This window comes from Syntrophus sp. (in: bacteria), assembly GCF_040768185.1.
Lineage (GTDB): Bacteria > Desulfobacterota > Syntrophia > Syntrophales > Syntrophaceae > Syntrophus > Syntrophus buswellii.
The window spans coordinates 1-46058 of sequence record NZ_JAXGNC010000018.1; the positions used below are offsets into that span (position 1 = coordinate 1).

41 protein-coding genes, 3 tRNA genes and 1 other RNA gene are annotated in these 46058 nt (G+C 57.7%); 36 read left to right on the forward strand and 9 right to left on the reverse strand.

Annotation, left to right across the window (positions count from 1 at the left end; genetic code table 11):
* On the forward strand, positions 1–191 hold a 191-nt coding region (locus AB3175_RS13145), incomplete at its 5' end, for a DUF4190 domain-containing protein (RefSeq protein WP_367361404.1).
* Between the two features lie 266 nt (positions 192–457).
* Here AB3175_RS13145 and AB3175_RS13150 read toward each other — a convergent pair.
* On the reverse strand, positions 458–703 hold the full coding sequence (locus AB3175_RS13150; protein WP_367361405.1) for a hypothetical protein: 246 nt from the start codon (positions 701–703) through the stop codon (positions 458–460).
* A 188-nt stretch (positions 704–891) separates the two neighbouring features.
* Between AB3175_RS13150 and dapF the strand changes: the two genes are divergently transcribed.
* Genes dapF through AB3175_RS13175 form a run of 5 tightly spaced genes read left to right on the forward strand, consistent with a single transcriptional unit; the run spans position 892 to position 6301 of the window.
* On the forward strand, positions 892–1722 hold the full coding sequence (dapF, locus tag AB3175_RS13155; protein ID WP_367361406.1) for a diaminopimelate epimerase: 831 nt from the start codon (positions 892–894) through the stop codon (positions 1720–1722).
* 34 nt (positions 1723–1756) lie between these two features.
* Complete coding sequence (locus AB3175_RS13160) at positions 1757–2923, forward strand: LL-diaminopimelate aminotransferase (protein WP_367361407.1); 1167 nt, start codon at positions 1757–1759, stop codon at positions 2921–2923.
* A 19-nt stretch (positions 2924–2942) separates the two neighbouring features.
* A complete protein-coding gene (locus AB3175_RS13165; RefSeq protein WP_367361408.1) occupies positions 2943–3974 on the forward strand; it encodes a DUF933 domain-containing protein in 1032 nt (343 codons plus the stop codon).
* A 41-nt stretch (positions 3975–4015) separates the two neighbouring features.
* Positions 4016–4639 (forward strand): site-2 protease family protein, encoded by a 624-nt coding sequence (locus tag AB3175_RS13170; RefSeq protein ID WP_367361409.1) that lies wholly within the window; start codon positions 4016–4018, stop codon positions 4637–4639.
* A gap of 54 nt (positions 4640–4693) precedes the next feature.
* Positions 4694–6301: an MBL fold metallo-hydrolase RNA specificity domain-containing protein gene (locus tag AB3175_RS13175; protein WP_367361410.1), complete on the forward strand. Its 1608-nt coding sequence runs from the start codon at positions 4694–4696 to the stop codon at positions 6299–6301.
* Between the two features lie 19 nt (positions 6302–6320).
* Here AB3175_RS13175 and AB3175_RS13180 read toward each other — a convergent pair whose 3' ends face one another.
* Positions 6321–6926 (reverse strand): energy transducer TonB, encoded by a 606-nt coding sequence (locus AB3175_RS13180; RefSeq protein ID WP_367361411.1) that lies wholly within the window; start codon positions 6924–6926, stop codon positions 6321–6323.
* Positions 6927–6966: 40 nt separating this feature from the next.
* Here AB3175_RS13180 and tadA point away from each other — a divergent pair, with 40 nt between their 5' ends.
* The 21 genes from tadA to glgP all read left to right on the forward strand — a co-directional run bounded on the left by tadA (position 6967) and on the right by glgP (position 24245).
* Positions 6967–7506 carry a tRNA adenosine(34) deaminase TadA gene (gene tadA / locus AB3175_RS13185; RefSeq protein WP_367361412.1) on the forward strand — a complete coding sequence of 180 codons (540 nt, stop codon included), beginning with the start codon at positions 6967–6969 and terminating at the stop codon, positions 7504–7506.
* Between the two features lie 28 nt (positions 7507–7534).
* Positions 7535–7628, forward strand: a tRNA-Ser gene (locus AB3175_RS13190).
* A gap of 156 nt (positions 7629–7784) precedes the next feature.
* Positions 7785–7878 (forward strand) — tRNA-Ser (locus AB3175_RS13195).
* Between the two features lie 73 nt (positions 7879–7951).
* Positions 7952–8050: signal recognition particle sRNA small type (ffs, locus tag AB3175_RS13200), an RNA gene on the forward strand.
* Between the two features lie 212 nt (positions 8051–8262).
* Positions 8263–9984, forward strand: coding sequence for a DNA polymerase III subunit gamma/tau (gene dnaX, locus AB3175_RS13205; protein WP_367361413.1), 1722 nt, complete (start codon positions 8263–8265; stop codon positions 9982–9984).
* Positions 9985–10029: 45 nt separating this feature from the next.
* The gene (locus AB3175_RS13210) at positions 10030–10344 is read left to right on the forward strand and encodes a YbaB/EbfC family nucleoid-associated protein (protein WP_367361414.1); all 315 of its coding nucleotides are present in this window, start codon (positions 10030–10032) and stop codon (positions 10342–10344) included.
* A 16-nt stretch (positions 10345–10360) separates the two neighbouring features.
* The gene (gene recR / locus AB3175_RS13215; protein ID WP_367361415.1) at positions 10361–10972 is read left to right on the forward strand and encodes a recombination mediator RecR; all 612 of its coding nucleotides are present in this window, start codon (positions 10361–10363) and stop codon (positions 10970–10972) included.
* A 31-nt stretch (positions 10973–11003) separates the two neighbouring features.
* Positions 11004–11855 carry a fumarate hydratase gene (locus AB3175_RS13220; protein WP_367361416.1) on the forward strand — a complete coding sequence of 284 codons (852 nt, stop codon included), beginning with the start codon at positions 11004–11006 and terminating at the stop codon, positions 11853–11855.
* Position 11856: 1 nt separating this feature from the next.
* Positions 11857–12417, forward strand: a complete 561-nt coding sequence (locus AB3175_RS13225; RefSeq protein WP_367361417.1) for a Fe-S-containing hydro-lyase — start codon at positions 11857–11859, stop codon at positions 12415–12417.
* A 244-nt stretch (positions 12418–12661) separates the two neighbouring features.
* Complete coding sequence (locus AB3175_RS13230) at positions 12662–13207, forward strand: 2-oxoacid:acceptor oxidoreductase family protein (protein ID WP_367361418.1); 546 nt, start codon at positions 12662–12664, stop codon at positions 13205–13207.
* Between the two features lie 29 nt (positions 13208–13236).
* A complete protein-coding gene (locus AB3175_RS13235; RefSeq protein ID WP_367361419.1) occupies positions 13237–13527 on the forward strand; it encodes a 4Fe-4S binding protein in 291 nt (96 codons plus the stop codon).
* A gap of 3 nt (positions 13528–13530) precedes the next feature.
* Positions 13531–14706, forward strand: a complete 1176-nt coding sequence (locus tag AB3175_RS13240) for a transketolase C-terminal domain-containing protein (protein ID WP_367361420.1) — start codon at positions 13531–13533, stop codon at positions 14704–14706.
* Entirely contained in the window at positions 14706–15671 is a 966-nt protein-coding gene (gene porB, locus AB3175_RS13245) for a pyruvate synthase subunit PorB (RefSeq protein ID WP_367361421.1), read from the forward strand. The genes AB3175_RS13240 and porB overlap by 1 nt, the downstream gene beginning before the upstream one ends.
* 42 nt (positions 15672–15713) lie before the next feature.
* A complete protein-coding gene (locus tag AB3175_RS13250) occupies positions 15714–16196 on the forward strand; it encodes an NAD(P)H-dependent oxidoreductase subunit E (protein ID WP_367361422.1) in 483 nt (160 codons plus the stop codon).
* A 59-nt stretch (positions 16197–16255) separates the two neighbouring features.
* Positions 16256–18106, forward strand: a complete 1851-nt coding sequence (locus AB3175_RS13255) for an NADH-ubiquinone oxidoreductase-F iron-sulfur binding region domain-containing protein (protein WP_367361444.1) — start codon at positions 16256–16258, stop codon at positions 18104–18106.
* Positions 18107–18117: 11 nt separating this feature from the next.
* Entirely contained in the window at positions 18118–18837 is a 720-nt protein-coding gene (locus AB3175_RS13260; RefSeq protein ID WP_367361423.1) for a 2Fe-2S iron-sulfur cluster-binding protein, read from the forward strand.
* A 157-nt stretch (positions 18838–18994) separates the two neighbouring features.
* Positions 18995–19070: transfer RNA gene (locus AB3175_RS13265), tRNA-Asn, on the forward strand.
* Positions 19071–19325: 255 nt separating this feature from the next.
* On the forward strand, positions 19326–19622 hold the full coding sequence (locus AB3175_RS13270; protein WP_367361424.1) for a DUF21 domain-containing protein: 297 nt from the start codon (positions 19326–19328) through the stop codon (positions 19620–19622).
* Between the two features lie 352 nt (positions 19623–19974).
* Positions 19975–20910, forward strand: a complete 936-nt coding sequence (locus AB3175_RS13275; RefSeq protein WP_367361425.1) for a 1-phosphofructokinase family hexose kinase — start codon at positions 19975–19977, stop codon at positions 20908–20910.
* Positions 20911–20945: 35 nt separating this feature from the next.
* Positions 20946–22385 carry a pyruvate kinase gene (gene pyk / locus AB3175_RS13280; protein WP_367361426.1) on the forward strand — a complete coding sequence of 480 codons (1440 nt, stop codon included), beginning with the start codon at positions 20946–20948 and terminating at the stop codon, positions 22383–22385.
* Positions 22386–22532: 147 nt separating this feature from the next.
* Positions 22533–24245 carry an alpha-glucan family phosphorylase gene (gene glgP / locus AB3175_RS13285; RefSeq protein WP_367361427.1) on the forward strand — a complete coding sequence of 571 codons (1713 nt, stop codon included), beginning with the start codon at positions 22533–22535 and terminating at the stop codon, positions 24243–24245.
* A 164-nt stretch (positions 24246–24409) separates the two neighbouring features.
* Here glgP and AB3175_RS13290 read toward each other — a convergent pair whose 3' ends face one another.
* Positions 24410–24811 carry a helix-turn-helix transcriptional regulator gene (locus AB3175_RS13290; protein ID WP_367361428.1) on the reverse strand — a complete coding sequence of 134 codons (402 nt, stop codon included), beginning with the start codon at positions 24809–24811 and terminating at the stop codon, positions 24410–24412.
* A gap of 303 nt (positions 24812–25114) precedes the next feature.
* Here AB3175_RS13290 and AB3175_RS13295 point away from each other — a divergent pair, with 303 nt between their 5' ends.
* Together AB3175_RS13295 and nifJ are read left to right on the forward strand one after the other, a co-directional pair.
* Positions 25115–25603, forward strand: a complete 489-nt coding sequence (locus tag AB3175_RS13295) for a lipid II:glycine glycyltransferase FemX (protein ID WP_367361429.1) — start codon at positions 25115–25117, stop codon at positions 25601–25603.
* A gap of 664 nt (positions 25604–26267) precedes the next feature.
* Positions 26268–29786 carry a pyruvate:ferredoxin (flavodoxin) oxidoreductase gene (gene nifJ / locus AB3175_RS13300; RefSeq protein ID WP_367361430.1) on the forward strand — a complete coding sequence of 1173 codons (3519 nt, stop codon included), beginning with the start codon at positions 26268–26270 and terminating at the stop codon, positions 29784–29786.
* A 247-nt stretch (positions 29787–30033) separates the two neighbouring features.
* On the opposite strand, the gene AB3175_RS13305 is transcribed toward nifJ, so the two are convergent.
* The 5 genes from AB3175_RS13305 to tatB all read right to left on the reverse strand — a co-directional run bounded on the left by AB3175_RS13305 (position 30034) and on the right by tatB (position 36541).
* Positions 30034–31194 carry a class II aldolase/adducin family protein gene (locus AB3175_RS13305; RefSeq protein ID WP_367361431.1) on the reverse strand — a complete coding sequence of 387 codons (1161 nt, stop codon included), beginning with the start codon at positions 31192–31194 and terminating at the stop codon, positions 30034–30036.
* A gap of 7 nt (positions 31195–31201) precedes the next feature.
* A complete protein-coding gene (locus AB3175_RS13310; RefSeq protein WP_367361432.1) occupies positions 31202–32965 on the reverse strand; it encodes an aldehyde ferredoxin oxidoreductase family protein in 1764 nt (587 codons plus the stop codon).
* Entirely contained in the window at positions 32962–35055 is a 2094-nt protein-coding gene (locus tag AB3175_RS13315; protein ID WP_367361433.1) for a penicillin-binding protein 1A, read from the reverse strand. The genes AB3175_RS13310 and AB3175_RS13315 overlap by 4 nt, the downstream gene beginning before the upstream one ends.
* Positions 35048–35863 carry a twin-arginine translocase subunit TatC gene (tatC, locus tag AB3175_RS13320; RefSeq protein WP_367361434.1) on the reverse strand — a complete coding sequence of 272 codons (816 nt, stop codon included), beginning with the start codon at positions 35861–35863 and terminating at the stop codon, positions 35048–35050. Before tatC ends, AB3175_RS13315 begins: the two co-directional genes overlap by 8 nt.
* Positions 35864–36139: 276 nt before the next feature.
* Complete coding sequence (gene tatB / locus AB3175_RS13325) at positions 36140–36541, reverse strand: Sec-independent protein translocase protein TatB (protein ID WP_367361435.1); 402 nt, start codon at positions 36539–36541, stop codon at positions 36140–36142.
* A 359-nt stretch (positions 36542–36900) separates the two neighbouring features.
* Between tatB and AB3175_RS13330 the strand changes: the two genes are divergently transcribed.
* The 7 genes from AB3175_RS13330 to AB3175_RS13360 all read left to right on the forward strand — a co-directional run bounded on the left by AB3175_RS13330 (position 36901) and on the right by AB3175_RS13360 (position 44250).
* Positions 36901–37848, forward strand: coding sequence for a PEP-CTERM sorting domain-containing protein (locus AB3175_RS13330; RefSeq protein ID WP_367361436.1), 948 nt, complete (start codon positions 36901–36903; stop codon positions 37846–37848).
* A gap of 371 nt (positions 37849–38219) precedes the next feature.
* Positions 38220–38507 (forward strand): Asp-tRNA(Asn)/Glu-tRNA(Gln) amidotransferase subunit GatC, encoded by a 288-nt coding sequence (gatC, locus tag AB3175_RS13335; protein ID WP_367361437.1) that lies wholly within the window; start codon positions 38220–38222, stop codon positions 38505–38507.
* Positions 38508–38597: 90 nt separating this feature from the next.
* Entirely contained in the window at positions 38598–40055 is a 1458-nt protein-coding gene (gene gatA / locus AB3175_RS13340; protein WP_367361438.1) for an Asp-tRNA(Asn)/Glu-tRNA(Gln) amidotransferase subunit GatA, read from the forward strand.
* Positions 40055–41485: an Asp-tRNA(Asn)/Glu-tRNA(Gln) amidotransferase subunit GatB gene (gene gatB, locus AB3175_RS13345; RefSeq protein ID WP_367361439.1), complete on the forward strand. Its 1431-nt coding sequence runs from the start codon at positions 40055–40057 to the stop codon at positions 41483–41485. The genes gatA and gatB overlap by 1 nt, the downstream gene beginning before the upstream one ends.
* 37 nt (positions 41486–41522) lie before the next feature.
* A complete protein-coding gene (mtnA, locus tag AB3175_RS13350) occupies positions 41523–42578 on the forward strand; it encodes an S-methyl-5-thioribose-1-phosphate isomerase (protein ID WP_367361440.1) in 1056 nt (351 codons plus the stop codon).
* Positions 42575–43231 carry an HAD family hydrolase gene (locus tag AB3175_RS13355; RefSeq protein WP_367361441.1) on the forward strand — a complete coding sequence of 219 codons (657 nt, stop codon included), beginning with the start codon at positions 42575–42577 and terminating at the stop codon, positions 43229–43231. The genes mtnA and AB3175_RS13355 overlap by 4 nt, the downstream gene beginning before the upstream one ends.
* 143 nt (positions 43232–43374) lie before the next feature.
* Positions 43375–44250 (forward strand): chemotaxis protein CheX, encoded by an 876-nt coding sequence (locus tag AB3175_RS13360; protein WP_367361442.1) that lies wholly within the window; start codon positions 43375–43377, stop codon positions 44248–44250.
* Between the two features lie 216 nt (positions 44251–44466).
* On the opposite strand, the gene AB3175_RS13365 is transcribed toward AB3175_RS13360, so the two are convergent.
* Positions 44467–46058 (reverse strand): calcium-binding protein (locus AB3175_RS13365; protein WP_367361443.1); only part of this gene is annotated, 1592 nt, incomplete at its 5' end.

Here is a 46058-nt window from a genome sequence, read left to right on the forward strand (position 1 = left end):
GTTACAATGATCCGGGAATTCAGGTTGTACCAGCGCTTGTTGCAATTATCTGCGGCCACGTCGCATTGGTGCAAGCAAAAAAGATCGTTGGATTCAAAGGTAAAAAGCTTGCGATCGGTGGTCTGATATTGGGATATGCTGAACTTGCCTTCGAACTTGCCTTCAAAATCTGGTTTTGGATTATACTTTGAGATAGCGAGATTATAAAAACGCCATTTACTTGGACGTGAAAAAGCGTCGCTTTGCCCTGCTTGTGTCCGTCGCTCATGGCGAACGTTCGAACGGCAATCGATAAATCTCTGTTCAATTTGTTTAAAGCATTGGTAGATGAACACATTCAGAGACCGAATAAGGACAGGTATCATTCGGGGTCACTCAAAATATTCTTTGTGGGCAGCAGAAAAATGAAAAGGACCTCGATATAAACATGATTAAATGGTCTAGATATTATTGAAATCTATCCGGTTACCATTGGGTACCATTTTCTTGTTATATTTTCCAACAGCAGCTGAAAGGCTGTTTTGCCATCTACAACCCCTTCAAGATTGTCGATACTTCCCAAAATCTCATTAAATATTTGTTTTGCTCGTTCTTCAGGTAATCCGCCTGCCATAGCCGGTTGTAAGATTGCAATAAGTAATGATGCTATCTCTTGAGAACCTTCAATATTTTGCACTTCCTCTTCTTTAATTTCTTCGCTCACCCATTCCTCCCCGTTTTGAAATGATAATATCAACTATCCATTTATTTTCGATATTACAAGTCTTATTCGATGGCTCCCGTTAATCGAGGTCAAGTGAAAAAAGGACTCAGTTCCGGCGTTGACGTGAGCGGCAGGATGCGTTATGCAGAGGAATAAATATTTTCGGGCGGAACAGGAGCGGGCAGAGAATGGACTTTTTCAAGATGAGCGGCAGCGGCAATGACTTCATCCTGTTTGATAACCGGGGAGGGACGTTGGCTGCGGTCAAGGACATGCCGGCTTTCGTGCAGGCGATCTGCCGCCGGAAGGTTTCCGTCGGGGCCGACGGCGTGATTCTTGTGGAGCCTTCGGAGCGGGCGGACTTCCGCTGGCGCTTTTTCAACGCCGACGGCAGTGAAGTGGAGATGTGCGGCAATGGAGGCCGCTGTGTCGCCCGGTTCGCCTTCCTACAGGGAATTGCCGGGGAGAGGATGTCCTTTGAAACCGTGGCCGGGATCATCGATGCCGAAGTCCGGGGTGATGTGGTGAAACTGAGGCTCACCGAACCCTCGGCGCTGGAGGCCGGCCGGATCGTCCCCCTCCAGGATGAAAGGGTGACCGTGGACAGCATCAACACGGGCGTTCCCCACGTGGTGGCTTTTGTAGCGGATCTGGATCACTTTGACGTCTTCCGTTATGGCAGGGCGCTCCGCTTTTCCGAGGCGTTTGCGCCGGCGGGAACGAACGCCAACTTCGTAACGGTGACCGGCCCTCAAAGCCTTTCCGTCCGGACTTACGAGCGGGGCGTTGAAGACGAAACCCTGGCCTGCGGCACGGGATCGGTGGCCTCGGCCCTGGCTGCGGCGGCGCGGGGAGAGGTGACCTCGCCGGTGGAGGTGACCGTGAGAAGCGGTGAGGTCCTGAAAATCCATTTTGAAAAGAACGACGGCGCCTTCCGGAACGTCTATCTGGAGGGTCGGGTCCGCGTGGTTTATGAAGGCCAGCTCTGGGAAGAAGCCTGGCTGGGTCAGGGAGATTGACAACATTCATCATTCTTATAAAGGAGACAGAACGGTGCAGATTGCGGAACGACTGGGTAAGATTCCCCCCTACCTGTTCATGGAATTGCGGAAAAAAATCAACAAAGCCAAGGCCGATGGCGTCGACGTCATCAGCCTCGCCATCGGGGATCCCGTGGAGCCCACCCCGGAACCCATCATCGAAGAGCTCTGCCGCCAGGCGCACAATCCCGAAAACCACCGTTATCCGACCGATGAGGAAAAGGGGATGCTGGCCTTCCGGCAGGAGGTGGCCCGCTGGTATGCCGAGAGGTACGGCGTCGATCTTGATCCGGAAAAAGAGATCCTGGGGCTCATCGGTTCGAAGGAAGGATGTCATCATTTTGTCCTGGCCTGCATCAATCCCGGGGACATTGTCCTCATGACCGATCCCGGGTATCCGGCCTATCGTTCCAGCATCCTCATGGCCGGGGGTGAGCCCTACAATGTGCCGATTCTGCCGGCCAACGGATATCTGCCTGTTTTTGAAGACATTCCCTCCGACGTGCTGAAGCGGGCGCGGGGCATGTTCCTCAACTATCCCAACAACCCCACGGGGGCCTGCGCCACCCGGCCTTTCCTGGACCGGCTGGTTGCCTTTGCCCGGGAAACGGGCATTGCCGTCTGCTATGACAACCCGTACTCAGAGATGGTTTTTGAGGGGCAGGAGCGCCTGAGCTTCCTCATGGCCAATGGGGCGAAGGAGGTCGGGGTGGAGCTCAATTCCCTCTCCAAGCCCTATAACATGACCGGCTGGCGGATCGGGATGGCTTCGGGAAACCCGGAGATTCTGGCCGCCATGAGCAAGGTCAAGGAGAACACCGATTCGGGAATCTTCAATCCCATCCAGTATGCGGGCATGTTCGCCCTCCGCCATGAATCGCCCTCCATTGACAGGATGCGGACCATCTATGCCGAACGCCGGACTCTGGTTCTCAAGACGCTGAAGAAGATCGGCATTGATTTTGAGCCGCCCAGGGGCACCTTCTACCTCTGGGTTCCCGTTCCGGCTGGCATGACTTCCCTGGAATTCACGAACCGCCTTTTCGAGAAGACGGCGGTGGTGGTGGCTTCCGGAACGGCTTACGGCCAGTACGGCGAAGGCTTCATCCGCATCTCCCTGACGGTCCCGGACAACCGGCTGGCCGAGGCCATGGCCCGCATCGAGAAGGAGTTTGCCTGAAGGAAGGAAACGATCAATCATGGAAATCGGAATTCTGGGGCTTCCACAGAGCGGGAAGAGCACCCTTTTTGAAATCATGACGGGCGTCCGCAGCCGGGATGTTCATGGAGAGACATGCGTTCGCGGCCAGGCTTCCGTTCCCGACGAACGGTTTGACCGATTGGTGAAGATCTACAAGCCCCTCCGGGCGGTTCCCGCCCGGGTGCCTTTCACGGATGTGAACGCCGCGGGCGAAAAGGCATGGGAAACGGTCCGCCAGACGCTCAGCGCCGCCGAAGGCCTGCTTCATGTCGTGGACGGTTTTTCCGATTCCTCGGTTTCCGCGATGCTGAACCGCTACCGGAAACTGGCCGATGAACTGATCCTCTCCGACCTGGTGGTGGTGGAAAACCGCCGCGAGCGGCTGCTGAAAGTGGCGAAAAAAACCCTGAAACCGCCGGAGTCCCTCCACGTGGAGCTGATGCCGCGCCTTCAGGAGCAGCTGGAAGCGGGAAAACCCCTCCGGGAATTGGCGCTGACAAAGGAGGAGCGCTCCGCCCTTTCGAGCTTTTCCTTCTGGACGCTCCGGCCGGAACTGGTTGTTCTCAATGTCGCTGAAGATGGATTTCCCAATGTGGACGCCTTTCAGAAGGAGGCCTGCCTGACCGACCCGCTGATGGGGATCTGCTGCGAACTGGAGGCGGAGATGGCGGGACTGCCGCCTGAAGAGCAGAAGGAATTCCTGGCGGACCTGGGCATGGAAGAGCCTGCCTTCGGGCGGGTGATCCGGGCCGCCTTTGCTCTGCTGGGGCGGATCTCCTATTTCACCGTGGGCGAAGACGAGGTGAAGGCCTGGGTCATTCCGGAGGGGACGAAGGCCCCCAGGGCTGCGGCGGCGATTCACAAGGATTTCGAAAGGGGCTTCATCAAGGCGGAAGTCGTCGCCTATGATGATTTCATGGCCTGCGGCGGTTCGCATGCCAAGGCCAAGGCGGCCGGCAAGGTCCGCCTCGAAGGCAAGGAATATATCGTCCGCGACGGCGATATCATCACCTTCCGCTTTAATGTCTGATAACGTCGGATGAACTCAACCAAGATGAGGGAAACATAGAGATGGGCCTTCTCAACCTGTTGATAAACGATCCGGTGACCTTTGCCCTCCTGGCTGTCCCTCTTCTGTATTCGGTGATCCTGCACGAACTGGCGCACGGCTGGGTAGCCTGGCGCATGGGGGATCCCACGGCCAAATGGATGGGCAGGCTCACACTCAATCCTCTGAACCATCTGGATCCGCTGGGCACACTCATGCTCTTTCTTTTCGGGTTCGGCTGGGCGAAGCCGGTTCCGGTCAATCTCGCCAACATTCCCGACACGCGCCGGGGTTTCATCCTGGTTTCTTCCGCGGGGATCATTGCCAACATGATCGTGGCGTTTTTTGCCCTGCTGGCCTGGAAGGTTCTGGCGCCTCCGCCGATGGGCAACATCGCCAAGATTCTTTCCTTCCTGGCCCAGATCAACATCATGCTGGCCGCCTTCAACCTGATACCCATTCCACCCCTGGATGGTTCGAAGATCCTCATGGGATTCGTCTCCGAACAATTTCGTTACACCCTTTCCCGCCTCGAACCGTATGGATTTTTCATCATCATCGGTCTGCTTTACCTTGGGGTCCTCAACCCGGTGATTGCCTTTTTCCGGTGGATGATTCTGTTGGTGATCGGCGTGTTCCTTCCCTGAGCGAAGGAGCGGGGACTTTTTCTTCTCAAATTCATCAGTAAAGAGGTACTGACCATGAAAATAAAGTATTTGGGTGCAGCCAGGACCGTCACGGGATCGTGCTTCATCCTGGAAACGGCGGGGCATCGGTTCGCAATTGACTGCGGCATGCATCAGGGCAATCTGGAGATTGAAAAGAGAAACTGGGATACGGAGCTTTATGAGCCGCAGAAGATCGAGTTTGTTTTGCTCACCCATGCCCACATCGATCACTCCGGCCTGCTGCCCCGTCTCGTACAGAACGGGTTCCGGGGGCCGATTTTCACGACTCCGCCCACGGCGGATCTGCTGAGGATTCTTCTCCTGGATTCCGCCTACATCCAGGAGATGGAGGCGCAGTGGAAAAGCAGGAAGCGCCTGCGCTTCGGCGAAAAACGCGTCGGGCCGCTGTACACCCAGCGGGATGCCCAGGCGGTTTTCCCCCTGCTCAAGACCGTCTCCCATGATCAACCCTTTGAACCCTTTGCGGGGGTGCGGGTAAACTTCAAGGATGCCGGTCACATTCTGGGCTCCTCCTTCCTGGAATTGTGGCTGAAGGAAAACGGAGCGCCTGCAAAATTCGTCTTTTCCGGCGATATCGGAAGGCCCCGACAATTGCTCATGGAAGATCCCGGGGTCACCGCCGAGGCGGATTATCTCTTCCTTGAATCCACCTATGGAAACCGGGATCACAAGAATGAACAGGCCAGCCTCGATGAACTGGCCGAAGCCATCGCCTATAGCTACAACAATAACGAGAAAATGGTCATTCCGGCCTTCGCCGTCGGAAGGACCCAGGAAATGATGTACTGCCTCAACCTGCTTTCCCAGGAGGGCCGCCTGCCGAAGGATATGCCCATCTACCTGGACAGCCCCCTGGCGATCCAGGCCACGGAAATCTTCCGCCGCAATGCCGCTTCCCTGGACGATGAAACAAAGGACCTGATCAAAAACGGGCAGGATCCCCTGCGCCTGCCCCAGCTTCGCATGACGCCGACGACGGCGGAATCCATGGCCATCAACACCTCCGAGGGGCCGGCCATCATTATTTCCGCCAGCGGCATGGCCAATGCCGGCCGGATCCGCCACCACCTCCGGCACAATCTCTGGCGGGAAGGGGCCAGCATCGTCTTTGTGGGCTTTCAGGCCGAGGGAACCACGGGCCGCAAGATCATTGACGGCGCCAAGAGGGTGCGTGTTCTCAACGAAGAGGTCGCCGTCAAGGCCAGGATCTTCACGATCGGCGGTTTCTCGGCCCATGCGGGACAGAGCCAGCTGCTGGAGTGGGTGAGCAACTTCCGCAACAAGAATCTGCAGGTCTTCCTGGTTCACGGCGAGTATGAAGCCCAGCAGGTCCTGGCGGAGCGGATCCGGGAGCGGTTCGGGTACAAGGTGATCATTCCCGAGTATCTGGAAGAAACCCTGTTGAAAATCGGCGAGGAGATTCAGCGGGTGGAATTCCCGGAGAAGGCGGCGCCGAAAATCGACTGGGCCTATCTCATCGGGGATCTGGAAGCGAGGATGGCGCAGCTGCGCCAGAGAAAGCCGCAGCTTGAGGCCAAATCCTGGGTGGAGCAGACCGAACTGCGGGATCGGATCCTGGAACTGAACCGCGATCTCATGGAAACCATCTCGGAAATCTGACGGCGCGATCCTGCAGGATTTATGGGGCCAGGCGGTATTCGAAGGTCGCTACGATATTCAACCGGGAAAGCTGCGAATTTGCAGGCAGGGGGGCGAAGCGGGGCGTGCGGACGGCCAGCAGGGTGGCCTCATCCAGAAGCGGTGATCCCGATGAGCGGATGACGGCCGCGTTCACCACCTCCCCTGTCGCCGCAAGGGAAAACCGGATGACGGTGGTCCCCTCTTCTCTCAAGGCTTCAGCCTTTTCGGGATAGATCCAGGACTGTTCGATTTTTTCTCTGACCGCCTTGAGATAGGGCTTATAGCGCTGCTCCCGGCTGTTCAAGTCTACCGTGGCTTCGCGAAAGTTTTTGCGGGAGGAAGCCGGGGGCTTTGCTTCCTGGACGGCCTTCAGGCGGGGTTTGGCGGCCGGCGGCTTCGGGGCGAGGGCTTTTTTCTCTCGGGCCGCGAACATCTCGCGAAGATCAATGGTCACAACCTGCTGCGGATGTCTTTTCCCCCGCCACTCCATCAAGCTCACCAGGGACAGGGCGCCAAGGTGAATGATCAGGGAGATCGCGACGGAATAGAGTAGGATTTTGTTTGTGGACATGATCGCCTTATCGTTGCTTGATGGTGTGAACATAGAATAGGAATTCCATAAAATCAACAGGTGGCTCCGATTCATGAAGAAGGGGGTTGCAGAGCCGGAACGCGGGGGTGAGATTCCATCCCGCAGCCCGGATTCCGGAACAAAAGAGGATGAGCGGTGGATGGAAATCGCCCTTGAGGAGGCCCGTCTGGCTGCAGCGGAAGGAGAAGTGCCGGTGGGGGCGGTGCTCCTGTGGCAAAACTCGGTGATTGCCAGAAGTCACAACCAGCCGATTGCCCGTCATGATCCCACGGCGCATGCCGAGATTCTGGCAATCCGGGAAGCTTCCGAGATCATGAAAAATTACCGCCTGACAGGGATGACCCTCTATGTGACGCTTGAACCTTGCATCATGTGTGCCGGGGCTATCCTGCAGGCTCGCCTGGCAAGGCTTGTCTACGGGGCGGGCGATCCGAAGGGCGGAGCGGTGTCCTCCGTGTACCGGGTGCTCCAGGACAGCCGGCTGAACCATGCCGTTGAAGTGACCGGGAACGTTTTGTCGGCGCCCTGCGCGGAAATTTTAAGTGGATTTTTCCAGGAAAAGAGGATAACATCCGGCACGCCGAATGGCTGAAGATACGGACTTGCGGGCCGAATCTTGCGGAGAGATACCGAAGTGGTCGTAACGGGATCGACTCGAAATCGATTTGGGGGTCAAAAGCTCTCACGGGGGTTCGAATCCCCCTCTCTCCGCCAATCATTCCCGATCCGGATTTCAGAACGGCGGGAGAGCCCATAGCGGCGCCGTAAACACCGTGATCCGAAAGAAGCGATGTGATCTGAAAAAGTGGTGGTGTTTTTTCTGCTTTTCTGTTAGGGAGCTTGCGTCATTTTTCAGCGGCTGTTTTTTGAGGAGAGATGCCCGAGAGGCTGAAGGGGCACGACTGGAAATCGTGTGTATGTCCACAAAGATGTACCGGGGGTTCGAATCCCCCTCTCTCCGCCAGTTTCTTCCTCTGGAATTGGTTGTCCGCCCGCCGCGAAGAAAGTTTCTGGACGGGATTCTCAGGGATATAGATAGCCGGGCCCCGTGCAACGATGGCGTGTGAACCCCGTCAGGTCCGGAAGGAAGCAGCGGTAGCAATGTCCAGCGTGTGCTGCGGATCAGCCTGGCTATCTTTTTTTTTCAGCTAAAAGCGGCCGCCCGCAAGTTCCCAGGTCCAGAATGTGCCACCCCGGTTCTTTTGTCGGAGTTTTTCTGATAATCTTTGTCCTTCCAGTGATATTGTGAGAGTGCCGGCAGGAACACCTGCTCTTCCGTCTTGAGAATTCCCCCGTTCCGAAGAGGGGTCGGCAAATTCTTCGGATAGTGTTCTCCTTCGGAGTCGTTATGGATTACCTCGTTTTAGCCCGGAAATGGCGGCCCCAGGTCTTCGAGGACGTGGTGGGGCAGCCTCACGTGGTCCAGACCCTGAAAAATGCCATCCGCCAGGACCGCATTGCCCACGCCTTCCTCTTCAGCGGACCGCGGGGTGTGGGAAAGACCTCCGTCGCCCGCATTCTGGCCAAGGCCATCAACTGTGAACAGGGTCCGTCGGATATACCCTGCAACACCTGCACGAACTGCCGGGAAATCACGGAAGGCGTTTCCCTTGACGTCCGGGAGATCGATGGCGCCTCCAACCGGGGGATCGACGAAATTCGCGAACTCCGCGAACGGATCCGGTTCCTGCCCGTCTCCTGCCGCTATAAAGTCTACATTATCGACGAAGTGCACATGCTCACCCGGGAGGCCTTCAACGCCCTCCTGAAGACCCTGGAGGAGCCCCCGGCACACGTTGTCTTCATGTTTGCCACGACGGAAACCCACAAAGTTCCGGCGACCATTCTTTCCCGCTGCCAGAACTTCGAATTCCGCCGCCTTGCTCTGCGCCAGATCGTGGAGCAATTGAGAAAGATTTCGGACGCCGAAAAAATCGAAGTCAGTGACACGGCCCTTGCCTGGATTGCCGAAGCGGGAGACGGCAGCATGAGGGATTCCGAGAGCATCTTCGACCAGGTGATTTCTTATGCCGGGACGACGATCGGGGATGAGGCGGTCGAGGACCTGCTCGGCAGGACCGATCGCCGGTTCCTCTTTCAGCTTTCCGAGGCGGTCCTGCACCGCGATGCGGGGCAGTGCCTGAAGATCATTGACGAGGGATATTACGCAGGCCTGGACATGACCTATTTTTACCAGCTTCTGCTGCGGCACTTCCGCAATCTTCTCCTGGTCCGGATCGTCGGGCGGAAACAGGAGCTTCTGGACATCTCCGGAAGCGATCTGGAGAGGCTCGAGGCGCAGGCGGCGGAGGTTTCCCGGGAGACCCTGCGGCAGCTTCTGGATATCCTCCTGGCTGAGGAGGAAAACGTCCGCCGGAGCCGCAACCCCCGCTTGAACCTCGAGACGATCGTCTGCAGAATGGCCGCCCTGCCGCCCGCTTTTCCCCTGGCGGAAGTCCTTGCCCGCATGGAGGAGTTGGAAGCCCGCCTGGCAGCTTCACCGCCGCTGCGCTCTGAGGGGAGTGGGCAGGCAGACCCGCCGGTGACCGGGGAGCGCACACTGGACCTGCCGGCAGTCCCGACGAAGGTGGAATCCGTTAAGGAGCCGGTCCCGGAGTTGAAGGAGCCATCCCGGGGGCAGGCGAAACCGGAGGACGTCTGGGGAAATTTCAAGAACCACGTGAAAAAGCATTCGGTGCCCTTGGCTTCGCAGATTGAGCAGGGCGAATACCTCGGCTGTCAAAACGGCAAGCTGCGGATCGGATTTCGCAACCACATGTTTTTCGAGGCCATCAATGACTCGGCGCAGAAGAACCGTCTGAACGAGATTGCCGGCTCTTTTTTCCAGTCCGGCGTGATGGTGGAGATCGAGTCCCTGGAGCCGGAACCGGGCAGCCGGGGTGCTGAAAAAATATCGGAGGCCATGATCCGCAAAAACTCCATAGAGGAAATTCGGCGGGAGGCCCTGAATCATCCTCTGCTGCAAAAGGTCATGAGCGTATTTGAAGGCGCGGAAGTTCAGGAGGTCAAGGTCCGAACCCCCGCCAAGCAGCCCCCGGAACAGGGGTGAGGAGGAGAAGTTTTTTATTCAAAGAGGATAAGGAGGTAAAACTCATTGGCGGCAAATTTTGGAAACATTATGAAACAGGCCAAGATGCTTCAGGAAAAGATGGCCCGTCTCCAGGAAGATCTTGCATCCCGCACCGTGGAGGCCACGGCGGGCGGAGGGATGGTTTCGGTTACGGTAAACGGTCGCTTTGAAGTCGTTTCCTTGAAAATCGAGAAAGAGGTGGTCAATTCCGAGGACGTGGAGATGCTGCAGGACCTGATTGTGGCCGCTGTCAACGAGGGCGTCCGCAAGGCCCAGGAGATGACCTCCTCGGAAATGGCCAAGCTGACCGGGGGCATGAGCATTCCCGGGTTGATGTAGGAGGGGCGGTTCCGGCATGGCAGGTTACGCCCTTCCCATTAAGCGCCTGATTGCGGAGCTGGGGAAACTTCCGGGGATCGGGGAAAAGACAGCGACACGACTGGCGATGCATATCCTGAGAGCCCCGGAAGACGACGCCCGGGGACTTGCAGACAGCATTGCCGATGTGCGGAATACAATCCGCTTCTGCAGCGTCTGCTACAATTTTGCCGAGGCCGAACTGTGCAATATCTGCCGCGACTCCGCACGGGATTCCAGCCTGATCTGTGTCGTGGAAGATCCGGACGCCCTGATGGCGATCGAGGAAAGCGGGAGTTATTCCGGGACGTACCATGTCCTCCACGGAGCCCTTTCGCCCCTGGACGGCATCGGGCCGGAACAGCTCCATCTGCGGGAGCTGGTCGACCGGGTGCGGGAGCACTCGGTTCGCGAGGTCATCCTGGCCACGAATCCCAACGTCTCCGGCGAATCAACGGCGCTCCTGATCGCCCGGATGATCGGGAAGCTGGATGTCCCGGTGACCCGCATCGCCCAGGGGGTGCCGATGGGCGGTGATCTCCGTTATCTGGATCGGATGACCCTGTCCAAATCCCTGGAATTCCGCAGGGGCATGGAAAAGGAGCCGTAAGGGCTCCACCAATTCAGAATCAGAAGGAAGGATGAGACGGGTGCGAGAGATTTCCGCTGGAACCGTGACCGAGACATTGCGGGACCTCTTTATTGCCGCTAACCTTGAAATGGGCCGGGACATGCAGGATGCCCTGGCCAGGGCGGCGGAGGAGGAGGAATCGCCTCTCGGGCGCTACGTTCTGCAGAAGATTCTTGAAAACATGGACGTCGCCAGGAAGGAAAGCCTGCCGCTCTGCCAGGACACGGGGCTGGCTGTCGTTTTCGCGGAGATGGGCCAGGAGGTTCACATCGTGGGGGGCGACTTTCAGGCAGCCGTTCAGGAGGGGGTCCGTCAGGCCTACCGGGAGGGCTATCTCCGCAAATCCCTCTGCGATCCCCTCTCGCGGCGGAACACGGGGGACAACACCCCGGCGGTGATTTTCACCGAGGTGGTTCCCGGCGACCGGCTCAAACTGATCGCGATGCCGAAAGGCGGCGGCAGCGAGAATATGAGCTGCAGCGCCATGCTTGTTCCCGCCGAAGGGAAAGCCGGGATTGTCGATCATGTGGTGGCCTGTGTCCGCAAAGCCGGCTCCAATCCCTGTCCGCCTGTGTTGGTCGGGGTGGGTATCGGGGGATCCCTGGAGATGTCCGGCGTCCTGGCTAAAAAAGCCCTCCTTCGGCCTCTCGGGACGGCCAATGCCCATGACGAGCGCCTGGCTGCCATGGAGCGGGAAATCCTGGAAGGGGTCAATCGATTGGGGATAGGGCCCCAGGGATATGGGGGGCGCGTAACCGCCCTGGCGGTTCACATGGAAATGATGCCCTGCCACATCGCCAGCCTGCCCGTTACGGTCAATATCCAGTGCCATGTGGCGCGGCACAGGGAGGCGGTGCTCTGAAATGACGAGCGAGCCGATCCGCCTGGAAACGCCTTTGAATGACGAACTCTGTGAACGCCTCTCCGTTGGGGATCGGGTCCTGCTCAGCGGGGTCCTCTACACCGGACGGGATGCGGCCCACCACCGCCTGTGCGACGCCGCGGTGCGGGGAGAGCCTCTGCCCTTTCCGGTCCAGGGCGCCGTGATCTTCTATGCGGGTCCGGCTCCGGCGAAGCCGGGGGCGGTAACCGGGTCCATCGGCCCGACAACCAGCTACCGCATGGATCCGTTTGCGCCGCGCCTGATGGCCCTGGGTTTGAAGGGGATGATCGGCAAGGGGCGGCGTTCGCCGGAAGTCGTATCCGCGATGAAGCAGTACAAGGCGGTCTATTTCGGAGCCATCGGCGGGATTGCGGCGCTGACGGCCCGCTGCATCCGGGAATCCGCCGTAGTGGCCTATGAGGACCTCGGTCCCGAGGCGATCTTCCGTCTGGTTGTCTTCGAGCTTCCCCTGGTGGTGATCAACGATACGAAGGGAAGGGACCTTTATGACGAAGCCCTGAAAACCTACTCCCGGACTTGAAACGCGTCTTCCCTTGTGCAAAAAAGAAAAAATAATTCGAAAATTATCACACCAAAAGAATCAATAGTCAAACTATAGTTGTATCTTGATCAAAAAACAGCTATATAACAGACTGTTGCAATGTCAACTTCCGCAAATAAAGATTGACAACAAATCGTTTTTTTATAATAAGCATGGGCGCTGAAACACGTTCCACAACGAATAAATTCCTTTTGTTCGCGAACACAACCCCGGAGAAGATTCAATGATAGAAGTGAGATGGCATGGAAGAGGCGGGCAGGGTGCGGTGACATCTGTTGAAATGCTTGCTTTGGCGGCGATCGGCGAAGGCAAGTACGCCCAGGGATTTCCGAGTTTCGGCCCTGAAAGGCGCGGCGCACCGGTAGAGGCTTTCAACCGGGTGGATGACAAACGGATCAAGAAGCGGCAGCGTATTTATCGTCCCGATGTCGTGGTTGTTCTTGATCCGGGTTTGATCACCCTCGTGAATGTCGCGGAAGGACTGAAGCCGGAGGGGCTTCTGATCCTCAACACGCACAAGCCCTTCACGGAAGTCAAACCGCATATTCAGTTCGATGGCCGGATCGCTCTGGTCGATGCAACGGCCATTGCCTGGGCGGAACTGGGTGTTCCCATTACCAACACGACCATGTTGGGCGCTCTAGTCAAAATGACCGATATCGTGAAGATGGAATCCCTGAGCGAACCCATTGAACACCGGTTCGGCCGGATTGCCAACAAGAATCTGACGGCGATGAAGCGAGCCTTTGATGAGGTTAAACTCGTATAAATCTGCAGACAAGGGTCGAGGTATATATAATGGCGGAGAAAAAATGGCCAGAAACCTGGCAAGAAGTGAATCCGGGATGTATCGTCTTCCGGCCTGGAAGTTCCAGGGATTATCATACCGGCACCTGGAGGGCGGAGCGCCCGATCTGGGACAATTCCAAATGCATCAAATGCGGCATATGCTATCTGTTCTGCCCGGAAGGGTGCATATCGGAGGATGAGGAAGGATATTTTGCGGCCGATCTGAATTACTGCAAGGGCTGCGGAATCTGCGCCCACGAATGCTGGCCTGGTGCGATTAAAATGGTGGGGGAGGAATAGGCCATGTCGAAACGAATAGGTATGGAAATCGCGCTTGCCGCTGCCGAAGCGGCTGCCCTGTGTCGACCGGATGTTATTGCCGCCTATCCCATCACCCCGAATACGCACGTGCCGGAGCACCTTTCCGAGATCGTCGCGGAGGGGCGCCTCGATGCCGAGTTCATTACCGTGGAATCGGAACATTCGGCCATGAGCGCCTGTGCGGGGGCTTCCGGAGCCGGGGCGCGCGCCTTTACGGCAACGAGCTCCCAGGGGTTGCTCTACATGGCGGAAATTCTGGCGATCATCTCTTCCATGAGGCTGCCCGTCGTTATGATCATCGGCAACCGGGCGCTTTCCGGCCCCCTGAGCATCTGGAACGACCACAGCGACATCATGAGCCAGAGGGATATCGGCTGGATCTCCCTGTTTGCCGCCAATGGGCAGGAAACCGTGGACATGACGATCCAGGCCTTCAAAATCGCCGAGCATCCGGACGTGATGCTGCCGACCAACGTCAATCTCGATGGCTTTCAGCTTACCCATGTCGTTGAGCCGATGCTCATGCCCGACCAGGAAGAGGTGGACCGTTTTCTGCCTCCCTTCAAACCCTTCGCCGCACTGAACCCCGACGATCCGGTGACCCTCGGCGCGCTGGGGCTTCCGGACATCTACACGGAAGCCTGCAAGAGCCGCGAGGAAGTTCTTCTGAATTCCAAAAAGGTCATTCTTGAAGTCTGGAAAGAGTGGGAGGAGCAGTTCGGCAGGAAATACGAACCCATCGAACCCTACGAGGCGGAGGATGCGGAAGTCCTTATGCTGACCATGGGCTCCATGGGGGAAACCGCGGAAATGGCCATCGATGAACTCCGGAAGGAAGGGATGAAAGCAGGCCTTCTCAAATTAAAGCTGTGGCGGCCCTTTCCCTTTGAGGAACTGAAGGAGGCGGTCAAGGGAGCAAAGGTCCTGGTTGTTACGGATCGTTGCCTCTCCTATGGCGGGGCAGGCGGCCCCGTCGCCCTGGAAGTTCGCTCCGCCCTGTACGAGGAAAAGAAGCGGCCCGTGATTTTGAATTACATCATCGGTCTTGGCGGACGGGATGTCATGGTGGACCATTTCATGGAGATGATCAGAACCGCGGCGAAAGCGGATGCGGAGAGACCAGAGAAAGCCTACGAAATTTATGGGGTGAGAGAATAATGAATACGGCAAAACAGTACCGATCCGGTCTTGTTGAAAACTTTGACCTCTATGCGCCGAAGCTGGTGGACAAGGAAGAATACTTTGCCGCCGGGCATCGCGCCTGTCAGGGATGCGGAGAGGCCCTGGCCATTCGCCTGATGTGCAAGGCGTTGGGCAGAGACACGGTCATTGTAAACGCCACGGGTTGCATGGAAGTCATTTCCACGATGTACCCCACCACGGCATGGAAACTTCCCTGGATGCATGTGGCGTTCCCCAATGCCGCAGCCGTGGCTTCCGGCGTGGAGGCCGGATTGAAGGTCCTGCGCCGCAAGGGGAAAATCAAAGACCGCTATGTAAAGACGGTGGGCATCGGCGGCGACGGCGGTACGGTGGACATCGGCCTTCAGGCCCTTTCCGGCGCCATGGAGCGGGGGCACGACATGCTTTATGTCTGCTTCGACAACGAGGCCTACATGAACACGGGCATCCAGCGATCCGGCGCCACGCCTTTCGGGGCTTCGACCACCACCGCACCTCCCGGGAAGGCCAGTCGCGGAAACCGGACCTGGAAGAAGAACATGCCCGAGATGATGGTCGCCCACAACATACCCTACGTGGCCACGGCCTGCCACAGCTACCCCATCGATTTCATGAACAAGGTGAAAAAGGCCCGGTCGATCAAGGGGCCTTCCTACATCCATTGCCTTTCCGTCTGCCCCACCGGCTGGCGCTGCGATTCGAAAAGCTGCATCAAAATGGGGCGGCTGGCCGTTGAAACCGGCGCATTTCCTCTTTACGAGGTGGAAAACGGGAAATACAGATTAAGTGCGGATATGCCGGAAACGCTGAGGCCTCTGGAGGATTACATCAAGCTCCAGGGCCGGTTCCGGCATCTGACTCCTGATGAAATCGGATACTTCCAGGAGAGGGTGAAACTCGAATACAAAAAGCTCATGACCAAGGTGAAGAGCTCCCGTTAAGGTCGGGAAAAGCAGCAGCTGGACAACATCAAGGGGAAGATAATGAACACAGAGGTAGACAGGGGGAAAGTCAGGGAGATTGTCGGTCGGCACGGCGGGGATGAAAGTTCGGCCGTCGCCGTTTTGCAGGATCTCCAGGAGGAATTCCGTTACCTGCCGAAGGAGGCCTTGACCATCGTGAGTGACGAACTCAAGGTTCCCCTGAGCAGGGTTTACGAGATTGCAACGTTTTACAATGCCTTCAGCCTGAAGCCGCGGGGGAAATACCTCATCGAGGTGTGCGCCGGAACGGCCTGCCACGTCCAGGGGGGATTCAATCTCATGGACCGGCTGGAGAGGGATCTCAACATCTCCTGTGGGGAGACGACGGAGGATGCCGTGTTCACCCTCGAAGAGGTGCGGTGCCTTGGTTGTTGCAGCCTCGCCCCCGTGGTACGGATTGGCGGTAACATCCATCCTTATCTCACCCAGGATGAGATTCCCAAGATTCTGAAAAACTATCGCAAGGCAGGGGTGAAAAAGTGAGTACGATAAACACACGAGATGCTCTGAATAAAGCTGCGAAACGGGGCCTCACGCGTCTCATGCCGGCAAAGACCAAGATCCTCGTCGGTATGGCGACAAGCGGCATCGCCTCAGGGGCGCAGGAAGTCTACGATGCCCTTGAGAAGGAAATCGCGAAGCGCGGTCTGGATTTCATCCTCAGCAAGACGGGAAGCATGGGGATGGATTGCATCGAACCCCTCGTTGATGTGATCGTGCCCGGCAAGCCGCGCCTCTCCTTCAGCAGGATGAAGGCGAAGATGGTTCCCGCCCTTCTGGATCAAGTGGCCGATGGAACCCTTGGCGCGGTGGCTCCGACCTATCGCATGGATGAAGAGGAGCTCATTATTGAGGGAAAGAAGAAGGCCTATTTCAAGGGTGCCGTACCGGCCGCTTATTCCGGGATCCCGAAAATTTCGGAGCTTCCCTTTTACGGCAAGCAGCTGAAGATCGCCCTGCGAAACTGCGGAATGATCGATCCCGAAGACATCGAGGAGTATATCGCCCGTGGCGGGTATTCCGCCCTGTATAAGGCTCTGAAGACCATGAAGCCGGAGGAGGTTATTGACGAAGTGAAGATCTCCGGCCTCCGGGGGCGGGGCGGCGGCGGTTTTCCGACGGGGACGAAATGGGAGAGCTGCCGACGGGCCGAAGGCGACATCAAATACGTCATCTGCAACGGCGACGAGGGCGACCCGGGGGCATACATGGACCGGAGCGTCATGGAGGGAGATCCCCACAGTGTCCTGGAAGGGATGATCATCGGGGCCTATGCGGTCGGCGCCCATGAAGGTTACATCTACGTCCGCAACGAATACCCCCTGGCCGTGGCAAACCTCCAGCGGGCCATCGAACAGGCCCGGAAAGCCGGGTTCCTGGGCGGCAACATCTTCGGAACGGGCTTCGCCTTTGACGTCAAGATCGGCAAGGGCGCGGGCGCCTTTGTCTGCGGAGAATCAACGGCCCTCATGGCCTCCCTGGAGGGAAAAGCGGGCGAGCCCCGGGCCAAATACATTCACACCGTGGAGCACGGGCTCTGGGACCGGCCGTCCAATCTGAACAACGTGGAGACCTGGGCGAATGTCCCCGTCATCATCGGCCGGGGCGGCAAGTGGTTTTCCGGCGTCGGCGCAGCGAACAGCACGGGAACGAAGGTCTTTTCCCTCGTGGGCAAGATCAACAACATCGGCCTCGTGGAAGTGCCCATGGGGATACCGCTCAAGGACATCATCGATGAGATCGGCGGGGGTATCCCGGGCGGCAGGAAGTTCAAGGCCGTGCAGACGGGCGGACCCTCCGGGGGCTGCATTCCCGCTTCGATGATCGACCTGCCCGTAGATTTTGACTCCCTCTGGGAAGCCGGCTCCATGATGGGCTCCGGCGGCATGATCGTCATGGACGAGAACACCTGCATGGTCGACATCGCCCGTTACTTCATTGAATTCCTCGTGTCCGAGTCCTGCGGGAAGTGCGTTCCCTGCCGGGAAGGGATCTACCGGATGAATGAAATCCTTCATGACATCTGTGCGGGGAAGGGCAAGAAGGGGGATCTGGAGCTCCTGGAGCGCATGGCCGAAGCCATCAAGGACGGATCCCTGTGCGCGCTCGGCGGGAGCGCACCGAATCCCGTCCTCAGTACGATCCGCTATTTCCGGGATGAGTATGAGGCCCACATCAAGGACAAAAAGTGCCCGGCCGGTGTCTGCCGCGCCCTGATCCAGTTCGGCATCGATGCGGAGAAATGCACAGGCTGTGGGGCCTGCGCGAAGAAGTGCCCCGTGGAAGCAATCAGCGGCGAGCGGAAAAAGGTTCATGTGATCGACCAGGCGAAATGCATCAAGTGCGGTGTCTGCAGAGAGACGTGCAAATTTGATGCGGTAACCGTAGCATAAAGGGTGGCAAGATGGTGAACTTAGTCATAGATGGAAAGAATATTGAAGCCGAGGCGGGAACGACAATTCTTGCCGCTGCCCGCGAAAACGGGATTTACATTCCGACCCTGTGTCATCACGAATCGCTTGAACCATCTGGGGCGTGCCGGCTGTGCGTCGTAGAGGTCGCCAAGGGGTCGAGAAAGCGCATCGTGACCTCCTGCATTTACCAGGTCGAGGACGGCATCGTCGTCGATACGAAGAGTGAACGGGTCCTCGGGGTGCGCCGGCTCGTCCTGGAGCTGCTCATGGCCCGGTGTCCGAAATCGGACGTGATCCGGACGATGGCTCAAGAGTTGGGGGTCGCTCCCGAAAAGCGCTTCCTCCCGGACAAGGACAAGGGAAAGTGCGTCCTGTGCCGGCTGTGCGTCAAGACCTGCGAGGATGTGGTGGGTGCATCAGCCATCGGATTCTCCTTCCGCGGCAAGGACAAGATCGTCGGTCCCCCCTTCGTGGAGGATTCCAAGGCCTGTATCGGCTGCGGCGCCTGCGCCTACGTCTGCCCGACAGGCCACATCGAGATGACCGCCGGCAACGGCGGCAGCGAACGGACGATCTGGGGACGCACCTTCAAAATGGCGGCCTGCAGCGTCTGCGGGCGGTATTTCGCGCCGGAGGATCAGCTCCAGTTCATCAGCAGCAAGACCGGGGTGCCCCTTGAGGACCTCATGGTCTGCATGAGCTGCCGTTAAAAAAATTTAAATTCTCTTGCACATGGGTTTTGTCTGTGATAAGAGAATTTCCCCATCCGGTTGAGGAAGGGGGCCGATCTTTGGTATTCGACAGACAGGACCTCCGGGAACAGCTTCCCGATTCCTGGAATGTCAGTCCGTTATTGTAAAAAACTACTCCTCAGTAGCTCAGTCGGTAGAGCAGATGGCTGTTAACCATCGGGTCCGTGGTTCGAGTCCGCGCTGGGGAGCCATAATTCCGTCCGCTGATTTTCAGCGGTTCTTATAGAACGCAAGACCCCGTCGGGTGATCCCCACGGGGTTTTGTCGTTTCAGCCGCACTCACATCCGGCTGCTACCGTCTTGGCTTTCTGTGGGGGTGATCGCCGGACAGGGACCTTTAAAGTGCTAACAGCCTGAATCTGTGTCTAATTTTTCCATATACACATTGAAAAGCGATTGACGGTAACTTTCAAGAAGTGTAAACTGCACCAAAGGGCCTTTCAGTCATGCCCTTGTTTCTTTGGATTGGAATTGTGTTGTATCTTTCCCCGTCGGCCATGCTATCCGGTCTTAATCCGGCGTTTTTTGCCATCGGCAAGCTCGAACTCCAGATCGAGGTTGCCAAGGGCAACAGGCAGGCACACCACGTTATGGCCCTGAGAAAAGATCCCAATTTTCTGCCGGTGACGGTTCTCTGGGCCAACGTGGCCGTCAACGTGCTGCTGGCCCTGCTTTCGGGATCGACGCCTCGGGCCCGAGGCCATCTCGTACTTCAAGGAAAAGGATATCCGGCAGTTTATTAAACTGCACATGGCTGCCGCCGAAAGCGACATCGAAAGGGTCGAAGGACGGGGCGTCCTGAATTTTCTCGATCTCAATGATGTGCCCTTGGCGGGTGAAGGCGAACCCGTCAACCCTCTAAGCATCATCTCACTGCCGTTCGGAAATGGGAAATCTGTTTTCCCGACCACACAGGGTGGCTCATCCGATGTCTTTTTGACTCGGATTCACAAAATGCGGGACAAAATGGGTCATACTCGTCGATCCGAACAATGAGCCTAAGGGGGTGTTGAATCCCGACGGATTTATCCGGGAAGCGCTGTTCAATCGCGCGCAGTATAATCCGTATTGGCACTGCCACAGGGAGGGTTATTTATGAAAACCATTGTGACCATGACCTTGAACCCGGCCATCGACAAGAGCGCAAGTGTCGATCACGTCGTTGCAGAGCGGAAACTCTACTGCAAGCCGCCTCGTTTCGAGCCCGGAGGGGGCGGGGTGAATGTCTGCCGGGCCATTAAGAAACTGGGAGGAAAATCCCTGCTCCATTACCCTGCAGGGGGACTGACAGGGATGAGGCTTCAAGAACTTCTGGATGAAGAAGGTCTGGACCATCGACCGTTTCCCATTGAGGGAATGATCCGGGAGAGTCTGGTCATTTTGGAGGAATCCACCGGCCAGCAGTACCGCTTTGGAATGCCGGGACCAACTCTGAAGAAAAATGAATGGGAGTCCTTTCTTCAGAAACTGGCAGCCATCGACCCCCCACCCGATTATGTGGTGGCAAGCGGAAGCCTTCCGCCGGGGGCGCCTCCCGACTTTTATGCACGGGTTGCCCGTGTCGGGAAGAAGAAGGGGACAAGAACGATCGTGGACGTTTCGGGTAAAGCCCTGAGAGAAGCACTCGAGGAAGGGGTGTTTTTGATCAAACCCAATGTCCGTGAATTCAGGGAACTGGTCGGTGAGGAGATCAAAGAGGAATCGCAGATCAAGGCCGAGGCCCAAAAGATGGTCAAAAGCGGCCGGTGCGAGGTACTGGTGATCTCCCTTGGCGCGGCGGGGGCCCTGGCGGTTTCCGAAGACTTTGTCGAACACATCATTCCCCCCACCGTGCCCATAGTGAGCAAGGTCGGAGCAGGGGACAGCATGGTGGCAGGTATCGCCTTGAGCCTGGCCCGGGGAAACCCGCTCAGGGAATCCGTCCTTTTCGGCGTGGCGGCCGGTTCGGCAGCCGTCATGACGCCGGGAACGGAGTTGTGCCGCAGGGAGGATGCCGAGCGGTTATATGAGAGTATGATTTCAGTGGTTTGAAGAACAGCATACATGAACAGCGAGGGGCGACGACCATGAGATTACCGACCCACAAAACCAAGATCGTGTGCACCATCGGACCGTCCTCCCGTTCGGAAGCTTTACTGGAACGGCTGATGCTGCAAGGCATGAATGTGGCGCGGCTCAATTTCGCCCATGGGACCCTGCAGAGCCACAGGGAGGATATTCAGCGCATCCAGGCCGTTGCGAAAAGACTTCAGCGTCATTGCCTGATCATGGCCGACCTTCCCGGCCCCAAGATACGAATCGGGAAACTCCTGGAGGAGCCACTTCTGCTGGAAAAGGGGGATGAGGTCGTTTTGACCGTCAAAGACCTCATGGGCACCCCAACCCAAATCCCTGTCGAGTACAAAAGACTGCCGGAGAGTGTGACCTCTGGAGACCTGATTTTCCTCAATGACGGTTTCATACAACTCCTGGTGGAAAAGGTGTCCGGTGAGGATGTCTTCTGCCGGACGGTTATCGGCGGTCCGCTTCTTTCCCACAAGGGACTGAGCATCCCCGGGGCAAAGATAGTTGCCGAAGCCGTATCGGATACGGACCTCGATTTTGTCGCATTTGCCCTGCAGCAGGGGGTGGATGCCTTCGGTGTTTCGTTTGCTGAAACAGCGGAAGACATTCTGAAAGTGAAAAGGTTTGCCCAGGCAGAAGGGCAATCCGTCTATGTGGTCGCCAAGATCGAGCGGGCCGAGGCCATCGAAAATTTCAACGGAATTCTTTCCGCGGCGGATGCGATCATGATTGCCCGGGGGGACCTGGGGGTTCAAATTCCCTTGCAGGACGTGCCAGCCGTTCAGAAAAAACTGATCCATCAGGCGAATCGTCTGGGCCGGCCCGTGATAACAGCGACCCAGATGCTGGTCTCCATGACCGAGAACATCCGTCCGACCCGCGCCGAGGTGTCCGATGTGGCCAATGCCATTCTGGACGGCACGGACGCAGTGATGCTGTCCGAAGAGACGGCTATCGGGCGGTATCCCGTGGAAGCGGTTGAAATGATCAGCAAGATCGCAATATCCGCCGAACGAGAGAAAAAACCCATCCGGGTGCTGGCGGATTTGCCCGCTTACTTCCGGGCGGCTGTGGGATCTGGCGACGCCACCGTGGAAGATGTCATCACGCTGAATGCCGTTGAATCGGCCGGTGCATTGAATGTGCGCTTCATCCTGACCCATACGCAAGGCAGGGCCGCCCCCTGTCTGATCTCCAGGTTCAGGCCCGACTGCTGGATACTGGCTCATGGCGGCGATGAAAAAACGAACAACTTCCTGGGCCTTTCTTATGGGGTTCATCCTGTCCAACTGGATGGTGGAACAACCGGCCTTGCCGACAAGGCCGTCCGGTGGCTGGTCACGGCTGGCATGGTTGAAAAGGATGAAAGCCTCGTCTGGGTTGAGGATGAATCGCCTGATGACAGGTGTGAAGCCTTGTCGATGAAAATCATCAAAGCCTGAAACAAATTCCATGAAGAGGGAAAACCATGAAGGAAAAATCAAAACGCATTGAATTCAGGATCTTTTCCCCGCAGGCCGAAAATGTCCATTGCCAAAAACAGGCAGTGTTAGCCCGCGCACGACGTTCAACCGGTTAAGGAGGATAATATGGAACTGTCCTACCAAAGACGACGCGCTGTAGCCTATTTTTCCATGGAGATCGGCATTGACGAGAGAATATGCACATACAGCGGGGGGCTGGGGATCCTTGCCGGGGACACGATCCGTTCGGCAGCGGACCTTAGGGTGCCGATGGTTGCAGTCACGCTTCTCTACCGCAAGGGTTATTTTCGACAAAGGCTGGAGGCCGACGGGTGGCAGAGGGAAGAGCCGACCTCCTGGGCCTTTGAAAAATTGCTCGAAGAGGAGTCTGCACGAGCTCAGGTGCAGATCGAAGGCCGGGTTGTTCATTTTCGGGCCTGGCGCTATGATGTACGCGGAGAGGGCGGCTACGCGGTTCCCATATACTTTCTGGATGCGGATCTTTCTGAAAATTCCGAGTGGGACCGCGGATTGACCCAGTCGCTCTATGGCGGAGATGATCATTACCGCATTTCCCAGGAGGTAATTCTCGGGATCGGCGGTATACGAATACTCCGCGCGCTGGGTTATCATGAGATCGCCACCTTCCATCTCAATGAAGGACATGCGGCCTTGCTCACACTGGCGCTTCTGGACGAGGCCGCCAAAGAGGCGGGGAGGGAATCGGTCATTCAGCAGGATGTGGAATCGGTGCGGAGCCGATGTGTTTTTACCACCCACACTCCTGTCCCGGCCGGGCACGACAGGTTCCCCGTCGACCTGGCCCGAAAGGTCCTTGGGGACCGGAACGACTTCTTCGCTTTGGAAGGAGTTCTCCACGAAGGGCACACCCTCAACATGACCTATCTCGCCCTCCATCTGAGCCGGTATGTCAACGGTGTGGCAAAGAAACACGGCGAGGTCTCAAGGCTCATGTTTGCAGGCTATGACATTGAGGCCATCACCAACGGGGTCCATGCCGCCGCCTGGGTTTCCGCGCCGTTTCGAGAACTGTTCGACCGCCATATTCCTTTGTGGCGAAAGGACAATTTCAGTCTGCGCTACGCCTTGAGCGTTCCCAGAGACCAACTCTGGAACGCGCACATGCAGTGCAAGAAGCAGCTCATGGGCTTGGTCAACCACGAAACCGGGGCAGGCATGGATGAGAACATCCTGACAATCGGCTTTGCCCGGCGTGCCGCCACCTACAAGCGGGCGGATCTCCTCTTCAGTGATATGGAGAGGCTCAAAAGGATTTCCAATGAAGTGGGCAAGATCCAGATCATATACGGCGGCAAGGCCCATCCCCGCGACCATGAGGGAAAGGAGCTCATCAAAAGGATCTTTTGGGCCAAGCATGAACTGCAACACGACATCAAGGTGGCCTACCTTGAAAACTACAATATGACGCTGGGCGCGATCATGACCGCCGGGGTGGATATCTGGCTCAACACGCCCGAACCGCCCATGGAAGCTTCCGGGACCAGCGGGATGAAGGCTGCCCTGAATGGGGTTCCGAACCTGAGCGTGCTGGATGGCTGGTGGATCGAGGGCCACATCGAGGGGCTGACCGGCTGGTCTGTCGGGGAGCCGGTTCACGGAAAGGGAAAGGAGCGGGACCACTCACGGGATGCCCCGTCTCTTTACGAGAAGCTGGAGCATGCCGTTATTCCCAGTTTCTATCATGATCGGGATCGGTACCTGAACATGATGGCCTACTCCATTGCCATCAACGGTTCCTTTTTCAACACCCAGAGGATGGTGCAGGAGTACGTGCTCAACGCCTATTTCAATCGCTGAAAATGAGGCTGCAACGGATGTGGGCGAGTCATTTCTGTGGTCGCCAACTCCCCAATCTATGCATCATGGCCCGCGATGGAGGAGGACAGCGCGACAAAATCCCAATCCGAGCAAATGGTTGAATCTTTCATGACCGGCTCCCCGGAGATAAAATCTCAATCCGCTCAAAGGATTGAAAGAGGTTCAATAAGGTTCTCCTTTCGGGCTGAGTCCCTTCGGGGGCGGTCCGGCATATCCGGCGCCGGGAGCGATTGCAGATACGCCGTCAGATTAACGTTCTCGTTTGCAATGTTCAGTTTGCGCCGGATGTGTTCGCGGTGACGGCTGATCGTTGCCGCCGAGACACCCCGCAACTCGGCAATTTCCTTGGTCCGCAATCCATTCCGGATCATGTTGCAGATGTCGATTTCCGTCGGCGTCAAGGTGCGATAGTGATTCAAGATGCGGTTCGTAAAGGGGGAAGCGATCTCTTCGAGGGTGGTCCTCAAGATGTCCAGGTATTTCTGCTTGTTTTTCGCAAGACCGGGGGTCAAGGTGTGGATAATCGGCAGGCTTTCCAGGCACATGGAACCGAATGTCGCCTTTATCCGCTATAACCTCCCCTGGGAATATCCCCATGCCGTCGATGCCGCGGACGGAGAGGGCTGGTCCGGGCATCCGCCTCCGCGGCTGCGAAAATTGCGCATGAATATCGGAACCCGTACCTGGTCCCTTCGGAAAGCGCCGGTGGATTTGACCGTTGCCGACGCGTTGGTCATCGATCTGGATCAATCGGAAGAGGCCCTTTTCAAGGGCATGCAACCGAAGATCCGATACAACATCCGCCCGGCCAGAGGAAGGGGGTTTGGGTACGTATCGCCTCTGCCGACATGCTGCCCGCGTTCTACGAGCTTTGCCTTCAGACAGCCGAACGCAACGGCTTTCCCCCGAGTTCTTTACGGCATTTTTCCGTCCTTTTTTCCGCCCCTGCGCAGCATTCCGAATATCCGGAGATCCTTTTTCTTCTGGCCGCAAAAGGCCGGGATGTTCTGGCGGGAATCATGATCGCCGTTTCGGGACGGCAGGCCATGTACCTGTACGGAGCATCCTCCAGCGAAGGGCGCCACCTGATGGGATCGTATGCCATTCACTGGAAGGCCGTCAAGCTGGTGCGGGAAAGGGGGTGCCTGACTTATGACATGGGGCCTGTTTCTCCCGGTGCCGATCCACGTCACCCCTTTTACGGCATGTATCGCTTTAAAACAGGCTTTGGCGGAAACATACGGCATCGCAGCGGCACCTGGGATTATCCGCTCAGCAGAAGCCGATACAGCGCCTTCCGCAATTATGAGGCATCCGGGATGAAGTTTTCCGAATGACACGCGCGACAACCATCGGGGGCCTCCCGGGAGGCATGGAACACGAGCCGCCTGTCCATCGTGAGATCCGTCAACTCGCCACCGCGTTATAACCCCCTCCCCTCTTAAGAGGGATGTGCCCGATGAAAAGCGGGGCAAACCTCTCTTATCCAAGGCCGGGCGGCGGGTTCGTCAAATAGATTCCAGATATGTCCGTTTCTTCCCGATTTCCGCGTGTCTAGAGCCTGTCGCTGAAATGGGCAAAGGAAAGATTTTGTCTTGTCAGTCACAGGGTTTTCCTATATTATCTTTCGTGTAAAAAAGTTCCTATCACAAACGGTATAAAATATTTCCGGATCCGGCGCAGTGCGTGTATCCGGTTGCTGTCCTTCAATGATGTTCACTTCAAACCTTGAACCATGTTGCAGAGAGCCTAAACGGTCCGTTCAGCATAACGTTAACGAAACGAAATCCAGAAAAATCGCGGGGAAAAAAAGACAGAAAGTTCACGTTGAGGTTTTTAACGGCTGAGGCCCGAATCCGGAACAGGGTTTTCGAACCGGAGTCCCGGCTCTTGGCGATCAGTGCCGGAAAGCCATCCGGAACCGACAGGGATGCAGACAGGTTTTCCGGCAGAAGATTTGGCATTTAATCTAGAGGTCTATCTACGTGAAAGGGAGAGAAAATGGGCGGATACAATAAAACCCTGGAAGGAAATGAAATAGCCGCGCATGTGGCTTACGCGATGAGCGAAGTGGCGGCGATCTATCCGATTACGCCGTCGAGCACCATCGGGGAATACTGCAGCGAATGGGCCGCGCGTGAAAAAAAGAACATCTTCGGCCAGCCGCTTGAAATCATGGAAATGCAGTCCGAAGCTGGGGCGGCAGCCGCGGTTCACGGCGCGCTGGCGGCGGGGGCGCTTGCCACGACCTTCACGGCGTCGCAGGGCCTTCTGCTCATGAAGCCGGACATGTACAAGATCGCCGGTGAACTGCTGCCGACGGTCTTCCATGTGGCGGCCAGATCCATCGCCGGCCAGGCCCTCTGCATTTTCGGGGACCACTCGGACATCAATGCGGTCCGTCAGACGGGATTTTCCCTCCTCGCCTCGGCTTCCCCCCAGGAGGTCATGGACCTGGGGCTGGTCGCCCATCTGGCGAGCATCAAGGCCAGCCTCCCATTCATCCATTGCTTTGACGGGTTCCGGACCTCCATGGTCATCCAGAAGGTCGAATTGATCCAGTACGCCGACATGGCCAGACTCGTGGACTGGTACGCCATTGACCGCTTCCGGGCCAGGTCCATGAATCCTGAGCATCCCCAGATGCGCGGCACATCGCAGAGCTCCGATATCTTTTTTCAGAACCGCGAAGCCTGCTCGCCCTATTATGCGAAACTGCCGGGCGTCGTGGAAGAGGAAATGAGAAAGGTCAGCGAACTGACCGGAAGACCCTATCACCTCTTTGATTACGTGGGCCATCCCGAAGCGGACAAAATCATCGTCGCCATGGGATCGAGCTGCGACGTCATTGAAGGGACCATCGATTATCTGAACGCGCGGGGGGCCAAGCTCGGCCTCATCAAGGTCCGGCTTTACCTTCCCTTCTCCCGGGAGCACTTCTTCAAGGTTCTGCCGCGGTCGGTCAAGAAAATAGCCGTTCTCGACAGGCTCAAGTCCCCGATGAGCGTTGGAGAGCCCCTGTACCTGGAGGTCAGCACGGCGATCCTGGAAAAGAACACCGGACAGCTTGTCATCGGCGGAAGGTACGGGCTCGGCAGTAAGGATTTCACGCCGGCCATGGTGAAGGCCGTTTACGAAAATCTGGATCAGTGGAGCCCCAAGCGATCCTTCACGGTGGGCATCATCGACGATGTCAGCAATTCCTCCCTTGAAGTGGGCGAAGAATTCTCGGCGTCCCCTCCGGGCACGACATCCTGCAAATTCTGGGGCATCGGCGCCGACGGAACCGTCGGTGCGAACAAGGAGGCGATCAAGATCATCGGCGAGAACACCGACCTGTTCACCCAGGCGTATTTCGCCTATGACGCGAAAAAATCCGGGGGTGTCACCGTTTCCCATGTCCGCTTCTCCCCCAACAGGATCCTGTCGCATTATCTGATCAAGCACGCCGATTTTATCGCCTGCCATGTCCCGGCCTACGTCACCCAGTTCGACCTGCTGGACGGCATCATGGACGGCGGGATCTTCCTCCTCAACGCTCCCTGGACGGTTGAGGAAATGGAAATGGAAATTCCCGCCAGGCTGAGGAAGATCATTGCGGAAAAACACCTTAAATTTTATGCCATTGACGCAGTCAGCATTGCGGAAAAGGTGGGGCTTGGCGGAAGGATCAACATGATCATGCAGGCCGCCTTCTTCAAGATCGCCAACGTCATTCCCCCGGATGAGGCGATCAATTTCCTCAAGGAGGCCATTCAGCATGCTTACGGCAAAAAAGGTTCCAAAATCGTCAGCATGAACATCAGCGCCGTGGATCAGGCACTGGAGGCGATCAAGATCATCGAGGTGCCGGAATCGTGGGCGGAGACCGGCCGGGCGACCTATACACATGAGATCGTCCCCGAATTTGTCTCCAAGGTCATGAACCCGATGATTCTCCAGAAGGGGGATGAAGTGCCGGTAAGCGCCCTTCCTCCCGACGGCATCTTCCCTACGGCGACGTCACGTTATGAAAAGCGGGGGGTTGCCATCAATGTGCCGGAGTGGATTCCGGAGAACTGCATCCAGTGCAATCAATGCTCCTTTGTGTGCCCCCACGCAGCCATTCGGCCGGTGCTTGCAACGGAGGACGAGCTTCGAAAAGCCCCGACGGACTTTATAAGTCTGGATGCCGTTGGAAAAGAGCTCAAGGGGTTGAAGTACCGGATCCAGATCAGCCCGCTGGACTGCACGGGATGCGGCAACTGCGCCGATATCTGCCCGGCGAAGGAAAAGGCCCTGGTCATGAAGCACCTGAGCTTGCAGGATGAGATCCAGGTGCCGAATCACAAGTTCTCCCTGACCATCACGATCAAGGACAACCTCCTGCCGAAGACCACTGTGAAGGGCAGCCAGTTCTGCCAGCCCCTGTTCGAATTTTCCGGAGCCTGTCCCGGGTGCGGGGAGACTCCCTACATCAAGGTGATTACGCAGCTTTTCGGTGACCGGATGATCATCGGCAATGCCACGGGATGTTCCTCGATTTACGGCGGTTCCGCGCCGGTCTGCCCCTACACCGTCAACGCCAAGGGGCACGGTCCGGCATGGGCCAATTCCCTCTTTGAAGACAATGCCGAATTTACCCTGGGAATGGAGATGGCGATTACCCAGCGGCGGGAGCGAGTCGCCCGCCATATGCGGACGGCCCTGGACGAAAACATTTCCGCGGAGCTGAGGGAGCTCTTTACCGCGTGGCTGGACAATATGAACGATGCCGAAAAGACGAGGGGGCTGAGATTTCCCATCGAGGAGGCGGTGGCCCGGGAGCTGCCGAAATCCGTCGGATTGCAGAAGGATCTTCTGACCAGCATCCTCAGGGTTAAAGACCTGCTCGTCAAGAAATCGATCTGGGCCATCGGCGGGGACGGCTGGGCTTATGACATCGGATTCGGCGGTCTGGACCATGTGATTGCACAGAACCACGATCTGAACATTCTGGTCCTGGATACCGAGGTCTATTCCAATACGGGCGGACAGGCATCAAAGTCCACCCCGACCGGGGCCGTCGCGAAATTTGCGGCAAAGGGCAAGCCGGTGCGCAAAAAGGATCTCGGGCGTATGGCCATGATCTACGAATATGTGTATGTCGCTTCCGTGGCCATGGGAGCCAACAAGAACCAGTTCCTCAGGGCCGTTACGGAAGCGGAAAGCTATCCCGGCCCTTCCCTGATCATCGCCTATTCGCCATGCATCAATCATGGCATCGACATGGGCAAGAGCCAGGAGGAGCAGAAAAAAGCCGTTGAGGCCGGATACTGGCCCCTTTACCGCTATAATCCCCTTCTGGCTGCAGAGGGCAAAAATCCCTTCCAGCTGGATGCCACCGAAATCAAAGGCGATTTCCAGGAGTTCATGCAGGGGGAGGTCCGTTATTCAAGCCTCAGGAGAATGTTCCCCGAGGTGGCGGAGAAACTGTACAAGCAGGCGGAACAGGAGGCGAAAGAGAGAATGGAGAAGTACAAGGAGCTGGCCAAGGTGTAGGTCTTTCTCCCTTCTGTCGGGCGGGGCAACCCCCGGTCCACCAGCCATGGATGATCATTTGAGCAGGCCCCCGGGAAAATTTTCCCGGGGGCCTGCTGCGTTTGGCGGCGTACCGTGGCTTCCCCCTCGGTTTATCGAAGACAGGAAGAGGGATGCGCTGTGACGTAAGCCGGACGGCATATTTTCGGCGGCTCCACGCCATTGGCAGGCGGCACCATGCTGAAGCGCTGCGCTTGGAGGGTTGAGATCAGAGGCGTGCGAAGTATTCTTCCCGGCAGCCCTTTTCGATCTCCAGGAGGGAGGATAAGGCCCCGTTGAAATCGGTTCTTCCGGCGGTGAAGACGCCATGCCCGTAAACGATGACGCCCCGGCTGTCGGCCAGGGCAGGGGGGACGGTGTGGCACAGGCCGTGGAGGCCCGTGCCCACTTCGCCGGGGACGATGGGAACACCGGCGGCCCGGCGCGGGCGGGGGCAGCAAAGGTGGCATTGCCTTTTTAACCCGACTTCGCAGTTTTTCTCTCCGCAGGCCAGGGAAAGGACAACGGAGAATTTCGGATGGCCGTGCAGGATGGTGCGGCAGGTGCCCCGGGCCACGATGGCCCGGTGGGCGCTCAGCTCGCTGGAGGCGGTGATGCCGGCGCAGGAGGAGCCGTCCAGGGGGACGGGATCGATGCATCCCTGCAGTTCGTCCAGGGAGCTGCCCGTCTGGCTTATGTAGAGAATGTCTTCAAAGAGGCAGGAGATGTTCCCGAAATAGGAATCGACGAGTCCGCAGTCTACCGTGGCCTTTCCCGCTTCCTCCATGGCGGTCAGAACGGTTGCCTCGTCCCGGAAAGGGCCGCGCAGCAGGGGGGAAACCCGTTGAGCGGGCGGATCGAGATGCTCCACCGCCTGTCGGAACGCCGCCTGCTGTGCGGGGCTTGAGCTGCCGGCCCGGACATCCCGGAGGACATCGGCGAAGAATTTGACGAAACAGGCGAAGCAGGCGGAGCTGAAGGTCACGAAGGCCTGTTCGGGGCTGACCGTCCCGCAGGCGATGATCCCCCGGCCGGGCAGGATGGCGCACTTCCGTTTTTTCAAAACCTGGATCAGCTTTTCCGCTTCAAAGGTGGTCACGACGGGCAGATCGTGGAGAAACGTCCGGGTTTCCGTATCCTCCGGCCGAAGAACACCCGATGGCGCTGTCCGGGCCAGGAAGTCCACCAAGGTGCGGTAAGGTTCGGCAGGCTGCGCGAAGAGGAGGGCGGAGATGTGCAGCCCTGCGAAGATCTTCTCAATCAGGGGGCGCATTTCATCCTCGCGATTCCAAATCAGCTCCGCATCCCAAGCCCCCAACAGGGGCGTGCCCGCTTCAGCCAATCCAGAGCGGACCAGCTTGTCGGCGTATTTTCGGATCAAACGGTCCATGAAGCGCTTACCCCCCGGTTTCCCCGCTCCAGGCAATACCCAGTTCAGCGGCCTTTTCCCCCGTCGGCCTCCCTTCGCTGTCAAGGCCGCGGATGCGCCGGTAAACCGCCCGCGCCTTGAGAAATTCATCCCGGTCCAGCGGCTGAATCTCCAGGTGGCCGTTGCCCGTTCCCGGCTCCTCGAAAAAGCGGGCAGGGAGGTCGTCGTCGGTTCCCCGGAATCCGTTGCGGAAATTCATGATCCGCTCCGAGTAATCGATCCGCTCCCCCGCGGACAAAAGGTCATCTGCGGAGGTTTCGAGGCCGGTGACGGCGGTAAAGATCCGGGCGTACTCCTCCAGGGAGGCGGCGAGGAAAACAAAGGGGCAGGCGGTAAGGGAATCGGCGGCGGCGAAAAGGTCCTCCGCCCCTTTGATCATACGGGCCTTGCCACTGAAGGTAAAGCGGTTCGTCGCCACGGGTTTTCGCAGGATTTCGGAACTGATGGGATAGGCGCGCATGTGGCACCCGCCCCTCGTCGACGTGGCATAGGCGAGGGCCATTCCGTAGGCCCCCCGGGGATCGAAACCAGGCAGTTCCATGCCCTTCACCGCCATGGCCGCTTCCGGCTTCCCGCACTGTTCCGCATAGACGGCGGCCCCCTGTCCCAGGGCCTTCCCGATGCCGCGTCCCGCTCCGATATCCTGAAGAAGCGAGAGGATTTCCCGGGGGCCCGGGTGCCGTCGGCGGATTTCCCCATGGCAGGACAGCGTCGCTGCCGCCGAGATGGGATCCATGCCCAGTTCGATGCACAGCCGGTTTGCCTCCATCACCGTTTCCATTTCGGCGTTTCCAAGAAGGGCGCTGAAGTGGGCCAGGGTTTCAAACTCGGGAAGGATCCGACCATCGGATGCAATCCTTTTGCAGAGGATCGTGCAGCCCAGGCAACCCGTCCGGTGGGGGGCATAGCGTTTGTGAAAGGCGTGGGCGTTCATCCCGCGGGCGGCGTCAAAGCGGGTGCGGCGGAAATTGTCCGTGGGCATCATCCGGCGGGCATCGATGAGATCGTAAAGGGCGGCCGTACCGTATCGGCCGATGCCCAGGTCCCCGAGAAGAAAGGGCGAAGCCGACAGGAGGCGCTGAACATCTTCTTGCGCCCTTTTCAAGGCCCCGGGGTCGGCGACCCTCGTTGTGGTTGAGCCCTTGACGGCAATGTATTTCAGATTTTTTGCGGCAAAGAGAAGTCCAAGGCCGTTTCGGCCCGCCGCCCAGGAGCCGTCTACAATGAGGTTCGCATAACGGACCCCGGCTTCCGCCGCCGGGCCCGCCAGGACAACCGCCCCTTTTCCCTTCAGGCGGGCGTAGAGTTCAGGCGTTTTCCTTCCGGACAGGGGCGCGGCCTCCACGAGGGTGATGCGGGCATCCTCGATTTCGATTCCCCGGAGGGTCCTGGCTCGGCCGGTAATGACGAGACCGTCCCAACCCGCTTTTTTCAGGGCCGTTCCCAGCGATCCGCCGAAGGAGCCGTCCCCCACCGTACCGGTCTGCGGAGAGCGGGACATGACGGTCATCATGCCCGAAGTGGGTGAAGCCGTGTCCACCAGGGGGCCGGTAAAGAACAGCAGGGGCATTTCCGGGTCATCCCACGGCCGAGAAGCCTCATCCCACAGGTAGGAGCCCGCCAGTCCCCGGCCGCCGATCTGGCGGGCGTAAACATCCGCGTCCGGATGCTCTACCGTCCATTGTCCGGCAGACAGGTTGATTCTCAGGATTCTTCCCCTCCAGCCGTTCATGGTTCCGTCTTCGTCCTGCCTTGCGGCCGTTTCTTCTCCATGGAGTCGCTGTCCGATGCCGCAGGTCCGTCATGCAGGAACGGCGAATCGCCCTCTCCATCGGGATTCTCTTCCGTGTCCGTGGAGGGTTCCCCGGGGAGGAGAGGAATCCAGCCTTGCGGCACGGTGCCGTCAATAAAGGCTTCCAGGGCTGCCCCCTCGCTCCTCCTGGCAAAGACAATCCCTTCCGGAACGGGAAAGGCTTCCGCGGGCATGCCGGCCAGGGCTTGCTCCATGCAGTACAGCCAGATCGGTGCTGCGGCCCGGCCTCCAACTTCATGGCTGCCCAGGGTGCGCTGCTGGTCGAAGCCGACCCAGACGCCGGTGACAAGCGACGGGGTATAACCCACGAACCAGGCGTCCCGCACGTCATCGGTTGTCCCGGTCTTGGCGGCGACAGGGCGGCTGATGCTTTTTACCCGTTGACCGGTCCCGCTTTCTACGACATCCTGCAGGATATGAGTCGTCAGAAAGGCGACCCGGGGATCGATGACCTGCTCCGCTTTGACCGGATGCTCTTCAAAAATGTTTCCGGTGCGGTCTACGATCTTCTTGATCATGAAAGGCTCCACGATCCGGCCCCCATTGGCCAGGACTCCGTACGCCCGAACCAGTTCCTGCAGGGTCACGGCGGAGGAGCCCAGGGCAAGGGAGAGATTCCTGGACAGCGGCGAGGCAATACCCATGTTGACGGCATAGGCGATCGCGTAGTCCACCCCGATTTCCTGAAGCAGCTTGATGGTGACCACATTGCGGGATTGAACGAGGGCTTTGTGCAGGGAGATCGGCCCCCGGAATTCCTCGTCGAAATTCTGAGGGGTCCAGACCCGCCCCGCATTGTCCGTGAACGAGATGGGTGAGTCGTCGATAGCGGTGGCCGGAGTCAGCCCCCGGTCGAAGGCCGCCGTATAAATAATGGGCTTGAAGGAGGAGCCCGGCTGCCGGCGCGACTGGGTGGTGCGGTTGAATTCGCTCTTGCTGAAATCCCTGCCGCCAACCATGGCCCTGATGGCTCCCGTCCGGGCATCCATGGACAGAAGCGCGCCTTGAACACTGTGCGGGCGGTAGCCCTGGCGGCTTTCGAGTTCCTGAAGCCCCCGTTCCACGGCGTCCCGGGCGGCCTGCTGGATGCGGAGATCCAGGGTGGTGTAAACCTCCAGGCCTTCCTTGTACAGGGCGTCACTTCCGTATGTCCCCTGGATGTAACGACGGATATTTTCGATAAAATAGGCGGCGGGCCGGTCGTTGGGCCGGATCGATCTCAGAAGCAGGGGCGCCTGCAGGACGCCGTTTTTCTCTTCTTCGCTGATGTAGCCCTCTTCCACCATTCGAGTCAGCACGTAAGCCTGCCGCCGCCGGGACCCCTCATAATTGGTGTAAGGATCGTAATTGGACGGAGCCTTGGGAAGCCCGGCCAGAAGAGAAGCTTCGGCAAGAGTGAGGTTCCTCGTTTTTTTCCCGAAGTAGACCTCGGCCGCCGCTTCGATGCCATAGGCGCCGTGGCCCATGTAGATGTTGTTGAGATAGATGTTCAGAATCTCCTCTTTGGAAAGGGACCGGTCGATCTTGAAGGCCAGGACGGCTTCCTTGAGTTTTCGGCTGTAGCTTTTTTCGGAGGAGAGATAGAGCCTTTTGGCAACCTGCTGAGTGATGGTGCTGCCCCCCTGCACAATTTTCCCCGCCTTGAGGTTCCGGAAAAAGGCGCGGGAAATGCCCTGCATGTCGAAGCCATTGTGCTCAAAAAACCGGGAATCCTCAGCCGCAAGGACCGCCTGGATGATGACGGGCGGGAGATCGGTGAATTTGACCAGCTTGCGGTTTTCCAGGTAGAATTCATCGATCAGTTCATTGTTGTCGGCGTAAACCCGGGTTGTGATGCTCGGACGGTACTCCTTCAAGGCGGCAATGCTCGGCAGATCCCGGAGCACGACATAGTAGAGGATGCTGCTGCCCACCAGCAGGGCCAGCAGGAGGAACAGGATGAGCCCGATCAGAATGCCGCCTTCAGAGCCCCGCTTTGCCCAGGGGGGATAAAAGGGAGGCTTATTCATCCTGCTCTCCGGTTGCTGCCGGGCCGCTTTCCGAAACCTCACTGCTTTCCTCGGCAGGCACCTTCTTCCTGCCGGCGCGGGGTTTGCGCACGGCAAAGCGGGCGACCAGGATGCTGATCTCGTAGAGAACCAGCAGAGGGCCGGCCATAAGCAGCTGGCTGATGAGATCCGGCGACGGCGTGAGCACCGCGGCGGCGATAAAGATCAGCAGGATGGCATATCGCCGCTGAGTGGAGAGCATCCGGGCATTGACGACACCGATCTTGGCCAGAAAAAAGACGAAGACCGGCAATTCGAAACAGAGCCCGAAGGCCAATAACAATTTCAGAGCGAGTCCGAGATATTCCCGCATGGTGACCATGGGTTTCAGGAATTCGGAGGAAAAAGAGATGAAGAACTTGAAGGCCGGCGGCAAGGCGACGAAATATCCGAAAAGCACTCCCGCGGAGAACAGGAGGGTGGAAAGAAAAACGAAAGGAAAAACGTATTTCTTTTCCTGTGGATAGAGACCGGGAGAGATGAATTTCCAGATTTCCAACAGGATGTAAGGGCTTGTCAGAATCAGTGCAGCGAAGAAGGAGACCTTCATATACGTGAAGAAGGCTTCCGGCAGAGACGTGAAGACCATGAAGCTGTTTTTGGGCATGACCTCGATCAGAGGGAGGGTCACGATCCGGAAAAGCTCTTCCTTGAAGGTGTAACAGAGGGTAAATCCGATTGCCAGAGCGATGAGGACGTGGACAAAGCGTTTGCGCAGCTCTTCCAGATGGGCCGTTAACGGTAGTTTTTCATCAGCGGATAAGGTCATAAGTTTTCAGGTGTGATTTTTCAATAGATGTTGAAAGAACTGCTTCTCATATCCTCAAGACTTTGGTCGTTTCGGTTCTTCCCGTTCCATATCCGGAGCCTGCCTTCCCGCATGAGCGTCTGCCTGCGGCACCTCGGCGTACATCTTCCGCCGGGATTGTGCCTTCCCGCGCCGTCCGGATGTTCTCCTTTTCTGTATATGAATTGATGGGCTTCACGGCAGGGAAAGAGGTGGGCGGAGCGGAGCCGGTCTGGGGTTCATTCCGGGATGCTGGAGTCAACCATTGGAGGCTGTTCCCTCAAGCTTTTTCTCCTCGGCGGCTTTGTCTTCACCCTTTTCTCCTTCTTTTTGCGGAGACTGCGGCTCATCGTCCTGAAGAGTGCCTTTGAGGCTGTCGGTTACACCCTCGGCGGTTTTTCGGAATTCAGCCAGCCCTTTACCCAGAGACTTGGCCACATCAGGCAGCCGCTTCGGACCGACAACGAGCAGCGCCACGGCGGCAATCAATAAAAGTTCCTGCATGCCGATGTTAAACATGAACGGATCCACTCCAATAAATTTCAATTGGTTATACATAGGGAAACAGAGGATTGTCAAATCATTTATCAGATCCGGAAGCCCAGCAACCGGAGCACTCCGGCGGTCAAAGACGGAAAGTCCGCAAGATTCATAACCCATGGAAAGGAGGGATCAATCTGATGGAGAGAATCGGGAGCGTCGCCCGTCTTCCCGGCTAAGCGGGTAGGTGTCACCCCGATCAAGGCTTCCGGAAGAAGAAGGCCTTGAAAAGGCGCACGACCATACAGGGTGGGCCGCCTGCGGACATCGGGCATTCCCCTGAGTTCGAAGGCGGGGTGAAGCATTGCCGGTTTCCGGTATCCCTTCTCTTTTTTTCCTTATCCTCGGCAAAGATTACAATGCTTAGTTCTAAGGCTAATTTCCGTGAAAAAATACAGTGTTGCAGGTATGGATTTTTGACTGGACTTTATGGTTATACCGTCCTCAGCACTACATTTCAAATCTGCGAGGAAAAAATCATGAGAAGATGGCGTTTAAAATTACTGACGGCAGTTTCGGTTTCGGTCCTGGCCGTCCTTTCGCTGTTATCCACAGGTTTTGCCGGCACCTTGAGCTCGCCTTTGCTGGCCCGGGCGGAACAGGGCGGTACGATCCTCTCAGGCGCCCCTACCTACGATTGGTGGTATGGGTGTTCGCCCACCTCCGCGGGCATGATGGTCGGGTATTACGACAGAAAGGGATACGGCGGACTCAGCTACAGCAACCTGGTAAGGGGCGGCGTGGCGGAATCAACCACATTCGGCATCAGCGCCTGGAGCGCCCTGGCGCAATCCGCCATTGCAAGCTCCGGCCATGTGAGCCATTACTATGTATCGGGCTACGACGCTTCGGGAGATGATCTCGCGGGCCGGACCGTTGCCGAGTATGACAGCCTCGCGGACTTCATGGGCACGAGCCAGGATTCCTATGGAAACAGAAACGGAATGACGACGTTTTTCTATTACACCGATGGAAGCGCTTTTACCGCGAAGGACTCCCTTGACTACGGCATCCAGGATAAGGACGGCGCCTACGGCATCTGGGAATACCTCAATTATGCGGGATATGCTGTATCCCTTTCCAGCGTTTATACTCAGCATATTTTCGGAGAGGACTACGCGAACGGATTTACCTTCGCCGACTATAAAGCGGAGATCGATGCGGGACGCGTCGTCATGATCCAGGTGACGGGGCACTCGATGTTCGGTTACGGTTATGGAGACAACGATACCGTTTACTTCTACAACACCTGGGACGATCAGGAGCACACCATGACCTGGGGAGGAACATACTCTGAAATGGATCAGTGGGGGGTCGTCTGCTTTACCCCGGAGGGCGGAAGCGCCGTACCTCTGCCTCCGTCGATCCTGCTTTTCGGCTTTGGTTTTGCAGGTATTGGATGGTGCGGGAGATTCCGCAGAAAATAGCGTCCTCCTTCTGAAGATCGAAAAGCCCGCCGTCTCTCCCTCTGGAAGCGAAGGCGGGCTTTTTTATTTGACCGCCGGATTAAGACGTTCTCCTTTCTCGCTGTGCAATCGGTTTCCCACCGCAGCTGTCGGTGCCTGTCCCCTCGCTTCCATCCGGTCGCCTTCCGATTTACTGCGATCTGAAATGGCCACGACGGGAATAAAAGGTTTCGGCAAAGGATGCTGTCGCCGGACAAAGGCCGGGGCGGGTTGGCGTTTCGGGAAATATTTTGCCTTTATCCGGCAGTTGTGATAGGTGACGATTCCGTATTAAAATCGACGCCGTGTAGAAGAGAGCGGAGATTTTTGAAGTCAATCTGAGGTGAACCGCATTGAAAATCACAAGGGAAGAAGTGGCCTACGTCGCCCATCTGGCACGGCTGGAATTTTCGGAAGCCGAAGAGGAACTGTTCACCGGTCAGTTAAACGATATTCTGCTTTACATGGATAAGCTCAATGAAGTCGATACGGCCGGGGTGGAGCCCCTGAGCCATGCCATCTCCCTGAGCAACGCCTTTCGGGAAGACAGGGTGCAGGAGTCCCTTTCCCAGGATCTTTCCCTGGCCAATGCACCGGATCCCCGGGGTGAATTTTTCCGGGTGCCCAAGGTGATCGAGTAAACGCATTCGGGCGGATACCGGGACGGAAGAAAGGGTGCCGAAAGGTTGTCCAACGCCCCGGATCATGTTCTGTCCTGCAAAAAGGAGCCTATGGAACTTTACGCATCAACCATTCATGAATTACAGGATAAAATCCGGAACGGGGACGTAACGTCCACCGACATTGTCCAGTCCGTCTTCAGCCGCATCGATGCCGTGGAGGAGAAGGTCCATGCCTACATAACCCTGATGCGACAATCGGCCCTGGAAGAGGCGAATATCGCCGACCAGCGGATCCGGGCCGGTGAGATCAAGGCGTTGACCGGAATCCCCATTGCCCTGAAGGACATTTACTGCACCCAAGGGGTCCGAACGACCTGCGGCTCCCGCATCCTTGAACATTTCGTTCCCCCTTACGATGCAACGGTGGTCGTCAAACTGCGCGAGGCGGGGGCCATCTTCACGGGGAAAACGAACATGGATGAATTCGCCATGGGTTCGTCAACGGAGACCTCCTATTACGGCGTCACCCGGAATCCCTGGGATCTGGAGCGGATACCGGGCGGTTCCAGCGGCGGCTCCGCAGCCGCGGTCGCTGCCGATGAATGCATCGCGGCCCTTGGATCGGATACGGGCGGCTCCATCCGTCAGCCTGCGGCCCTGTGCGGCGTTGTCGGGATGAAGCCCACTTACGGCCGGGTTTCCCGCTTTGGCCTCGTCGCCTTCGCCTCCTCCCTCGATCAGATCGGACCCTTCACGAAGGATGTGGAGGACTGCGCCATCCTGATGAACGTCATTGCCGGCCATGACCCAAGGGAATCCACTTCGGTCCCGGTGGATGTTCCCGATTACCGAGATTATCTCAACCGCGGCGTAGACGGCTGGACGGTGGGAATTCCAAGAGAATACTTTGTCGGGGGAATTGACCCCGAAGTGCGGGCGGCCGTTGAGCAGGCCATCAAGACCGTGGAGGGACTGGGGGCGAAATGCCGGGAAATCTCCCTCCCCCACACGGATTACTGCGTGGCGGTATATTACATCATAGCGCCGGCAGAGGCCAGCTCCAACCTGGCCCGTTATGACGGCGTCAAATATGGATTCCGGGCAGCCGAATGCCGGGACCTTCTCGACATGTACAAGAAGACGCGGTCGGCGGGCTTCGGTGCGGAGGTGAAGCGGCGCATCATGCTCGGAACGTACGCCCTTTCTTCAGGGTATTATGACGCCTATTACAAAAAGGCGTCCCAGGTGCGGGGGCTGATCAAGAGGGATTTTGATGAGGCCCTGAAGGATTGCGATGTGATCCTCACCCCCACCACCACGACACCCGCCTTTAAAGTCGGGGAGAAGATGGACGATCCGATCGGGATGTATCTGTCCGACATCTTTACCATTTCTGCAAATCTTGCCGGCATTCCGGGAATTTCTCTCCCCTGCGGCTATTCGCACAAGGGGCTGCCCATCGGCATGCAGTTCGTGGCGGGGCATTTTGAGGAGGGTAAGCTCCTTCAGATATCTTCAGCCTATGAAAGGCATGCCCAAATCGAAAAGAGGAGGCCGAACCTCTAATGGAATACGAACCTGTAATCGGGCTGGAAGTCCATGCCCAACTGCTGACGGAATCCAAGATTTTCTGCGGCTGCTCCACGCAGTTCGGTGCGGCGCCCAATCGTCACACCTGCCCGGTCTGCCTGGGCATGCCCGGCGTGCTGCCCGTTTTGAACAGGAAAGTGGTTGAATTCGGGATTAAGATGGCCCTGGCCACCTCCTGCCGGATCAACGAGGAATGCAGCTTTGCCCGGAAGAATTACTTCTACCCCGACCTTCCAAAGGGGTACCAGATCTCCCAGTACGCCTTTCCCCTGGCGGAATTCGGCCATGTGGACATCGAAGTGGAGGGCGGGAAGAAGCGGATCGGTCTGACACGCATCCACATGGAGGAGGATGCCGGCAAGCTGATCCATGACGCCCATAATCCATGGAGCTACGTGGATCTCAACCGGACCGGGGTGCCTCTGATCGAGATCGTCAGCGAACCGGACATGCGAAGCGCAGAGGAGGCTGCGGCCTATCTTCGCCGGCTCCATGAGATCCTCGTGTATCTCGAAATCTGCGACGGGAACATGGAGGAGGGCAGCTTCCGCTGCGACGCCAACGTTTCTCTCCGGCCCAAGGGTATCAGCGAGTTCGGAATCCGGACGGAACTGAAAAACATGAACTCCTTCCGCAATGTCCAGCGCGCCCTGGAATATGAAATCAAGAGACAGCAGTATATCCTGGAAGGAGGCGGAACGGTGGTTCAGGAAACGCGCCTCTGGGACGACAGCCAGGGGGTGACCCACTCCATGCGCAGCAAGGAAGAAGCCCATGATTACCGCTATTTCCCGGATCCGGACCTGGTGCCGATCCGGATCTACGCGGAATGGGTGGAAACCGTTTTCAAGGAGCAGCCTGAATTGCCCCTGGAGAAGCGCGAGCGTTTCGTGCGCGAATACGGCATCCCTCCCTATGATGCCGGCGTGCTGTCTTCGAGCCGTCGACTGGCGGATTATTATGAAGAGACCGCCCGGCACTCCGGAAACCCGAAAGCGGCCAGCAACTGGGTCATGGGAGATCTGCTGCGCTTCCTCAATGAGGAAAAGCGGGACATCCGGGATTGCCCCATCTCCTCCACCGCCCTGGCCGAGATGATCCGGATGATCGATCAGGGGACCATCAGCGGCAAGATGGCCAAGGAGATCATCGAGGTCATGTATCAGACGGGAAAAACGGCCCCGGCGATTGTGGAAGAGAAGGGGATGGTCCAGATCACGGACGAATCCTCGCTTGCCGCGGTGATTGCGGGGATCCTGGAGGCCAATCCGGGCCAGCTGGCCCAGTACCGTTCCGGGAAGGACAAGCTTTTCGGCTATTTTGTCGGTCAGGTCATGAAGGCGACCCAGGGAAAGGCCAATCCCCAGGTCATCAACGACCTCCTGAAAAAGATGCTGGCGGGATGACGAGGCGCGAAATTCCGGAAAGCTCAGGGAAAACGTCATGATCCCAACTCTTTCCTGGAGAAACAATTCCGTTGTTCTCCTGGATCAGCAGGCTCTCCCCGTGGAGGAGCGCGTTCTGGTCTGCACCCGCTATCAGGAGGTGCTGACGGCCATTAAGGATTTGACGGTTCGTGGCGCTCCGGCGATCGGGGTGGCGGCGGCGATGGGCATCGCCCTGGGGTCCCTTTCCCTTCCAGCCGATTCCCCCGAGGGCTTCCGGAAGGGGTTTGACGCCCTGTGCGATCAATTTGCTGCGGCAAGGCCGACGGCGAAAAATCTGTTCTGGGCCATTGAGCGGATGAAGGGATGCTTTGCCGGAGCCATGGCTGATGCAATGACGGGAGAAACGGAAAAAGTCCGGCAGGCACTGGTTGACGAGGCTCTGAGAATGGCCGAGGAGGATGTGGCCATCAACAGGCGGATCGGGCGGAACGGGCAGATCCTGATCCCCGACGGTGCCCGGATTTTGACTCATTGCAATGCCGGGGCCCTGGCCACGGCCGGTTACGGGACGGCGCTGGGCGTGATCCGGGCGGCCCGCGATGCAGGGAAAACCATTCAGGTCTTTGCCGATGAAACGCGGCCCGTTCTGCAGGGGGCCCGCTTGACTGCCTGGGAGCTGCAGCAGGAAAACATCCCGGTCACGCTGATCACCGACAACATGGCAGGATTCCTCATGAAGCAGGGACTTGTGGACTGCGTTCTGGTGGGGGCTGACCGGATTGCCGCCAACGGGGATACCGCCAACAAAATAGGGACGTATTCCCTGGCGGTTTTGGCCGATGCCCACAGTATTCCCTTTTACGTCGCCGCCCCCCTGTCCACGATCGATCGGCAGCTTTCCAGCGGGGCCGATATTCCCATAGAGGAGCGGCCTGACGAGGAAGTGCTGGCCATCCGGGGGGTCCGCATAGCCCCCGTCGGTGTTGGCGTGTACAACCCGGCCTTCGACGTCACCCCGGGCGGCTACATTGAAGCCATTATTTCCGAAGCCGGGGTAGCCCGGTTTCCCTATGAGTCCTCCCTGGAGAAACTCTTCCTCGAACCATCATGAAAGATCCCGTTCAGAAACTGCTCCTCTTTGATTTTGACGGCGTTCTCGTTGATTCTCTGGACGTCTACGAGGCGGTTGTCCACCAATGCCTCGATGCGATCGGAAGGCCGATTGTTTCAACGCGAGCGGACTATCTGGCCCTTTACCAGGACAACTTCTACGAGGAGCTTGCCCGCCGGGGCATCGATCTATCCGCCTTTCTGGCCGAACTGGCCAGGATCCGTCCGCACATCGACACATCCCTTATCAAGCCCCTCCCGGCAGTGACATCGATTCTCCCGGCCCTGGCCGAACGGCACCGGCTGATGCTCATCTCTTCCAACAGCAGAGAGGTCATTGAGGTGCTGCTGGCCCGGATGGGCGTATCGGAATGCTTTGAAGAGGTCATGGGTGCGGATTTTCTTCTGAACAAAACGGAAAAGATCGTCCACGCGTGGAATTTGACCGGGTTCGCAAAGGAGGACGTCTATTATGTCGGGGACACCGCCGGCGATATCCGGGAAGCGCACCGGGCCGGCATCAGAAGCGTTGCGGTGACATGGGGCTGGCATGAGCGGAGCGACCTGGAAGCCGTTTCTCCCGATTTTCTCGTGGATACGCCTCAAGCTCTCGCTCGCATGTTCACGACGGAACCCCCATCGCAGGGATGTTAACGATCAGGCCTTTGTCATGGCATTGGTATTGCTTGCAGCATACCGGCGGCAGCTGTTGAGTCCCGGGGGCCGTGTTTCCGGTTTTTCTGATCGACAGGCACACCAAGCCCTTTTACATTTGCCAATGCGGGAGACCTGATTGCATGGATGTCAAATTTATCAATCCCTTTCTGGACGGCGCTACAGAGGTCATCAAGACCATGGCCTTCATGGAGGCTGTTCCCGGAAAGCCCTTTTTGAAGAAGGATGACACGGCAAGGGGCGATGTATCCGGAATTATCGGCATCACGGGTGATGCCACGGGCTCCCTGGCCATCAGTTTTACCGAAGGGTGCATCTGGGGAATCGCCGGATCCATGCTGGGGGAAACGTATACGGATACCACGCAGGAAGTGCTCGACGCCGCTGGGGAGCTTACCAACATGATTTCCGGCGTGGCTCGAACCAACATGGAGAAGATGGGGCTAAAAGTCTTTGCCGCCATCCCCTCCGTCATTTTCGGTCGGGACCATACGATCCGTCATATCTTGAACAGCCCGAGCATTGTTATCCCTTTTTCCACACAAACGGGGGAATTTGTCGTGGACGTCTGTATCCGGACCACCGAGGCCCAGGCCAGATCCAAGGAAAATTATCAGGTGATCAATCGGCGGACGGCAGAACTGATTTCTCCGCAGCCGGGAAAAAATAAGCCTGAGCCCCTTCCCTGCAGGATGGAATCGGCTGCGCAGGAGCAGGGACCGCCTGTAGAGGAAATGCAGGAGGAAAAGAGCCACCGCGATATCCTCAAGGAAGCCTTGGATGCGATGATCGAAGCCCGCCGGGACATTCAGAAGCTGTTGTCTTCACAGCCCTTCATGCGGAGGGAAGATCGGAAGAAGCTCAATGATAAAGTCGCCCGGTACGACAAGAAGATCCGCAAAATGAAGCTGGATCTGACAGCCCTGGATGTCCTGTCCAGGCTGGCCCCGGAGGATCTGGCGAATCCCACCATCAAGAAACATTACCAGCACTACTGAGGCCGTCAGGCAAAAAATTTTTTTCCAACCGTCCTCACGGCTCGGGAGCATATTTCTTTCCGATGAGTCCTGATTTGGAGAAATGTGCCCCCAGGATCCGTCATCCCATGTGCTTTGGCCGCACTGGACTTCTGGAATCGTATGGTACAACTCACGGAAAACAGAAAGGGGCGCGCCGTTTGCGCACCCCTCCTGAAAAAGCATATGGAAGTTTCCTTATGCGGCGTAGACGAAATCCGTGCTATCCAGTGAAGCCGCCGTTGCGGATCCGACAATACAGATCAACACGGAATCCCCGGCGGAATTACTCGTGGGGTTGTACCAGACACTGCCGGTCGTCGTGTCATTGTAGATCCCACTGAGTTGGGTGCCGTTGCCGTTGAAACCGGTGCCTTCGAAATACCAGCTGGAGGACAGCACGTTGCTGTCATTGAAAGAGAGCCCTGTGATGGAAGAATCCTCGGCGCCATCGAGAATGTCCATCAGCACGATGGTGTCGTCCGTATGGGAAAAGTCGCCGATCGTGTCGCGGTTGGCAGATCCGGATTCGGAAAAGACGAAACGGTCCTGGCCGGTGCCGCCGTTCAGATAGTCTTGGCCAATGCCGCCGGACAGAGTATCGCCGCCGGCATTGCCGTACAGGGAATCGTTGCCGGAAAGACCGGACAGAATGTTGTCGGAACCGTTTCCGTAGAGCAAATTGTTGAGGGTGTTGCCCGTCCCGGTGGTCGCCGTGCCGGTCAGATAGAGGTATTCGACATTGGCGTCAAGGGTCTCGTTGACGGAGGCGTAAACTCTGTCGCTGCCGGCGCCTGATGCCTCGGAGACGGCGTCGCCCAGGCTATCAACATAATAGGTGTCGTTACCCGCTCCGCCTGCCAGATAATCGTTACCCGCTCCGCCGTTCAAGATATCATCGCCGGTGCCGCTGTACAGGCGGTCGTCGCCTCCATTGCCGTAAAGGGAGTTGTTGCCGTTGTCGCCGTAAAGGTCGTCATCGGCGCTGCCGCCCCGGAGGACATCATCGCCGAGATTGCCGTCGATCGTCAGGGCCACCGTCTGCGAAGACCCATCGAAATTGTCGTTGCCGTCTCCCCCGGAAATCCATTCAATGCCTGCCGTGGTCAGATTGAGGGTGTTCCCGGCCGTGCCATTGATGTAGACCCGGTCGTAACCGGCGCCGCCGCTGAGACTGGCAAAGGAGGTGCTGACCGTAATCGTGTCATTCCCGGCCCCGCCGCTGACGCTGTCTGCACCGCTGCCGGCGTTGATTGTGTCGTTACCCGTCCCGCCCAGGATTGTGTCACTGTCCGTGCCCGTGGAAATCGAGTCGTTGCCGTCCCCCCCGTCCACGGCGTTGTTGCCGTTCCCGACGCTGATGTTATCGTTGCCGCTGCCGCCGTAGACGGTGTCATTGCTGCTGCCGCCGTACAGGCGGTCGTCGCCCGCATTGCCGTAGAGGGTGTTGTTGCCGTCATCGCCGTAGAGGGTGTCGTCGGCGCTGCCGCCCCGGAGGACATCATCGCCGAGATTGCCGTCGATTGTCAGGGCCACCGCCTGCGAAGTCCCATCGAAATTGTCATTGCCGTCGCCTCCGGAAAGATACTCGATGCCCGCCGTGGTCAGGTTGAGGGTGTTCCCTGCCGTTCCGTTGATATAGACCCGGTCGTAGCCGGCGCCGCCGCTGACGCTGGTGAAGGCGGTGGTGAGGGTGATCGTATCATTGCCGGCGCCGCCGCTGACGCTGTCATTGCCACTGCCCGCGTTGATCGAGTCGTTGCCGCTGCCGCCGATAATGGTGTCGCTGC

What these genes read in the sequence shown, in the direction of transcription:
- AB3175_RS13315 (WP_367361433.1), bottom strand. Translation starts at nt 35,055, where the DNA reads ATGAATAAGCCTCCCTTTTATCCCCCCTGGGCAAAGCGGGGCTCTGAA.
- tatC (WP_367361434.1), bottom strand. Translation starts at nt 35,863, where the DNA reads ATGACCTTATCCGCTGATGAAAAACTACCGTTAACGGCCCATCTGGAA.
- AB3175_RS13165 (WP_367361408.1), top strand. Translation starts at nt 2,943, where the DNA reads ATGGAAATCGGAATTCTGGGGCTTCCACAGAGCGGGAAGAGCACCCTT.
- AB3175_RS13270 (WP_367361424.1), top strand. Translation starts at nt 19,326, where the DNA reads ATGCCCTTGTTTCTTTGGATTGGAATTGTGTTGTATCTTTCCCCGTCG.
- AB3175_RS13260 (WP_367361423.1), top strand. Translation starts at nt 18,118, where the DNA reads ATGGTGAACTTAGTCATAGATGGAAAGAATATTGAAGCCGAGGCGGGA.
- AB3175_RS13170 (WP_367361409.1), top strand. Translation starts at nt 4,016, where the DNA reads ATGGGCCTTCTCAACCTGTTGATAAACGATCCGGTGACCTTTGCCCTC.
- tadA (WP_367361412.1), top strand. Translation starts at nt 6,967, where the DNA reads ATGAAGAAGGGGGTTGCAGAGCCGGAACGCGGGGGTGAGATTCCATCC.
- gatA (WP_367361438.1), top strand. Translation starts at nt 38,598, where the DNA reads ATGGAACTTTACGCATCAACCATTCATGAATTACAGGATAAAATCCGG.
- AB3175_RS13275 (WP_367361425.1), top strand. Translation starts at nt 19,975, where the DNA reads ATGAAAACCATTGTGACCATGACCTTGAACCCGGCCATCGACAAGAGC.
- recR (WP_367361415.1), top strand. Translation starts at nt 10,361, where the DNA reads ATGGCAGGTTACGCCCTTCCCATTAAGCGCCTGATTGCGGAGCTGGGG.
- gatB (WP_367361439.1), top strand. Translation starts at nt 40,055, where the DNA reads ATGGAATACGAACCTGTAATCGGGCTGGAAGTCCATGCCCAACTGCTG.
- AB3175_RS13230 (WP_367361418.1), top strand. Translation starts at nt 12,662, where the DNA reads ATGATAGAAGTGAGATGGCATGGAAGAGGCGGGCAGGGTGCGGTGACA.
- dnaX (WP_367361413.1), top strand. Translation starts at nt 8,263, where the DNA reads ATGGATTACCTCGTTTTAGCCCGGAAATGGCGGCCCCAGGTCTTCGAG.
- AB3175_RS13360 (WP_367361442.1), top strand. Translation starts at nt 43,375, where the DNA reads ATGGATGTCAAATTTATCAATCCCTTTCTGGACGGCGCTACAGAGGTC.
- nifJ (WP_367361430.1), top strand. Translation starts at nt 26,268, where the DNA reads ATGGGCGGATACAATAAAACCCTGGAAGGAAATGAAATAGCCGCGCAT.
- AB3175_RS13290 (WP_367361428.1), bottom strand. Translation starts at nt 24,811, where the DNA reads ATGTGCCTGGAAAGCCTGCCGATTATCCACACCTTGACCCCCGGTCTT.
- AB3175_RS13305 (WP_367361431.1), bottom strand. Translation starts at nt 31,194, where the DNA reads ATGGACCGTTTGATCCGAAAATACGCCGACAAGCTGGTCCGCTCTGGA.
- AB3175_RS13355 (WP_367361441.1), top strand. Translation starts at nt 42,575, where the DNA reads ATGAAAGATCCCGTTCAGAAACTGCTCCTCTTTGATTTTGACGGCGTT.
- AB3175_RS13225 (WP_367361417.1), top strand. Translation starts at nt 11,857, where the DNA reads ATGACGAGCGAGCCGATCCGCCTGGAAACGCCTTTGAATGACGAACTC.
- AB3175_RS13310 (WP_367361432.1), bottom strand. Translation starts at nt 32,965, where the DNA reads ATGAACGGCTGGAGGGGAAGAATCCTGAGAATCAACCTGTCTGCCGGA.
- glgP (WP_367361427.1), top strand. Translation starts at nt 22,533, where the DNA reads ATGGAACTGTCCTACCAAAGACGACGCGCTGTAGCCTATTTTTCCATG.
- porB (WP_367361421.1), top strand. Translation starts at nt 14,706, where the DNA reads ATGAATACGGCAAAACAGTACCGATCCGGTCTTGTTGAAAACTTTGAC.
- pyk (WP_367361426.1), top strand. Translation starts at nt 20,946, where the DNA reads ATGAGATTACCGACCCACAAAACCAAGATCGTGTGCACCATCGGACCG.
- tatB (WP_367361435.1), bottom strand. Translation starts at nt 36,541, where the DNA reads ATGGGTTATGAATCTTGCGGACTTTCCGTCTTTGACCGCCGGAGTGCT.
- mtnA (WP_367361440.1), top strand. Translation starts at nt 41,523, where the DNA reads ATGATCCCAACTCTTTCCTGGAGAAACAATTCCGTTGTTCTCCTGGAT.
- AB3175_RS13250 (WP_367361422.1), top strand. Translation starts at nt 15,714, where the DNA reads ATGAACACAGAGGTAGACAGGGGGAAAGTCAGGGAGATTGTCGGTCGG.
- AB3175_RS13255 (WP_367361444.1), top strand. Translation starts at nt 16,256, where the DNA reads ATGCCGGCAAAGACCAAGATCCTCGTCGGTATGGCGACAAGCGGCATC.
- AB3175_RS13180 (WP_367361411.1), bottom strand. Translation starts at nt 6,926, where the DNA reads ATGTTCACACCATCAAGCAACGATAAGGCGATCATGTCCACAAACAAA.
- AB3175_RS13235 (WP_367361419.1), top strand. Translation starts at nt 13,237, where the DNA reads ATGGCGGAGAAAAAATGGCCAGAAACCTGGCAAGAAGTGAATCCGGGA.
- AB3175_RS13220 (WP_367361416.1), top strand. Translation starts at nt 11,004, where the DNA reads ATGAGACGGGTGCGAGAGATTTCCGCTGGAACCGTGACCGAGACATTG.
- AB3175_RS13240 (WP_367361420.1), top strand. Translation starts at nt 13,531, where the DNA reads ATGTCGAAACGAATAGGTATGGAAATCGCGCTTGCCGCTGCCGAAGCG.
- dapF (WP_367361406.1), top strand. Translation starts at nt 892, where the DNA reads ATGGACTTTTTCAAGATGAGCGGCAGCGGCAATGACTTCATCCTGTTT.
- AB3175_RS13330 (WP_367361436.1), top strand. Translation starts at nt 36,901, where the DNA reads ATGAGAAGATGGCGTTTAAAATTACTGACGGCAGTTTCGGTTTCGGTC.
- AB3175_RS13295 (WP_367361429.1), top strand. Translation starts at nt 25,115, where the DNA reads ATGCTGCCCGCGTTCTACGAGCTTTGCCTTCAGACAGCCGAACGCAAC.
- AB3175_RS13175 (WP_367361410.1), top strand. Translation starts at nt 4,694, where the DNA reads ATGAAAATAAAGTATTTGGGTGCAGCCAGGACCGTCACGGGATCGTGC.